This is a genomic window from Metabacillus sp. RB-C-LZQ-3-1 (genome assembly GCF_058315175.1).
On record NZ_JBZFLI010000001.1, the window covers coordinates 519,045 to 576,715 of the forward strand.

Genomic DNA, 57,671 nt, shown 5'->3' on the forward strand with positions numbered 1-57,671 from the left:
GTTGTCCAATCGCTCCAGGAATGTACCCTGAAACGGCAAGTAATGCTAAAATACCTGAATTTGTAATTGTGTTTCCGCATTTTTGGGCAAAGCCTTTCAGGGAAGCAATTGTTCCATTTAAAGATGTTTTTTCTTTTAAATAAATGAAGTCAATCGTATCATTTACTAAGATATTCACTAATGCATTTGACATGGCACCAATGGCTGTTGCGATAAATGAGCAAACATATAATAAAATTAAATGATCTCCGAAAATAAAAGCGATTCCATAAAAGACAAACGTAATCAATTGTGTTACCAGCATCGCTCTTTGACCGGTTTTAAATATTTTCAAGGCAATTGGCATGCATACCACCATGGAAACTAGCGCACCGATCGAAATGATTCCCATATATAATGAAATCAAATCGGGTCTACCAATATAGTACATCATAAAGTATACAGAAGAAGCGAACATGAATCCATATCCTACAGCTGCCAAACACCAAACTAAGATAAGAGGATAAATTTCCTTATATTTAAACAATTTCTTTAAATCTTTTGTGAAAGGACTCTTTTCTGATGTTGTAATGTATTTTTCTTTAGAGGTTACAAATAATCCCCAAAAACAAAAGATTGTGATGATCCCGTAAATCACCATTAAAGGAATATAACTTCCCCCGAAAAAGCCAGTAAGCTGCGGTGTAAAGGTTGCTCCAATTGTGAAGGCAATAGCAGTAAAGGCTGCACCTAAAGTAATGACACTGTTACGCTCTTTATCATTTTTAGTAACTGCAGGAAGAACAGCCATTTGCGGCATGGTTAAAGCCGTTGTACACATATTCAATAATATATACAAACCTCCTATATAAACTACTTTGCCAATAGCACCTAATCCAGTGGGATTTATGAAAAGCAAGACACTAGCAAAGACAAAAATAATAGGAACAAATAAAAAATATGGTCGATAACGTCCCCATTTCGAGTTTGTTCGATCGGCAATCGTCCCCATTATTGGATCGTTTATTGCGTCCCATAGTGTTGCAACAAACATGATGCCTGCAGCCGCCGCCGCTGTTATACCTACTGTATCTGTCATATAAATGGAAAAGTAACTGCCAATTGTGGCTAGTACAAGCATATGGCCACCATTTAGAGATGTTGCGTGGAACCATTTAAAAGCTCTCGTTACTTCTTTTTTTGAGTGTTGATTTGATGCGTTAACTTCTTGTTGTTGAGTTGTATTTATTTGTGCAGACATATTTCACACTCCTTATTATTTGTTATAAACAGCATATCTTAGAAAAAATTCAACAAGCGCTTGTTCGTTGTTAATCGTATAGTAGCAAACGTTTACATAGAAAACTATAGTCAAAACAAAGATGTGTTTTACTCAAATCGAAGATCTAGTATTTAATGCTCTTGATTTTATAAAATGAGAAAAATGTATGAGAATATTCCTAGGAAGGATGAATCTTTGATTCGAGCAGTAAATTTCTTTCATTTTAATATACTATCCTTCTATTTGTTTTGTTAAGATGGAAAAAATAGAGAAAGAAAGGATCGAATCCAATGTTGAATATAAGCAATTTAACTTGTGAATACCAGCCATTCCTTTTAGGGACAGACGTTACGAAACCAAGATTCTCTTGGATGAGTGAATCAGATAAAAGAAATACAAAACAAGTATCCTATCAAATAATGGTGGCATTAGATGATCAATTTAATACGATCGTATGGGATTCAGGGGAGGTAAATAATGACCAGAGCATCCATATCCAATATAAGGGAGAGCCTTTACAATCCTTTACAAGATATTTTTATAAAGTAAGAATTTCAGATAATATTGGCAGATACTCTGAATGGAGTGCTATTAACTGGTTTGAAACCGCTTTTTTAGAGGGTGACGAATGGAAGGCCAATTGGATTACTCCGAAAAAGCAGGAAGTTGAGGAAGAGGTTTTTGCACTAAGAAATACCTTTTTCTTAAAACAAAACATTCAATCGGCACGAGTTTATGTGACGTCTCTAGGTATCTACCAGCTATATATGAATGGTCAAGAAATTGGGGATGCCTTATTAACCCCGGGGTGGACCAGTTATCATCAACGTCTGCAATACCAAACGTATGATGTTACAAACAATCTAGAAATAGGAAACAATGCACTGGGTATTTTACTATCAGAAGGTTGGTATAAAGGAATGGGTTTTGATAAGCCGTATAAATACGGTGAAAACCTATCAGCTTTACTAGAATTACATGTTATCTATCAAGATGGGAAAAAAGAGATTTTTACAACAAACGAAGAGTGGAAGTCCGGAAAAAGTGCTTTTGTATCGGCGAGTATTTACAATGGTGAAACGTATGATGCAAGGCTTGAGAACAACTGGAGTAAAGCTGAATTTAATGATGTCGATTGGGAACCTGTAATTTGTTCTCTTGAACCTGATGCCGAAATAGTCGCACAACAAAACGAACCCGTTCGAGTGACGGAAACAATTCGACCAATTGAATACATCGTCACACCTAAAGGTGAAAAAGTTCTAGATATGGGTCAAAACATGGTTGGCCGTATGAAAATGCGTGTGACGGCACCAAAAGGAACGAAGATTATCTTAAACCATGCGGAAGTTCTTGATAAAGACGGGAACTTTTATACAGAAAATCTTCGTACAGCAAAGCAGGAAGTTATTTATATTACGAAAGGTGATGGAGAAGAAACCTATGCACCAACGTTTACGTTCCAGGGTTTTCGTTATGTCAAAGTAGAAGGGTATCCAACAGAAGATTTGCCATTGGATCAATTTGAAGGAGAAGTTATTCATTCGGATATGGAACGAACGGGTGAATTTTTTACCGATAATGAGTTAATAAATCGCTTGCATCGAAATGTCGTTTGGGGGCAAAGAGGCAACTTTGTTGACGTTCCAACGGACTGTCCACAACGAAACGAGCGGCTTGGCTGGACGGGTGATGCCCAAGTTTTTATTGGAACCGCACTCTATAATTATCAAGGAGCATCTTTCTTTAAAAAATGGTTGTCAGATTTAAGAGTTGATCAAAAACCTGATGGGCAAGTACCATTCGTCGTTCCTGACATTATTCCAGGGGACCAAGTAGCATCAGGGTGGAACGATGCAGCTACAATCATCCCTTGGGTGATCTACCAAGTGTATGGAGACAAACAAATTCTTGCTGACCAATATGAAAGTATGAAAGCTTGGGTGGAAAAAGTAAGAAGCCTTGCAACAAATGAAACAGTTTGGGAAGCAAAAATCCAATTTGGTGATTGGCTGGCACTTGATGGGGATCCGCATTCACCAGTAGGTGCAACACCAATCCCGTTAATTGCAACTGCATATCATGCATATTCCACACAGATTTTAGCGAAAGCAGCGGCTGTTCTAGGATTTGAAAAAGATGCGGACGAGTACTTTGCTTTATATGAAAAAATCGTTGCTGATTTCCAAGCGGAATTTACAACAGCAAAAGGCAACGTAATCGGAGGTACCCAAACAAGCTATATCATCCCGTTGGCATTTAACTTGTTAAAAGGAAATGCAGCACAAAAAGCAGCACACGAACTGCATCGGATGATTGTGACAAATGATTATCACCTAACAACTGGATTTTTAGGTACACCACATTTGTGTTCTGTTCTATCTAAATATGGATACCATGAAACAGCGTTAAGATTATTGCTTCAAGAAGAGTATCCTTCATGGTTATTTGAAGTGAAAAATGGCGCAACAACGATCTGGGAGCGGTGGAACAGCATGAATCCAGATGGTACGTTTAATGATTCTGGTATGACATCTTTCAATCATTACGCTTATGGGGCTGTGGCTGAATGGATGCACCGTACGATTGCAGGTATTTCGTTTGATGAAACGACACCTGGCTATAAAAAGTTCACCATTGCACCAGAAATTAGCTCACTAGGAATGAGCAAGGTAAGAGCAAGTTATAAGACACTTTACGGAAAAGTAGGAAGTGAATGGAAGCTTAATAAAGATATGGCCACTCTGAAAGTTACAGTGCCAGTTAACACAGAGGCAAAGATAATCTTACCGCCTCAGGCTACGAACGTAACATTAGATGGAGAGGTAAAAGAGGGTACAACCTTTACTCTAGGTTCGGGTGACTATCTCTTTACCTTCCAATTAAAAGGGGCAAGTCAAAAGATATTTACCAATGAAAGTGTCCTTGGTGAGTTAATTTATTACCCTAAAGCAAAAGAGGTAGTGGAAAGTTACTTAACCAATTTTATGCACGGTGAAATGCCGCCGCAAGTTGCGTTCCAAATGATGAAGGGAATGACGTTCAGAGAATGTAAGGTAACACCAGAAACGGGTATCACTTCAAGTCAAGTGGATGAAATTCTGGAACAAATAAACAAAGTGGTCAATCCTACAGCGAATGAGGAATTGGATTACGTCAAATAACCAATCATGTAAAAAAATAAATGTGAAGATTTTCAACATGTTGGTTATAACTATTACATATAAACAAGGACGGCCCTCTGAAAATAGAGGATCATCCTTGTTTTCATGTTTTTGAAATGGTTAAAATTTAGGTTAATAGAGTCATAGTTATTTTCATTGTGTGTGCTATGTTTGAATCGAGTAATCATCAATTTATAGTAGGAGGAGAAACAATGAAATCAGAAGTAATGAAGTTTTATAATGATAGGGAAGACGTAACCTTAACAACCTATGTGATTTCCGATTCACCTGAATTATTGGGAGGAAAGAAACGACCAGCCATTTTGATCTGCCCAGGAGGAGCTTATCTTTCTTGTTCTGACAGAGAAGGAGAAGCAGTGGCACTAAGGTTTGCAGCAATGGGATATCATGCATTTGTCCTTCGTTATTCAACCTATATGGGAGGAAAGTCTGGCTTTCCTGATTTTCAAAGTGAAATGAAAGTGAATGAAAACTGCCTTCATCCTGCACCTATGAGAGAAATAGGAAAAGCGATGCTCACGATAAGGGAACATGCAGAGGAATGGCTTGTAGATGTGGATAAAATAGCACTCTGCGGATTCTCAGCAGGGGCGCACAATTGTGCAATGTTTTCCGTGTACTGGGATAAGCCTATCATCAATGAATATTTCAACGAAAAACCGGAAATGTTTAAACCTTCCGCGACCATTCTTGGCTACACATTAAGTGATTATTTTTTCATGCGTTCTTTTCCAAAAAGCCCTCTAGATACAAAGCTTTTTGAAGCAGCTAATCTTGCATTTACAGGCACCAAAGAACCTGAAGAGGAAACACTTAACGAAATTAGCCCGGCTTTACATGTATCAGAGAGTACGCCACCTATGTTCCTTTGGGCAACTTCTGAGGATACATTAGTACCGGCTCAACATACACTAAGAATGGCACATGCACTTGCTGATAAAAACATTCCTTATGAAGTCCACATTTATGAACAAGGTCCTCATGGCTTAAGCTTATCGAATCAAGCTACAGCCCAGGCAAAAAGTCAAATAAATAGTGATGCGGCCAGATGGATAGTAGAAGCTGAAGCATGGCTGGAAAAGCGATTTGCTTTGGAACTGCCGGAACAAACACATTTTGAATTAATGGAGAAAGAACAGAACCGGTGAGAACTTGAACCTTAAGGAATATGTTGGTCAAAAGAAGTAATTTATTTCGAAAATTTCATTTCAGAAATGAAAAGGACGATCTCTTTCATGTTAATGAATAGGGGATTGTCCTTTTCTATTTAAAAGCTTTCACATGTTTAAAAGAGATAAAATATGTGTTAGATAGAGTCATAGTTCTTTAGCATATTTTTCGCTAATCTATCTTTAAATGTGCTTTTAAAGGTTTAGGAATAACAATCTGACTTTTACTTCGTAAATTTTGTCGTTTTTCCTACGTTTGAATTGAGCAATAACCTCTTTGATTTTAACATTATTTCCCTTTGGGACCATTTGCTAAAATAGCTAAAAGATAGATGATGAAGTTATAATATTTTAGGAGGAATTCAGATGAGCAACTTGATGATCAATGCGCTGCCAGAACGCAAGATACCTTATTTGGTAAAAAGCGGAGAGGGAGAACGGTATTTATTTGGAAGACAACTAGCAACAATTTTAGCTACAGGAGAAAGTACAGGGAATTTAGTAGAAATGGTCATCCTTTCTGGGGGAAAAGAAGATGCTTTTCCTCCGCATAAACATGAACGAAGTCATGAAGCGGTTTATGTTCTTCATGGCAGGTTAGAATTAGACATTTCCGGTCAAAAACACCTGCTTACGGAAGGGAACTATGCATTTATCCCGTCTGGTACCGTGCATGGATATAAAATGCAAAGTCATCGAACTCAATTCCTTTCGATCACATCAAAAGGAGAGATTGCGAGTTTATATCGTACAATTGGTCAGCCATATGAAAAGTATGTTCATCCACCAAAGGCGATAAATGAAATCTCACGAGAACGTTATGAAGAAGCCGCACTCGTTGCAGATGTAAACTTTCTTTTTGATCAACAAACAGAAGGACATGCGCAGGTCGTTGAAAATGGCTCCATTCCTGAAGAGGTAGCTCCGTTTGTCCTTGAAACAGGGGAAGGCATCCGTTTAGTAGCAGCGGAACAACTTTTCACGCTTGTCACAACACAGAAACATACAGGTGGTGAATTTATCGCAGCGCTGACTGAAGGTCCTAAAGGAGATTTCATCTCTGAACACTATCATGAAAAACATTCAGAAATGTTCTTCTGTCTGGAAGGTCAGATGACCATGACGGCAAACGGAGAGGAAATCGTATTAAATCCAGGTGATTTCCTTCATGTTCCAGCTTTTACAAAACATTCGTATCGATTAGATTCTCATTATACAAAGTTCATCGGCTTTTTAGCTACAGGATTATTTGAACCATTTTTCCATACGTTATGTGATGTGTATGATGATTATATCTTCCCAAGTGACCCGCCTCCACTCCGTTTTGATCGGGTTCTTCAAACCTTACATACGCTTGATTTAAAACCATGTGGCGCTCCTCCAGTAAAAGAGCAGCCTGTAAAAGGATGGCAATTATAACGAGCAACATGCAGTCAAGTGAAATGACAAATAATGAAGTTGATATCATCCCCGATTTAGTGTTTGCAGTGCCAAATGAGAAAGAGTTACTAGCCGATTTATATGTACCTAAGAATAGACCAACACCTTTCCCAGTCATTATTTGGCTTCATGGCGTGGGATGGCGATTTGGTGATCGAAAACTTGTCCCTGATTTCTCAACAAAACGAATGTAGATGATGTTGGACCAAAACTAGCAAGCCGTCGCATCTCAAAGGCTGGAATAGAGGAGAGCAATGAAGAGCGGGTACATTTCAACTTTTGGACAATAGAACAATTTTTCGTAAGAACATTAATGACGTTTAACTAAAGGCTGTTTTACTAAGACGGTCTTTTTCTTTTTTATTGGATTTTTGCACATGAGTCAAAAAAATACATGACAAAATCTACCTTAAAAAATATGGGGAGGTATTAGGTGAAAGGAGGGGGAATGATCTTTCATTTTATTTCTGCCCCTTTCCGAAAACACTCTGTTATCAGAAGAAATGCATAAGATCAATTATATTCCATTTTTAATTGTGGAATACTCTTATGAAGATAGCAGTTGTTTAGGAGGATTTTGATGTGGATGGACGAAAAAAGGAAACTCGTGAGTTAAATAACATAAGTCCCTTTGAATTAAAAGATAAACTTATTGATCTTGCAAAAGGAAAAATGAGAATAACAAGAACAATGCTGGATGCCGGTCGTGGGAATCCAAATTGGATCGCTGCTACACCTCGAGAAGCGTTTTTTGCACTTGGACAATTTGCTGTGACAGAATCCCGGCGATCATGGAATAAAGGCGATTTAGCCGGGATGCCAAATCGAATTGGTATGGCAGAACGTTTCGAGAAGTATGTAAAGGAAAATCAGCAAATTCCAGGAATTCAATTGCTGAAAGACATCATTCATTACGGAATCAAAACAAAACAGTTTGAACCAGATAAATGGGTCTATGAATTAGTCGATGGAATCATAGGGGATAACTATCCTAATCCGGACCGCATGCTTGTTCGAACGGAAAAAGTTGTGCATGATTTTTTATCTAAAGAGCTGTGCGGTCAAGATACGTCATGCGGTACGTTTGATTTATTTGCTGTTGAAGGGGCAACGGCAGCGATGTGCTATATTTTTGATACGTTATATAAAAATCACTTACTGCCGAAAGGATCTAAAATAGCGGTAATGGTTCCAATTTTTCCACCGTACATAGAAATTCCAGAACTCCCTAACAATGATTACGAGCTTGTGAAAATTAACGCAACGGAAATAGACGATGAAGGACACCATACATGGCAATACCCAGAAGAGGAATTAGAAAAGTTAAAGGATAAGGACATTAAAGCACTTTTTCTAGTTAATCCAAGTAATCCGCCGTCTGTTTCGATCAAAAAAGAATCCATCGAACAAATCAAGCGAATTGTAAAAGAAGATCATCCAAATCTTATGATCATTTCAGATGATGTGTACGGTACGTTTGTTGAAGGGTTTCGCTCTCTAATGGCAGAGTTACCTTTCAATACAATCGGAGTATATTCTTTTTCCAAATATTTTGGTGTGACAGGTTGGCGATTAGGAACAATCGCCATTAACCAAACCAATGTGTTTGATAAATTAATAATAGAATTACCAGAAGAAGTGAAAGATGTTCTAAATAAAAGGTACTCTTCCCTTACGCGGAACCCGGAAAACCTTAAGTTTATCGATCGAATGGTAGCGGATAGCAGAGACGTTGCGATGAACCACACAGCTGGTTTATCTACACCACAACAAGTCCAAATGGCGTTATTTTGCATTTTTGCACTGATTGATACCAATAATGAGTATAAACAAAAAACAATGGATATTTTACATCGAAGAATGAATTTATTATACAAAGGTCTTGGTTTACCGAATAAGCATATTCCAAACGATGCAGACTATTATACCGAGATCGATTTGGAAATCTGGTGTAATCATCATTATGAAAAAGGATTCACTGATTACCTTAAAAAGAATTATCAACCGATCGATATTTTATACCTCCTAGCCGAAAAGTCATCGATTGTCTTATTAAGTGGCGCAGGATTTTTAGCGCCGGAATGGTCCATTCGCGTGTCTCTTGCGAATCTAAATGATGAAGCTTACACAAGTATAGGCCAGGAACTAAAAAATGTACTTGATGAGTATGTAGCAGAATGGAAAAAGGCAAGAGAGTAAAATTCTCACCAAACATAAGGATCGCAATTGTGAGACCCTTAGGTGTAATCAAAAGTCAGAGGACCTTATAGAATAGGTTCTAATGAGGATGTTTATTTAAAATTTGTACACCAATATTAGACAAACGGTTATAGGAGTAATAGATGGATGATAAATAATCCATACTATGACCTAACTGTTTGGATAGGAGGTGAAGCAGAATGAAAACAAAGCAAAAGTTTTTAGAGGGAGCAAAAGTGACAGCGGATAATCAAATTTATGGAACTCCTAATAGTAAGGCTAAAAATGGCACAGGTGACTCACCGAATGACAATGTTCGTAAAAAATAATAGGTAAATTAGCGGCCAAGAATTCTTGGCTGTTTTTTTATATCTTTCACATAATAAAGATTTTGACTTTTTATATTTGTAGAGATGGGAAAAGAAATGTTTAACGGCATCATTTAATATAGCCTGACTGACACTTATTGGCAACGAATACTTTAAAACGATCAATCAATTTCTCATTTTAAATAGAATAATATCATCTCTTTAAATAAGATAAAGTAAGGCTTCTAACGATGTATGTAAAAGTTTTTGTTTTAAAGAAATATTATTCTGTTCAAAAGACTTGTTTCTATACGATTAAATAGGTCATAAGAATGATATTGCCATTTTTTTCTTATTTTACGCTATGTTAACGTTCATGCTAAAATAAGAAAACTGTTTATAATCATTAAACAAAACTTTAAATTGATAGGTGTGGGTAAACATGCGGAGCAGGAAACTAATGGTCATTCTTGCTAGTTTGCTAGTAGTGTGCTTTAGCCTATACTTAGTTCTTTCTAATTCTAATCAATCAAAACAGATAAATGTAGAGACATCGATAATGAATGGAGCGGCAGATTCTGATGAAAAGACAGATCACTCTATAACCAAAGATGAGAAGGTTTCTAAAGATCCTGCCCCTGAAAAAGAGGTAAAGGTTGAGGATGTTTCTATTGATTTGACAGATGAAGAAGTGAAAGAAGGCGCAAATGGCGAGAATGATAAACGGACCACAATACCACAAGGTATAAAGGAAAAGGTTAGGGGAGTCGTAGAAGGTGTCATCAAATTATTCAAGAAGGACCTAAAGGTTGTGGCAATCGGTGATTCTCTCACTCAAGGTGTAGGAGACGAAACAGAAAATGGCGGTTATGTCGGGATCTTAAATAACACGTTTCAAGAGAATGACATCAATATTACCATTGAAAATTACGGAAAAAGAGGAAACCGGACAGACCAATTAATAAAACGTTTAGAAAAGAAAGAGATTGCAGCATCCATTCAAAAGGCTGATATTGTTTTTATCACAATTGGCGCCAACGACATTATGAAAATTGTTCGAAATAATTTTATGAACCTTCATATAGAGCTTTTTAATCAAGAAAAACCAAAATATCTTGAAAGATTAAGAGTGATTCTTAATAAGATCAATGAATTAAATCCAGATACAAAAGTTTATTTGATCGGTTTTTATAATCCATTTGAGCGTTATTTTGATGATGTTGAAGAAATGCAAATGATTGTTGACGACTGGAATGAATCGAGTAAATTCGTTACGGAAGAATTTGAAAATGTGAATTATATTCCAACTTCTGACTTGTTTAGTAATTCCGACATAGAGTTATTAGCAGATGATTATTTCCATCCCAACACTACAGGATATAAACTAATGGCAAAGCGGATCTTAGAGAACATGGAAGAAGTGAGTGTCGAGGAAGAGGTCATCAATGAGAATGAAGAATAAAGATCTTTTGAAATGAAATCGAAATAGAACACAATGGATTTCTAAGTTGAAAAGTCTTATGCTCATGTAACAGATCTACTCGATGGTGCATAGGTTTAGGTCATGAATTTATCATCAAGGATGGATAAATTTCATGTGCAACGCTATTTTTATGAAACCTCCTAAAATGAATGATCTGATTATCATAGGGATCATCATTTAATGGTTCTGTGAAGGAAAATCTTATTACGAAATATGCAGTAGTTAAGGAAAACTCTCAATTTAAGAGAGTTTTTTTAATTTTAAAAATGTGGAATAAAAGCTTGCCTAATTAAATAATCTTTATCATAAACCGTTTTTATACCTTAGGAGGATCAGTCAATGACGACAATTGAGGATGTAGCAAAAAAGGCAGGTGTTTCAAAAAGCTCTGTTTCGAGAGTATTAAATCATAATTATAAACATATGTCAGAGGAGATGAAACAGAAAATCCTTAAAGCAATAGAAGAATTAGACTATCGACCAAATTCAGTGGCACAAAGCTTGAAAAAAAAAGAGACAAAAATCATTGGACTGATTATAGCAGATATGTCTCCTTTTTGCACAGAAATCATTAAGGGTATTCAAGAAGAATGTCTAAAGAATGGCTATAGTTTAATGGTTAGTAACTCATCATCGTCTCCAGAGCAAGAGGAAGAAAATATTAAAATATTAATTGGAAAACAGGTTGATGGATTAATTATTAATACGATTAATCCCCGTAGTGAACTATTTACTTATCTTCAATCTATCAAATTTCCAATGGTATTTATAAATAGTTCCCCTCAAACTATCCAAGAAGATATGGTCATTGTTGATAATACAACCGGAACGACAGAAGCTATGGACTATCTAGTAAACTTAGGACATAAGCAAATTGCAATTATGCTTTATCCGATTGAAAATATCCTCGTTCGTCAAGAAAAATTGGAAGCATATAAAAAAGCATTAAAAAATTACCATTTTCCTGTTGATCATCATTTAATAAATATCATTAAACAGGAAAAGGGACAAGGGGTACAAACAACATTGCGACTATTAGAAAGTCCGAATCCACCAACAGCATTTTTATCGACCAATATTAATCTAACGTTAGAAGTGTTAAAGGCAATACGAGAAAAGGGATTAAAAATTCCGGAGGATGTATCTGTAATTGGGTTTGATGATTTTGAATGGAATGAACTATTAGATCCACCCCTTACGACCATATCTACACCAGTTCTAGAAATGGGAGAGAAATCTTCTAAACTACTGATTACAAAAATTAAACGAAAAAAACAAACGGAACCTGTTAAATCCGAGGTTTTACCAAAATTAATATTCCGCCAATCAACCTGTAAAGCTAAATGAAAAGAAAGGACAAATCAAAAACATCTTGGTCATTATTAGGATTTATTTCTATCTATTTAGGAACCGCTTACACCTAAGTTATTAATCTTTTTTAGGGAGGTGATGCTTATATTTTAGATATTCATTCAACAAGATTTTTCTAAAGGAGGAAAAAAATTGAGTAAGTTGTTCAAAATGTGGTTTATCATGTTGATGATCATCAGCTTTATTTTAGCAGGATGCAGTGGCAATCAAGGTACTTCTTCAAATAATTCTACAGGACCTACTAATGAAGGGGGAGCGCAAGAATTAACATATTGGACATTTCAAGGGTTACATGTGGAATTCTTTGAAGATGCTGCCAAAAGATGGAATGAAACGTATCCAGATCGACAAATTCAATTAAAAGCAGAGTCTTTTCCTTATGATGAGATGCATAACAACCTTCTGCTAGCTTTACAATCCGGTGTTGGAGCACCAGATATCGTAGATATTGAGGTTAATCGTTTTCCGAACTTCCTGCAAGGGGATATTCAATTGGAACCCTTAAATGATATTGTCGAGCCTGAATTAGATAGTTTTGTTAAATCAAGATTCGAGATATATTCTGCTGACGGAAAGTATTATGGTGCACCTACACATGTTGGAGCTTCAGTCGCATTTTATAATACGAAAATATTTGATGAAGCTGGTGTAAGTCCTGATGATATTAAAACATGGGATGATTTTGTAGAAATTGGAAAAGTGATCAAAGCTAAAACGGATAAACCGATGACACCTGTCTTTACAACGGGATTTTGGAGCTTTTATCCTATGATCAGTCAAAAAGGTTCTGATTTCTTTGACAGCAATGGTGAAGTTATCTTAGATAACAAAGATAACACAGAAGTCTTACAGTTTATTAATGATATGCTCTATAAAGATGAGATTGCCGTACTTGCACCTGGTTCTAGACATGACAGTGAAGAATTCTTTGCCTTCATGAATGAAGGTGGTGCAGCTTCTTTAATTATGCCTTCTTGGTACGCAAGCCGTTTTGTTGAACATATGCCTGATCAATCAGGAAACATTGTCATGAAACCAATGCCGAGTTGGGAAGAAGGGGGATTCCGTTCAGCTGGAATGGGTGGAACAGGGACTGCGGTAACAAAGCAGGCAAAAGATGTTCAGTTAGCTAAAGACTTTTTAGCTTTTGCTAAGCTATCAAAAGAAGCGAATATTAAAATTTGGACGATTCTAGGCTTTGATCCACCACGACACGATGTTTGGGATGCTCCTGAGTTAAAAGAGTCTAATAAATTTACAGAATATTTTGGCGACGGTTTGTTTGATATGTTACTTGGAATTAAAGATGAAATCAATCCGTTAAATATTACTCCTAATACTCCTTTGGCAAGAGATTTGATTGAAACAAATGTTTTACACAATGTACTTAGAGAAAAAACTCAAACACCTGAAGAAGCCTTACAGCAAGCTGCAGATGAACTGCGAAGTCGATAAAAGAACATAAATGAATTGTTGTACGACCAGGGTACTCTTGAAGAATTTTGCCCAACGTGTACAAAAGTAGGCATCTTCATGAGTACTCCTTTTTACAGATTAAGGGAGGTTTAAACATGAGGCCAGATTCTCCTCCAAATTTAAATACAAAAGAATTTGATAATGTTAGCCCAAAAAGAAAAGGATACACAATTAAAAATATCTTCTATTCACAAAAAATTGCACCTTATGTGCTTGTGTTTCCATTCTTACTCATTTTTTGCGGGTTTTATTTATACCCAGTTATTTCTACTGTCTTAATGAGCTTCCAAGAAGTACTTCCTGGCCAAACGAAATTTATTGGGTTAGATAATTACATGAAGCTATTTAATCCAACGTTTTATAAAGCTCTATCCAATACAACGTTTTATACTTTCTGGACAATTGTTATTTTAATACCGTTGCCACTTTTATTGGCAATCGTTTTAAATTCGAAACTAATGAAAGGCAAGACATTCTTCAGAGCTTGTATCTTTATTCCAGCGTTAACCTCTACCATTGTTGCAGGTGTTATTTTCCGACTGCTTTTTGCGGAATCGGAAACAGCCTTTGGTAATTCTTTTATCGGTTTTTTTGGCTTTGACCCTATTGCCTGGAGGCAAAATGAGGCAGCACTTATGTTTCTGATGGTTGGATTGGCAACTTGGAGATGGATGGGTGTAAATATGATTTACTTCTTAACTGGCCTACAAAATATACCCAAGGAAATGTATGAAGCAGCTGAAATTGATGGCGCTAATACCTTTAATAAATTTAGACATATTACACTTCCTTTTTTAAAGCCGGTTACTGTTTATGTATTAACGATCACTTTATTTGCAGGTTATAAAATGTTTGAAGAAGCTTATGTGTTTTGGCAAGTAAATTCACCTGGGAATATTTCTTTAACACTTGTAGGTTATTTGTATAAAGAAGGATTTCAGTATAACCAATTAGGTTTTGGCTCTGCTGTTGGCGTAACGTTATTGATTATTGTAGGGATTTTGGGATACCTTCAACTAAAACTAACAGGTTTCAGTGAGAAGGGAGGTAATTAAATGAAGAATCAGAGTCGCAGAAAATGGGTATCAGGATTATTACTTTTGTTTATGATAATCCCAGTATTAATTGCCGTATTTCCATTGGCAGCATTAACAATCGCTTCATTTAAACCTTCAACAGAGCTGATGAGGTATGGGTTGAATGTTTATCCTCAATTTGAACTTTGGAGTCTAAAAAATTATGTGTATCTATTCACAGATGGCAGTATCTATTTCCATTGGTTTAAAAACAGTGTGTTGATCACAGTTATCTCTACTATTCTAGCATTAATATTTTCATCAATGGTTGGGTACAGCCTAGCCATGTATCGCTTCAAAGGTCAAAGTATTGTTTTGTTTTTAGTTCTATTAATCATGTTGATTCCTTTTGAAATATTGATGCTTCCATTATTTAAAATGATGATTGGGCTAGGTTTCGTAAATACCTATACAGGTGTGATTCTACCTATGATTATTCATCCATTGGCGATCTTTTTCTTTAGGCAATATGCTTTATCTCTACCTAATGATTTAATGGATGCTGCTAGAATTGATGGGTGTACAGAGTATGGAATTTTCTTTCGAATTATGATTCCGTTGATGAAGCCGGCATATGGGGCGATGGGTATTTTATTAGCTTTATTTAGTTGGAACAATTTCCTGTGGCCATTAGTTGTATTACGGACGAAAGAAATGTTAACCCTTCCAATTGGTTTAGCCGGATTACTTTCTCCGTATGGAAATAACTATGATGTATTAATTGCGGGTTCAGTTTTAACCGTGTTGCCTATTATTATTGTTTTTATATTTGCTCAAAAATACTTTATATCTAGTCTTGCAGCAGGGGCAGTAAAAGGATAGTTTATCTAAAAATCTATTAAAATGGAGTGGAATAGTAAAATGACATCATTAATTAATGTGAATAAAAGCGAAAAAAAGGAAGTTATTAGTAAACATATTTACGGCCACTTTGCCGAGCATTTAGGAAGATGTATATATGAAGGAATCTGGGTTGGAGAAGATTCTTCGATTCCAAACACAAGGGGGATTCGCAATGATGTGGTCCAAGCCTTAAAAAAACTGAATATTCCTAATTTGCGCTGGCCCGGTGGATGTTTTGCTGATGAATATCATTGGAAGGATGGGATTGGACCTAGAGAATCCCGCCCGAGCATTGTTAACAATAACTGGGGAAAAGTCGTTGAAAATAACCACTTTGGAACACATGAATTTTTGGATTTCTGTGAACAAATAAATGCTGAACCATATATTTGTGGAAATGTCGGCAGTGGAACGGTTCAGGAAATGCAAGAATGGATTGAATATATTACGTTTGATGGGGAATCCCCTATGGCTGATTTAAGAAGAAAGAATGGAAGGGATAAACCATGGAAGCTTAAATATTTTGGGATTGGAAATGAAAACTGGGGATGCGGTGGAAAAATGAGAGTTGAATATTACGCAGATCTTTATCGCCGCTATCAAACGTTTGTTAGGGATTTTCAAGACACCCCAATCTACAAAATCGCATGTGGTCCTAGCGAGGCAGATTATCATTGGACAGAAGTGATGATGCGTGAGGGGACAGGAAGAACTGAGCCATTCCCAGATCGTGTCGTAACGGATATTTGGGAACATCACCGTCCTGAGATGGATGGACTCGCCCTTCATTTTTACACGCGTAATCGAGCAAACTATGATTCAGCAACTGAATTTACGGAAGAAAAATGGTTTGATTATATGAAAAGAACACTTGTGATGGAAGAGCTGATTCAAAAACATACGGCGATTATGGATAAATATGACCCTGAGAAAAACGTTGATTTAATCGTTGATGAGTGGGGAACTTGGTTTAAAGTTGAGCCAGGTACAAATCCCGGATTCCTCTATCAACAAAATACACTGCGTGATGCACTTGTGGCAGGCATCAACCTTAATATTTTTAATAACCACTGTGACCGAGTCCACATGGCTAACATTGCACAAATGATAAATGTGTTACAGGCATTGATTTTAACTGAAGGAAAGAACATGATTTTGACTCCTACCTACCATGTATTTGAAATGTATAAAGTTCACCAAGAAGCAACGTTACTTCCTGTTAGTGTGAGTACTGGGGACTATACATATGGGGAAGATAGTCTTCCAATGCTAAATGTCTCTGCTTCTCAAGATCATTCAGGGAAGGTTCATATTTCCATCTGTAATCTAGATCCTAATCATTCAGAAAAAATCACATGTAATCTTAATGAAATGAAAGATTTTTCAACTGCATCTGGACGGATATTAACAGCAGAATCGATGAAAGAACATAATACATTTGAAGCTCCTAATCGAATTGAGCCAACTGTATTTGATGAAATTGAACTCCATAATGATACGATTTCTTTTACAATTCCATCGAAATCTGTACTCGTCATTGAAGTTCAATAATAAGTAGATTCACAGAAAACTCTCTTAAGCTAATAAATAAGGGAGTTTTCTTTCCTTCTATTCGAGCATCATCACTAATTAAAGGATGGAAGCCAGGATGAAGCTTTGCAAGTTATGTGAAAATAGATCAAAGGTATAGAAGGTAGGGATAAGTATGGTTGATAATATGCTTTCAAAAATAAATTTTATAGGAGATTGGGTAATAAGGCTTGCCTACGTTAATTTTCTATGGATTATGTTTAGTGCAATGGGCTTGTTTCTTCTAGGTATTTTTCCTGCGACTGCAGCCATGTTAACTGTGATCCGGAAATGGCTACTAAAAGAGCATGTATCGGTTTTTCACACATTTAAAAAAAGCTACCGGCAAGCATTTACAGATGCTAATTTTGTGGGCTGGCTGTTAGTTATAATTGGATTCTTTATTTACATTGATTTTATCTTTTTAACAAGTATGAATGGAATTATATTTACTATTTTGTTGTTTATTTTACTATCCGTTAGCTTTATTTTTCTTTCAATCGTTTTATATATCTTCCCTGTATATGTACATTTCCAATTAAAAAAGCTTGAATATGTCAAATATGCTTTTATTATCAGCTTGTCATATCCCCATCTTACAATCCTTATGATTCTAGGAGCTATTGTATTGATTGCGGTGTTCATTACCTTCCCGTTGTTATTTCCTTTCCTATTAGTTAGTTCACTTGGATGTCTAACAATGTATATTAGCAAAAGGGTATTTCAAAAGGTTGGGAGTAGTTTCTAAGCACTTTAGTTAGGGAAGATAAACTTTTTGTAGAAAAACACTCAAATCGTTACAATCAATGTAGCAATTTGAGTGTTTTTTTGAGAACGATATATAGATAAACAATTTCTTCAATGCTTCAAAATATTGCCTTGCATAATGTAGAAAACCGTAAAAGGAAAAGTGAGAAACCGATTGATAATCTTTCATCCTTCTGTTCTAGCCTTAGTGAGAAGTTAAAATTATTGTGAACTATAACTTTCCGTGTATGTGGCATAATACAAATACTTTAACAGAGAGTTAACTAAATACTTACCAAATCAGGAATAGAAGTAAGAAGGTGAGGAAAAAATGTCTACATTTCATGGATCTTTATGGCCAGAAGAACCTGCTCCAATAGAACAAACAAATTGTTGTGAGTGTGGTCTTGATAAGCATGGTTCAAGAATGATCTGGGGAGAAGGTAACCCTGAAGCACCTATAATCGTCCTTTTAGATAATCCGGGTGCACGTGAAGATCGAGAAGGTAGCCCGACAGTATGCGGAACAAGACAAACACTTCAACATGCAGCCAACCATGTTGGCTTAGATGCAACAGATTTATATGTTACATATATCCTAAAACGAAGACCTGTTCGAGCCTATGACAAAGAAACTGTTAGGGAGAAGTGTATGAGACATCTTTATCATCAGTTAGAAGTAAAAAAGCCTTTGTTTATCATGTGCCTAGGAAACGTGGCAACACAGTCCTTTTTACAAGATCCTACAGCAGAGGTAAAATCTTTGCGTGGGAAGCTTCACGACGTACGAGGTTATAAGACAACGGTAGCTTATCATCCATTGGCGGTAAGACGGAGACCTAATTTATGGTCTTACTTTTTAGAAGACTGGAAAAACCTTGCTGATGTTTATTCTTCACGATGATGATATGGAGAAAAACAACTTTAATTGAAAGGATCCCAATTGTGGAGAATGGTTAATGCTTTTTTTGGATTTTTTCGAGTTTATTGATTTTATCTTATCTTTTTGAAACAAAAATTAATTATTCTTGAACATTTGTATACAATAGGGTAACTCTATTGAGTGACTGTTTGGTGTAAAAAAACCGAACAGTCTTTTTTATTTATAACCAAGGATATCTATTTTGGAAAGTTTGATGGATTGTTTAATAACTTTTGGTTTCATGATGTGTATAGATGAGAATATTAGTTCTGAATTATAACCAATTTAAGTGATTGAGGTGTAATACTTTATAAATCAATGATTTCTCTATCGTGCGAATTCCAACATGAAAAAAGTTGAATTTCAAATAAATTAAAAAATTTCCAAATAAAGCGTTTACATTTCTAGGTTTATCAATTAACATACTTAATAAAGGCACTGGAGGAAGTAAGTGGGAAAATTTATTTGTGAGGGTGTCTTACAAAGATGTCGAAATAATCAGAATTTTAATCTAAACTAATAAATAAGCAAGATTACAGGATTTTGAGTAAATATAACATTTTCTGATTTAAAAAACTAAATAAAGGCACTGGAAAAAGAAAGTTGTGAAAAGAGGATATATATATGGATATACAAAGAACAGGAGATTTAAGGTTAATACAAGAGTTAAATCGATCGCTAATTCTGGATACAATTCGGAAACGTGGGGCAATCTCAAGAACTGAAATAGCAAAAACGATTAGGATAAGTCCTACAACAGTTACCTCTGCAGTCACTGAGTTAATAAATGAAGGGCTTGTTTATGAGGATGGAGTCGGAAGTTCGAGTGGTGGAAGAAAGCCAGTGTTACTTCGATTTAACCCTAAAGCTCATTCTGTAATTGGTGTATCGGTCACGAATTCTTTTATTAAAATCGCAGATATGGATCTTGAAGGAAACATTATAAAAAAAGAAATTCATCCTACAAACAATTGTTTAGGGGATGATATGATTCAACTTTTGTTAGAGGTTGTTGAACGATTTACTAAAAATAAGGAGGATCTTGAAAAGTGTCAGGGGGTTTCCATTATCACTCCAGGGATTGTAGATGCACATAATGGGGTCATTTCTTATAATTCAAAATTAAAATTATATGATGTACAGTTAAAAAAAATAATAGAAGAGAAAATTGGTTTACCAACTTTCGTCGATAACGATGCAAATGCATACGTCTTAGCTGAAAACTTTTTTGGTTCATTTAGCCATTATAAAGATTTACTATATGTAACAATTGGTGATGGAGTTGGTTCCGGAATAATGATTAATGGTTCGATTTATCGTGGTTTCCTTGGTAGTTCAGGAGAGTTTGGTCATACAACTGTTGTCCAAGATGGAGTTAAGTGTGATTGCGGTAATAAAGGATGTCTAGAGAACTATACCAATTGGCCGACAATCTATTCAAAAATCGTATCAGCTATCATAACGAGGGGCTCTAATACAATCATTAAAGAACTTTCTTGTCATGATTTAACCCAAATAAAGCCAAAGACATTTATAGATGCTGTTAATCGGCAAGATGATTTGGCAGTTGAAATTTTGGAGGAAGTCGTAAAATACTTATCAATTGCTGTAACTAATATCGTACATATGTTTAATCCACAAGTTGTTATCCTTAGTGGAAGTATTGTTCAAGATAATCCACTACTTTTAAAAAGAATTAATGAAATGGTAGCAAGTAAAGTGATCCCGGTATTGAAGAAAAAAGTCAACATTCAAAGCACTTCACTCGGACCAGAATTTGAATTACTCGGTTCGGCAGCTGTCCTTCTTCATGGGAAGTTTAAATTTGAAATTTCTTAAGGATAAGTCCTTTTAAGGGGGTGGTTTAGCTTGAATAACGCTACATCTTAGAACTACAGATCGTTTTTCTGATTACTCTTAACAGAGTGGAAAGAAAATGAAGCTATTAATTGGGGGATGAGAGAGGTTATGAAAAAGATTTTTAGTTGGATAGCTTTAACGTTGATGGTTATTTCTTTAGTTGCATGTAGTTCTAATTCTAGTAGTGGTGAAAATAAGAAAAAGCTAGAGGTTGCATTATGGGATGAAAATGCAAGTGATGCAGTAGATGCCTCAATCGAAGCCTTTAAAAAAGACCACCCAGATGTTGAAGTTAATGTCACCTATACGCCTTGGGCAGATTATTGGACGAAATTAAAGACAAGTTTAGGTGGAGGAAGTGGTCCAGATGTCTTCTGGATGAATGGTCCGAACTTCTATCAATATTCAACACAAGGATTAATTAAAAACCTGGAACCTTTTATTTCTCAGGATTCTCAATTTAACAAAGATGCATATTTCCCAGCTGTCGTTGATCTTTATTCTTTAGAAGGAGAGTTATACGCTGCACCTTACTTTGTTGATGCTGTTGGTCTATTTTATAATAAAAAGCTTTTTGACGAAGCAGGGGTAGAATATCCGGATGAATCATGGACATGGGAAGATATAAAAGAAGCGGGAGAAAAATTAACGAACCACGATAAAGGCATTTATGGCTATGCTGCTCATACTGTAGGAAACCAGCAAGGATACTACAATTTAATTCACCAAGCAGGCGGTTTTATTATCAGTGATGATAAAACGACTTCAGGATTTAACACCCCAGAGGCTAAAAAAGCTTTCACCTTTTTACAAGATCTATTTGATAAAGGCATATCTCCATCTACACAATCTCAAATTGAAACAAAAGTTGATCAATTATTTATTTCAAATAAACTTGCTATGTTACCATCTATCAATGTAAATGCGTCTACATTTGTGGATGAATTAGGAGACTCTGTTGGAGTTGCACCACTTCCAGCAGGAAAGCAAGAAGCAGCAATTGTCCATGGTATTGGCTGGGCGATGAATGAAAAAACAAAAGATGAAGAATTAGCATGGGAATTGGTTAAGTATTTAGCAAATGAAGATGGCAACCGTGTTATTGCTGAAACGGGTTTTTCAATCCCGGCGATTAAATCGATGAGTGATATTTGGAAAGAATCATTGCCATCATTAGATTTACAAGTCTTTATTGATGCTCAAGAGACAGGTGTAGCTTACCCTGTGTCAAAACGTACTGCAGAATGGCAAGATATTGAAATGAAAGAAATACAAGCTGCCTTTTTGGGCCAACAGACAATAGACGAGGCTTTAGAGAAAGTTGGAACGGAAATGAATGCTATTTTGAAAGAAGAACAAGAAGAATAATAGAATCAAATTTTTAAAACGAATTAGTTTTTTAGTGAGAAGGGGTCAATTGGTTAATTGCACGTAAAATGGCTATTTCCCTTCTCAACATAGAAGTGTAAGCTCATCCTATTAAATGAAGGTTGAGCATGAAAAAATCTAAATGAAGGGAGAGGTTTAGTTGGAAAATTCTGTGGCAACAGAGAAAAGGCAGGAACCGGTTTTACCTAAATTGAAAAAATCTAAAATTAAAAAGGAAGTATTATGGGCTTATCTATTTATTGCACCGACTGTACTTGGCCTACTCGTGTTTTATATGTTTCCAGCGATGGCGTCTTTTGCTCTCTCGTTTACGAAATGGAACGGTATAAGTACCGCAGAATATGTAGGTCTAGATAATATCATAACATTACTAAATGACAAATCATTCATTCGTTCGGTCATCAATACGGTTGTGTTTACGATAATCTCAGTTCCGCTCTCTGTTATTTTTGCTCTAGTAATCTCTTTATTACTGAACCAAAGGGTAAAAGGGATGGTCATTTATCGTACTCTTTACTTCTTACCAGTAGTTACGATGCCTGTAGCAGTCGGAATGGTTTGGAAGTGGCTATATAACACAGAATATGGACTGATCAATTATATTTTAGGTCTTTTTGGACTTCCGCAACCCTCATGGTTGTTTAATCCAAGTATCTCATTGATCGCTGTTATTTTAGTTTACGTCTGGATGACGATAGGGAATAATGTGATCCTCCTTCTAGCTGGTCTACAAGGAATCGACAAAATGTATTATGAAGCCGCACAAATTGATGGTGCTTCAAAAATCAAACAGTTTTTCAACATTACACTGCCGCTTATTACACCAACATTATTTTTCGTATTCATCACCGGCATGATTAGTTCTCTTCAAGTATTTGACTTGATTTATATCATGATTGGCGATAGCAATGCCCTATTAGAGCCATTGCGAACTGTTGTGTTTGGGGTTTATGAAACGGGCTTCAAGTATTCACAAATGGGGATGGCTTCTGCACAAGCCTTTCTATTGTTCTTAGCAATTTTGGCCGTTACAATTATTCAGTTTGTCTTCCAGAAGAAGTGGGTTCACTATGATGGGTAAAAAGGAGTTGCTAACAAGATGAAATTAAAAATAGGTAATCATGTATTGCTGATTTTTGGGGCATTTATAATGATTGTACCGTTTTTATGGATGGTTTCCACTTCGCTAAAAACATTTGGAGAATCAATGCAAGTACCACCAACAATCTTTCCTAAGGAATGGAAATTTGAAAACTATGCTGAAGTTTTCGAGAGTGTTAATTTTATAAAATACTATATTAACACGATTATCTTGACTCTTGGTAGAACGATAGCTCAGTTGTTTTTATGTTCTATGGCTGCATTTGCCTTTGCCCGTTTAAGATTCCCTTTTAAAAATACGATCTTTATTGCGATTTTATCTGTGCTGATGGTTCCTCCACAAGTTATTTTAATTCCAAACTATGCGATCTTAACTCAGCTTGGTTGGATTGATACGTTTTATGCATTAATTGTACCAGGTATGTTTAGCGCTTTCGGTGTATTTTTGTTAAGGCAGTTTTTTATGGGCATCCCAAAGGAACTAGATGAAGCAGCAACGATGGACGGATGTTCATTATTCGGGATTTATTGGAGAATTATCCTTCCAAATTCAACACCGGCATTAATTGCATTAGGTATCTTCACCATTCTTGCAGCGTGGAACGATTTTCTCTGGCCGCTTGTTATGACGAGTTCAGAGAATATGAGAGTACTATCGGTAGGAATTGCTGCCTTCCAGGGACAATATTCAACTGATTATCCGTTGTTAATGGCCGGAGCTGTTCTTTCAACGATTCCGATGCTGATTATGTTTATCTTTTTCCAAAAACATCTAATCTCAGGAATTGCCTTGCAAGGGGTTAGAAGATAGCTTATTAGAATTGCTTAGGAGGATACAAATGGGTTTAGAGACAAAAGATTTAGCGATCGGGGTGGACTTAGGAGGTACTAAAATATTAGTAGCGTTAATCTCGGTTGAAGGAAAAATCATTAAGGAAATAGAGTGCAAATCATCAAAACATGGAGCTGAACATATTTCAAATACGATTATCAACGCAATAAATCAATTATTAGAGAATGTTAATAGAGGAAGATTGAGAGGAATAGGCGTTGCATCAGCAGGTGTCATTGATTTAAAACGAAATGAAATTGTATATGCCAATAATTTAAGCTTAGAAAATTATGCAATTGGAGCATTGCTTAAAGGGCACTATAAACTTCCTGTTCGTGTATGTAATGATGCGAATTCCGCTGCCATTGCTGAATGGATTTGGGGAGCTGGAAAAGGTAAAAGAAATCTGATCTATATTACGGTGAGCACAGGTATTGGGGCTGGAATTATTAGTGACGGTAGATTAATAACAGGAATCAATGATAGTGCAGGTGAATTTGGACACATGACTATCATTCATAAGGGCGAACAATGTGAGTGTGGAAACCGTGGATGTTTAGAAAAATATGCATCCGGTACAGCGCTCGCAAAACTAGCCAATCAAAGAATGAAGAATCATAGTAGCTTGTTACATGATCTTAAAACTGGATCAGAAGTAACAAACGAAGAGATTGCGTTAGCTGCTGAAAAAGGCGATCCCTTATCTATTTCTTTACTTAAAGAAGTTGGAGAATATTTGGGGGCTGGTGTAACAAGCTTAATTCATTTATTCAATACCGAGGCAATTGTCTTTGGGGGTGGAGTCATGAATATGTCAGATTTTATTCTACCTACAGTTAAAGAATATGTTACGGAAAATAGCATCTCTCAAATGAGTAAGGAGGTTGTGATTCGAAAAACCGTGTTAGGTAAAAGAGCAGGCGTTATGGGGGCATCTGGTTTATTTTTTCAAATTCAAGAGGCTGATCCAAGTATCAATGTTTAGGGAGAGTTGTATCTAATTATAAAGGTAAAGGGGCGTTTTTTGTGTTTAAAACACTAGTCATTGGAGCTGGAACAATGGGATCTGTTCATGCTCATGCATATAAAAAATTAACAAATGTTGAGTTAGTAGGAGTAGTTGATCGTAATTATCCAAAAGCAATGGAGCTGGCAGAACAGGTTGGGGCCAAAGCGTTTCGAACATATGACGAGGCGGTAGCTAGTATTGGAAAGATCGATGTTGTATCGATTTGTTTACCTACACCACTTCATAAAGAATATTTGATGAAGGCTGCTGATCAAGGAAGTCATGTTGTATGCGAAAAGCCTCTTGCAAGAACGTTAGCGGATGCAAAAGAAATGATTGCCTACTGTGAAGAGAAAGACGTTAAGCTATTTGTAGGGCATGTTGTAAGATTTTTCCCAGAGTATATCAGAACAAAGCAATTACTGGATATGGATAAAATTGGTTCTCCAGCGGTTGTCAGGACAACAAGAGGGGGAGGATTTCCTAGTGCGTCCAATGATTGGTACGCTGACTTTAACAGTAGCGGCGGCTTAGTTTTAGATATGATCATTCATGATTTTGATTACTTAAGATGGTGTTTTGGTGAGGTTAAACGTGTATATGCGAAAAGCAGCAAGAGTCGTGTGTACTCAAGAATAGAATATGCTCTCGTTACATTACGATTTAAAAGCGGCGTAATTGCCCACGTCGAAGGCACTTGGGCACATCAAAACTTTACAACCAAATTTGAAATTTCTGGAACTAATGGGATTATTGAATTTGATAGCTCGAAGGTTGAGCCTATCGTTACTGGTAGAAATAGCAGTAGTACTGGAGGAGTCGCTGTTCCTGAAAGTCCATTAAAAGATAATCCTTATTTCATGGAAATACAGCATTTTTTACATTGCATTGAGAAGGATGAACATCCAATTGTTACGGCAGAGGATGCGGTGAAAGCAATGGAAATTTCTTTAGCTGCTTTAGAATCAATAGCAACAGGTAAACCAGTTGTATTAAATGAGGAGAAAGTTAAGGAGGTAATTCGATGAAAGTCGGAATGATTAGTTTTGCTCATGGTCATGCATACGGATACGCTAACGCATTACAAAAAATAAAAGGAATAGAGCTTGTTGGAATCGCAGACGACAATCAAGATCGGGGCAAAGAAGTTGCTTCAAAATTTCAAACGAAGCACTACTTGGATTTTCACGAATTATTAGATCAAGATATTGAGGCAGTTATTATTACCTCTGAAAACAGTCTTCATATGGAGCATGTAGTGAGTGCTGCTAGAAAAGGTATTCATATACTATGCGAAAAGCCATTAGCTTCTAAAGTGGAAGATGCAAAAAAAATGATCCAAGTATGTAAGGAAAACAACGTCATTCTTCAGACGGCTTTTCCTGTTAGATTTAACACTCCGATTGTAAATGCCAAAAAAATCATTGAAAATGGCGAACTTGGAAAAATTATTGCGATTAAAGGAACAAATCGTGGAACGAACCCAGGTGGTTGGTTTGTCGATAAGGAAAAATCAGGTGGCGGTGCAGTCATTGATCATACTGTCCATGTAGTCGATATCATTCGTTGGTACACAGGTGCAGAAGTAACGGAAGTCTATGCTGAAGTGGATAACAAGATATCTGAGTATGATATTGATGATTGTGGATTATTGACAATGGAATTTGATAATAACATGTTTGCTACATTGGATTGTAGCTGGTCTCGTAATAAAACGTACCCGACATGGGGAGATGTGACCTTGGAAATCATTGGAACTAACGGGACTCTAGCAGTTGACGCCTTTGAACAGAAGACGAATGTGTATAGTGATGACGGTGTACAATGGGATTTTTGGGGAGACAACATGGATGATGCGTTAGTCGCTGATTTTATTACAACAGTCAAAGAAAAGAGAAGTCCTTCAATCACTGGAGAAGATGGTCTGAAGGCGTTAGAAGTAGCGATTGCAGCCTACGAATCTTCAGAAAAGAAACAGCCAGTTTCTCTTATTTAAAAATTGTGGAGGTCAATTCTATTATTTAAGAATGACCTCTTTATTAGGGAGTGGATCTACATGTTAAAGGGGATCAATCAATGGTGTTATCCAGAGGGAACTCCGCTTGAAAAAGTATTTGAATATAGTCGTGACGCAGGCTTCGATGCAGTAGAATTAAATGTATATGCAGCAGGCGGAATAGGGCTAACAATAGAAACAACCGAGGAGGATGTAAAGAAGATCGTAAAGCTTGCATCTTCATATGATTTAAAACTTAAAAGTTTATCAACTGGGTTATTATGGGATTTCCCACTTAGTCATCCGGATGAATCTATCAGGGAACAAGGGAGAAAAGTAATTGAAAAACAGATTCAATTAGCAGCAATGATGGATATTGATACGATTCTAGTCGTTCCAGGTGTTGTATCAGAGACTATTACCTATTCTGAATGCTACGATCGAAGTCAAGCTGAACTAAGAAAACTCCTCCCAATTGCAGAGAAGAACCAAGTCACCATTGGAATCGAAAATGTATGGAATAAATTTTTACTATCTCCACTAGAAATGGTGCAATACATTGACGAATTTGAGTCTGATTATCTTGGAGCTTATTTTGATGTTGGAAATGTATTACAGTTTGGCTATCCAGAGCAATGGATTCGTATTTTAGGTCATCGAATTAAAAAGATTCATGTCAAGGATTTTAATACCTCTGTAGGAAACATTACTGGATTTGTCCCATTACTAGCAGGCAATGTAAATTGGCATAATGTCATTCAAGCGCTCAGAGAAATTAATTATCATGATCCGATAACAGCTGAAGTAACCCCATACAAGTTTGACCCTCGACCTTTAGCTTTTGATACATCACGGCATATGGATCTCATTATTGGTTGAGAAGAATATTATTGGATTAAAGATGGTAACACGTTATTGGTAATAGTGCAAAAACTGTTACAGATCCTCTTCTTCAGCTATCTTTCAAGCAGAGGATCTTCTGTTTTCCGTGTAAAACCTTAAGGGGGGAAGAGAATGATGTCAAAAGTAAGAGTTGGATTTGTGGGGGTAGGAGGGATAGCAGCTGTCCACCTACGACATATTTCGAAAAATCCAGATGCAAAGGTTGTTGCGGTTTGTGATATTGTTGAGGAAAATGCCCGATTCACAGGGCAACAATACGGTGCAACTTCATATACAGACTTCGATAAAATGCTTATAGATGAGAAGTTGGATGCATTATTTATCTGTGTTCCTCCGTTTGCCCATGGTGACATTGAGGAGAAGGCAGCTCGCCGTGGGATACATCTAATGGTAGAAAAACCGGTAGGAATAAATCTTGAATCCGTAGAGAAAAAGTATGAAGCAATAAAGAATACCGATATTCTCTGTGCAACAGGGTATTGTTTACGTTACTTAGATACTGTTGCAATCGCAAAAGAGTTTTTGTCAGATAAAGAGATTGCCATGGTTCGAGGCTATTATTTAACATCCTTTGTGGAGACGTCATGGTTTAGGGAAATGGAGAAATCAGGCGGGCAACTTGTTGAACAAGCCACACATATTGTAGATTTAATGCGTTATTTAGGTGGAGAAATTGATTCGGTCTTTGCTGATATGAATCTCCAAGTCTTAAAAGATATCTCGAGAATAAATATCCCGGATGTATCATCTATTAATTTTACTTTTACGACAGGAGCCGTCGGCCATTTAGATTGTTCACTAACCCAGCCGGATCACCGAATGGGAATAGAGTTAATTGGAAAAGGTTTCCGGGTCGAAGTAAATGGAACTGATGTAACAATTGTTGAAGGAAATAAAAGTACCACCTATAAATCAAAGGTGGATTTCTATGAAGAACAAGATCATGCCTTTATAGAAGCTGTGAAAACAAAAAATAAAGATTACATTCTTTCTTCTTACGAAAATGGACTTAAAACACTCACTGTGACACTTGCGGCAAATACATCAAAGGAAAAAGGTAAATCTATGAGAATAAATAATGTGTCTTAAAAATGTAAGTCCAAAGAGTATCAATGACTTAACTTGTACATGTTTTAATACAATCCAAAGACAGAATTAAAAGTAGAATGTACCGCAAGCACATTGTAATGTTACGATTAAAATCGATAAAAGGACTTTATCAGCTTTTGATTAATATAAACATTAGAAATGACAATAAATTTTCGTCCCCTAGTGTAGTATAGTAATCTACTTTAGGGGTAGATTTTTATTCTATCCATATTTTTCCTGACTTTTAACTGTCTGCACTAAATGTTGAGAAGATTCAAAATTTCATATTGAAAATTTAACCAAAATGTTGTACTGTAAACATATCGGTTCTGTAATATCAAAATCCGTTTTATATTATAAAACAATTATATGGAATCCAAAAATGTAAGCGGTATAAAAGCGGTTTTTAAACAAATACACATTTTATCAATTAGTGTTCCTTAAAAGGTGCGATCACAATATCTGGAATATCAATATCAGTCGTAATTTCTAGTAATGTAAATTATGATATATAACTGTGTAAAATCGTTTATTTACCAAAGAAGGAATGAGAAATTTGCCAATTATCCAATCTGTAGATCGAGCCTTACGAATTTTAGAACTTTTTGATGACCGCGAATACGAATTAAGCATGACAGAGATTAGTAAACGGATGAATCTCCATAAAAGTACAATTCATTCATTACTAAAAACATTACAGACCCATCGTTATATTAAACAAAATGAAGAGAATGGAAAGTATTCCTTAGGCCTTAAATTGTTTGAACGAGGGAATTATGTCATCGAAAATATAGATCTTCGAACAAATGCTAGAAAGTATTTAGAATTGGTGTCTGCTAAAACCAATTATACCGTCCATTTGGTCATATTAGATGGCCAGGAAGGCGTATATATTGATAAAGTAGAAGGTCGTGGAGTGACTGTGCTTTATTCAAAAATTGGTCGGCGTGTTCCTATACATACAAGTGCAGTTGGAAAAGCATTAGTAGCTTTTAAAGATGATCGTGATATCGAGAATATCTTGACAAACTATCAGTTTACTAGAAGTACAGAAAAAACGATCACGGATAAAGAAGAGTTTTTGAGTGAACTACAAAGCGTACGTAATAATGGATTTGCTGTAGACAATGAAGAAAATGAACCTGGAATCTTTTGTTTGGCTGTTCCAATCATGGATCATACAGAAAAGGTCATCGCAGCCATTAGTATGTCTATGTCAGTTTCAAAGGCAACAGACGAAATCATAAATAAGTACAAAGCTTTATTAAAAGAAACAGGTGAGCAAATATCCGTTTCTCTAGGGTATGGATATAAAAGGATATGATGAAATGGGCTTTAGCCTATTTTTATCTATATATTAAAACTGAGTTTTATAATATAAAACAGGAGGGTTTTTAATGAGAATAATCCGTTATAAGAAGAATGAAGCCGCACTTCAATTAGCAGCAGTTAATAAGGAGAGTTTTGTTTTTGACTTACCATACCCTGATTTTATGACTTTTGTTAACGAAGCAGAGAAACAAGGAAAGACACCGTTAGCATTAGCTCAAGAGTTTACTGCTAATGAGCCTGTTGAAAAATATGAAAATATGATCCTTACAACACCGCTAGATGCGCCGGAAGTATGGGCATCTGGAGTGACTTATGAAAAAAGCCGTGATGCTAGAAATTATGAAGCAACAGAGGGGAAACTGGATGCTACTACGTTTTATGATAAAGTTTATGATGCCGAGCGTCCGGAAATTTTCTTTAAATCAACAGCTGCACGTACAGTTGGTCCGGGCCAAGATGTTTATCTTCGTTCAGATTCGAACTGGCAAATTCCTGAGCCGGAATTAGGATTAGTTATTGATAAAGAAGGAAAAATTTTAGGCTATATAGCCGGGAATGATATGAGTTGCCGTGATATTGAAGGGGAAAATCCTCTTTATCTCCCACAAGCAAAAATGTGGAAGAATTCTTGCTCAATTGGACCAGCAATCTTATTAGCGGATGCAGTAGAGAATCCATATGAATTAACCATTACTTGCCGCATTTTCCGTCGTGACGAAAAGGTGTTTGAGGGAATGGCAGGAGTAAATCAATTAAAAAGAAAGCTGGTTGAATTAGTTTCATACTTAGTACTTGATAACGAAATTTTTGATGGCACAGTATTGTTAACTGGAACTTGCGTCGTTCCTCCTAATGAATTCACATTAAAGGACGGGGATACAATTGAAATTGAAATTTCAGGAGTTGGCACTCTTAGAAATCCAGTTAAACAATTAGTGAAAAAAGAATCTGTTGCTAACTAAGGGTGATTTTATTCATCACTTTGGGAGTTAAAAAAATTAATTTTTTATAGGGAGTGGATTATTGTGAGTCAAACGAAAACAGCAACACAAACATTTTTAAATTATATTAATAATGAATGGAAACAATCTTCTGATCATGATGTGATTGCGAGCTATAATCCCGCAAATAAAGATGAGATTGTAGGGAATGTACAAAAATCATCAAAGGCTGATTTAGACGAAGCTGTAAATGCGGCACACAATGCCAAAAAAGGGTGGCGTAAGTTAGGTCAGGCAGCACGTGGACAATTGTTATATAAAGTAGCCGATATTCTAGAAGAAAACCTTGAGGATATCGCAGAAACCATGACGCGTGAAATGGGTAAAACATTACCCGAGGCAAAAGGTGAAACAGCAAGAGGAGTTGCCATTTTGCGTTATTATGCAGGAGAAGGAATGCGTTCAGACGGAGATACAATTCCATCAACAGATCCTGAAGCACTTATGTTTACGAAAAGAACTCCTCTTGGTGTTGTCGGTGTTATTACTCCATGGAACTTCCCGGTAGCGATTCCTATTTGGAAAATTGCCCCAGCGTTAGTGTATGGAAATACTGTTGTGTTTAAACCAGCTACAGAGGCGGCAGTAACGGCTGCTAAAGTTGTCGAATGCTTTACAAAAGCCGGTTTTCCAAAGGGTGTTCTTAATTTTATTACAGGTTCAGGGTCAGTTATTGGTCAAGGACTTATCGATCATCCACTTCTTAACGGTATTACATTTACAGGTTCTGAAGGTGTTGGTAAAAATGTTGCAAGGTCCGCAACTGAGAGAGGTATTAAGTACCAGCTTGAAATGGGTGGAAAAAATCCAGTAATCGTAGTAAAGGATGCCGATTTACATTTAGCAGTTGATGCGGTATTAAGCGGCGGTTTAAAGTCTACCGGGCAAAAATGTACAGCAACAAGTCGTGTCATTGTTGAGTCAGATGTCTATGATGAATTTAAAGAGCTATTACTTGAGAAAATTGATGAAATTACAATTGGCGATGGTTTGAAAGAGGGTATTTGGATGGGGCCTTGTGCAAGTGAAGGCCAATTCAACACTGTATGCAGCTATATTGAAAAAGGGAAGCAAGAAGGTGCATCACTTATTTATGGTGGTGAAGTGTTAACAGGTGACGAATATCAAAATGGTTATTATGTTCGTCCAGCAGTCTTTGAAAATGTAAACTCTAATATGATTATTGCCCAAGAAGAAATTTTTGGACCTGTATTAGCTTTATTTAAAGTCAATTCGTTAGATCAAGCCATTGAAGTTGCAAATGATTCTAAATACGGATTAAGTGCATCTATCTTCACAAGAAATATTAGTTCATTATTAACATTTATTGATGATATGGAGGCAGGTCTTGTTCGAGTAAATGCTGAAAGTGCCGGTGTTGAGCTGCAAGCTCCATTTGGAGGTATGAAGGCCTCAAGTACAGGCTCTCGTGAACAAGGTCAAGCTGCAAAAGAATTCTATACATCAATTAAGACTGTTTTTGTAAAGGGGTCTTAAAGCTTATATTGTAAGCTATGAATTGCCTATTTATATATAGCCCTATATTTAAAAGCAGGTTGTGTTAAAGCTCAATAATATTTTTTGCACTTTGTTAATTGAAGTGGAGGGCATGAGACTCCTGCGGGAGAAGCGTGTCAAAGGGAGACCTCACAGGCGTTTACGCCGAGGAGGCTCCGGGACCGCCGCGGAAAGCTAATTCCCGTAACGGAAATCAACAGCCAAGTTTAACAGAACCTCAAATAAAAGAAGTAAATATGTTCTGATCATTTTTCTAAAGCCTCGGGTTGATTAATAATCCGAGGCTACTTTTCATGAGGTGCAGGAACTTAAAAGCCCGCACTGATTAGGGAGAATACATAAACCTAAGCTTTTGTTGAATGTCGATATTGCGAAGGTGTCATGTCCATTATTTTTTTAAAAGTTCGATGGAAATAGGGCATGCTTTCAAATCCGCATTGTTCAGCAATACTTGAAACATTTTCTTCTGTTTTAAGTAATAATTGTTTGGCATTTAAGATTTTTTTCATTTTGATATATTCTGATACATTTAACCCTGTCATTTGTTTGAATACCCGGCTTAGGTGTGCTGAGCTAACATTCCCGTATTCTGCAAGAAAAGATAGAGTAATTTTTTCAGAAAAGTGATCTTCTATATATTCCAGTATCATACTTAACCACTTAGGAATGGCTTTTTGTGTAGCTGTATAAGGTGAATGTTGATGGATGATTGAACGATTTAAGAGCAGAAGTATTAACTGCAGTTGTATAAGAGCGGCTTGATTATAGCCTGATTTTTTATGAGTAAACTCATGATCTATATTTTCAATCATAGACTCTAGTTGTTTTTGCTGCTCGTTATTTAATGAATAACGATAATTATTCAAACGTGAGCTTTCATCAAAAATATGTAAAAAAGAAAATGTGTCTCTAGAGCTTAGGTTTGTCATTAATAGAGGGTTAAAAAAAATGGCCGTTGAAGTTATGGGACTCTCGGAATTTGGGATGGAATAGTGAATGGTATTTGCAGGGATGACAAAAATATCTCCCTTTTCCATATCTATGAAACTGTAATCGATGAAAAAGGTGCCTTTTCCTCCGTAAACATAAACGATTTCATACCAATCATGAAAGTGATTCGGTAACTCGCTTTTTGGGGTTTTTGTTTGACGATAGTCAAATTTAAATGGAAAAAAGGTTTCTGAATGGAAATTTTTCTTAAAAGGCTTCATCCTACTATGCTCCTTCAACAAGACTGTTATTTCTTATAACATATCAAAATAGGGTATAAATTAGCAATATACGCAATTTAACTTTCAGAAAATGATGTATATAATGCAATTAAAGCGCTTCCGTTAAATTGGATCATTAATAGGTAAAGGAGTTTGACTTAAACGATAAGAATGGTCAAGGTTTCATAGCGCGTTAAAATCAGATAAAAGATTAATAAGTTTAATATCGGTTAATTAAGAGTAGCAAAAAGTTCAATCGAAAGTCTTTCCAAAAGGGTGTGACACTATGAAAGTCATAAGTTGTGAAGAACCAAGGCGATTTACCGTAAAAGAAGAAGATGTTCCAAAGATAAAGAAAGATGAAGTGCTTATAAAAGTTAAGAGGATAGGGATATGTGGAACAGATATTCACGCCTTTTATGGGAATCAGCCATTTTTTACATATCCAAGAGTATTAGGGCATGAATTATCTGGTGAAATAGTTGAAGTTGGTATGAATGATCGTGATTTAAAAGCTGGTGATTTAGTTGCCATTATTCCTTTTTTAGAATGTGGAAAATGTATTGCATGCCGTAAAGGAAAAATGAATTGTTGTACAAATATGAAAGTATTCGGAGTTCATATTGATGGGGGAATGAAGGAGTATATCAAATTACCTATTGATCATGTATTAAAAGTAAATGGCATTAGTTTTGATAAGGCTGCAATGATTGAGCCTTTGAGTATCGGAGCGCATGCAGTAAGGCGTGCAAAACTTGAGGAACATCAATTCGCTCTTGTTATTGGTGGAGGGCCAATTGGATTAGGTGTAATGAAATTCGCAAAGCTTGCAGGTGCAAAAGTGATAGCTATGGATATTAACGAAGAGCGATTGCAATTTTGTAAAGATTGGGCACACGTTGATTTTACGATTCATGCACGGAAAGATCCAGTTGAAGAAATAGCTAAAATGACAAATGGTGATTTTCCAGAAGTTGTTTTTGATGTTACAGGTAATAAGTCATCCATGATGAATGCTTTTCAATATGTTAGTCATGGAGGACAACTAGTCTATGTTGGTCTCGTAAAGGATGATCTATCATTTAATGATCCCGAATTCCATAAAAGGGAAATGAGTTTACTGGGAAGTCGAAATGCAACACCTGAAGACTTCGAGTACGTTATTTCGTGTATGAAAAATGGAGACATTGATGTGAATCGGATGATTACAAAACGGTTTACATTAGATGATATAGTGACCGATTTTGAAGAAGTTACGAATCCAGTAAACAATACAATAAAAGCTATTATTGAAGTATAACCAAATGGAGGAAACAGAATGAGGTTAAAAAATAAAATGGCTTTAATTACGGGAGCGGGTTCTGGAATAGGCAAAGAAACAGCATTACTATTTGCGAAAGAAGGAGCACATGTTATTGTTGCTGACAATAATGAAGAATCAGGAAATGCAACGATACTGGAAATAAAAGAGAATAAAGGTGAGGCATCATTTATAAAAGTCGATGTAACGGATGAAGATAATGTCGCAGAAATGGCAGAAATAATAAAAAAAGAATATAAATCATTAGATATTTTGTTTAATAATGCAGGAATTAGTGGGATTGGCCCTCTGCATGAAATAGAATTAAAAACTTGGAAAAAAGTACTTGATGTTAATGTTACAGGTGTATTCCTTGTTTCAAAGGCGATTGTACCTATCTTGATGAAAAACAAAAATGGTTCAATCATCAATATGTCATCATGTATTGCAGAAATAGGATTAGCAAATCGAGCATCCTATGCAGCAAGTAAGGGAGCTGTTTTATCATTAACAAAATCAATGCAAGTTGATTATGCCCCGTATAACATAAGGGTAAACGCTTTAATGCCAGGGACGATTTATACCCCTTTTGTTGAAGACTACTTATCAAATGATCCTAACCCGGAGAATGCCATTGCAAAAATTAAAGAAAGACAATTAAGTGGAGATTTGGGTAAGCCGATAGATGTAGCATATGCAGCACTATATTTAGCTTCGGATGAATCGAAGTTTATGATGGGATCCCCGTTTATGATCGACGGCGGAGTTGTAAATGGTAAATCTAGTTAAGTAGATAACTAGTAATCAATTCTATTAAAAGATTTGGAGGAACATAACATTGAAATTATTAACTTTTAAACAAGAAAACAAATTAAAGCTTGGAATTAAAACTGAAAAAGGTGTTTTACATGTTGAAGAAGCGGCAAAACGTTTGAATTTAGAAGTACCAAATTCAATAGAAGAAACTCTTCGTCATCATAGCAAGGTTGAAGCTCTTCAAGCATTAGTAAAAGCAGGGCTAGAACAAGGAGATGAAAGCATCTTTTTAGATGAAAAAGAAATTACGTTTGGCCCAGCTGTTCCTAAACCAGGGAAGATCATTTGTGTAGGGCTTAATTATAAAAAACATGCGGAAGAATCAAATATGCCATTGCCAGAATACCCGATTCTTTTTAATAAATTCGACAATACCATTTCAGCCCATCATGACACAATCAGTCTGCCGTTCAATTCTTTAGAAAATGATTATGAGGCAGAGTTGGCTATAGTAATTGGCAAGGAAGCAAAGCGTGTCTCAAAAGAAGATGCTTTGGATTATGTTTTTGGTTATTGCAATGCGAATGATTTATCTTCTCGCGATTTACAATTCCGTACTCCCCAATGGTTACTAGGTAAATCTTGTGATGGATTTAGCCCGATAGGTCCATATTTAGTCACGAGTGATGAGGTTGGGAATCCAAATGAGTTGAATATAAAGGCAATTGTTAACGGAAAAATACGACAAAACTCTAATACGTCAGATATGATTTTTAAGTGTCATGAAATTGTTAGCTATATTTCTGACCATATGACACTAAGTCCAGGGGATATTATTTTTACAGGTACGCCTGAGGGTGTCATTTTAGGAATGCCGGAAGAAGAAAGGGTTTATTTAAAAGAAGGAGATGAGGTTACGATTGAAATTGAAAAGCTGGGGAGTTTAACAAATTCATTTATACAAGAAGTTTAATGCAAAACGTAGATGTTTCCCGAAAGTGGCCTATGTCTTTCGGGGAAACAATTTAGTCTTAAATAAATGACGATTCTCGTTTTGACGATAAATAACGTGTGAAAAATGAATAAGTGTAATATATATTTAATCTGCTTTTCGATAGAATTGTTTTGCTCTTGTGAAATTTAGATTAATAGCTTCTTTTATCATTTCATCATCATGATCTTTTATAGCTAGTACAAGTTTTGTTCTTGATTCAATACTATTTTCCCATGCACCTGGGATATTAAGAATTTTTAACATCGATTCATGACGCAGGTGAACAATTGTTTGCATTAATTTGTTATATATTTTGTTTTTACTACAAAGTCCCATGTGTAAATCGAATTCGTCAAGCAATTGCTGGAATTCTCTAATGTCTTTTTCTTTAACGGATAAACGTTTCAATTGATGCAACGTTTTTTCTAGGACACTTATATCATCATCACTCATATGTTTAGATGCTTCTAGAAAAACCTCAGATTCAATTAATTTTCGAGCAGCATATATTTCGTCTAAATTGTCTATTTCGTTATAATACATCCAGCCAATGGTTTCAGCAGGAATTGGAGATTCGCTTTTATTTACAAAGCTGCCTTCACCGGGTTTAATTGTAATCAACCCAATTAGGGCAAGGGCGCGTAAAGATTCACGAATTCTCCCTCGATTCACTCCAAATTCCTGTGCTAATAAACGTTCATTAGGAAGTTTATCACCTGGATTTAATTCATTTGATGTGATCCAAGAAGCAATTTGTTCCATGACTTGTTCAGTCACTGTTACTCTTTTTATCGGATTAATCTTAACCATTATAGAACCACCTTTTCAATAGACTGGTATTACCAATATACCACTTGTCACTATTTTAATGAAAATGAATTCCAAAAGAAAGTTTTAATTGTCGATTTATCAGTAAATTTATAAAATTTTAAAAAATACAAAAATCAAGTTGAAATAGCATTATTTGGGTGATATCATTAATTTTGTACTGGTACCACCAGACAACAATCTATTTTGAAAGCGCTGTTATTCTCAAGAGCCGCTTTGCTGGATATTTTTGAATGATTAATAGTTAGATTGTGGTACTACCATACCACCTGATACCTGATTTACCTGTTATTAAAAACGATGGTACTTAACAATGAATAAGGGAGAAATGATGACTTTGAAGGAAAAAACCTATCGCTCGATCATAATGAGACCTGATGACAGTGTAGCTGTGGCACTAGAGGAGATACCAGCTAATACCAAATTAACCGTTGCTTTTCCCGATCAGAGAACAAAAGAAATTATAGTAAAGGAAACGATATTTTTTGGGCATAAATTTGCCGTTATACCGATATCAGCTGGATCTAATATTTTAAAATATGGAGAAGTAATTGGAAAAGCAGTAATCGATATAGAAGAAGGCGAACACGTGCATGTTCACAATTTAGAAGGTGTGAGAGGAAGAGGTGATAAAGTTGTTGACAATGGATAATGAAGGTAAATTTCTAGGATATAGACGTCACGATGGAAAAGTAGGGGTAAGAAATCATGTTCTTATCTTACCAACAATAACTTGCGCTACTCAGGCTGCAAAACAAATTACTGAACTTGTACATGGGACCGTTTCTTTTATTCATCAACATGGTTGTGCTCAAGTGGGAGTAGATTATGAACAAACGTTCCGTACATATGTCGGATTAGGACTTAACCCAAATGTTTATGGGGTTGTGGTTTTAGGATTAGGCTGTGAAACACACCAAGCTAGAAGTGTTGCAAGTGAAATTGCTAAAACAGGTAAACGTGTTGAAACAGTTTCAATTCAAGATTATGGCGGTACATTATCGGCAATTGCTGAAGGAGCAAAAGCAGCTACTAAACTAGTACAGGAAGCTTCTGCTCAAATGAGAGAATGGTGCGATTTTAGTGAATTAATTATTGGAACAGAATGTGGCGGCTCTGATGCATGCTCAGGATTATCCGCAAATCCTGCGGTTGGGGTAGTTAGCGATATGATTGTAGAAAAGGGAGGCACTGCAATCTTAGCCGAAACGACCGAATTAATAGGAGCAGAACATTTACTAGCAAACCGTGCTAAAAATGATAGAGTTGCTAAACGCGCATATGAAATTATTAATGCGATGGAAAACCGATCAATATTAATGGGTGTTGATATAAGAACAGGAAATCCTAGCCCTGGAAACATAAAAGGCGGATTAAGTTCATTAGAAGAGAAATCCTTAGGGGCTGCAAATAAGGCAGGAAAAAGTCAATTAAATGAGATCATAGATTATGCTGAAGCTCCAACGGAAAAAGGGTTGGTTTGGATGGATACACCTGGACATGATATTGAACAACTAACAGGTATGGTTGCAGGTGGTGCTCAAGTGGTTTTGTTTACTAGCGGGAGAGGAACACCTACAGGTTCACCGATTGCTCCAGTTATTAAAATATCTACGAATACTCCAATGTTCGAAAGAATGTCTGAAAATATGGATCTTGATGCTGGAACGATCATTGATGGGAAAGAAACAGTAGAAGATGTTGGAAAGCGAATTTTTGATGAAATAGGGCTCGTTTGCTCAGGAAAGCTTACAAAAGCAGAAATACTTAAACAACATGATTTTGGGATCTGGAGAATTGGCCCAACATTTTAAGAGAAGTTTCAATGGAGACAAAAGTGTGTTAGTTAAGCTGTCTCCTCAATAAAAACAGTCTAAAGAAAAGGGGTATGGAAAATGAAAAAATCATTATTATCGGCTTTAATGGTATTTTTATTGATTGTTGTAAGTGCTTGTTCTTCAGGAACTTCGAGTACTTCCTCATCAAGTGGCGGAGAAGCTGAAGATTCTAAAAACCAAGACAAAATTGAAATTAATGTTGCATATGGGAACCAACCAGGTGAGCCAATTGATCAACTTGCAAATAAGTGGAAAGAATTAGCTTCTGAAGCAAGTGATGGGCAAATCGTATTAAATCTTTATCCAAGTTCGCAGTTAGGTGCTGAAAAGGATGTTGTCGAACAGGCGAAGATGGGGAATAACGTCATTGTCATGGCTGGTTATGACTTTTTAATGGATTATGTTCCAGATGCAGGTATTCTTACAGCTCCATACTTAACTGAAAATGTAGATGATTTAGTGTACTTAACTACCACTGATTGGTTTGCCGATTTAACAGATAAATTAAGAGAACAAGACATCGAAATTGTAAACGGTAACACTGTCTATGGTATCCGGCATCTAATGACCAATGAAAAAGTAACAACACCTGAGGAATTAGCAGGGTTAAAGATCCGTGTCCCAAATAACCAAATGTCAATCAAAACATTTGAAGCATTAGGAGCAACGGCAACACCAACTCCATTAGGAGATTTGTATACTTCCCTGCAACAAGGGTTGATTGATGGAGCCGAAAATCCACTACCAGTATTACAAGGGGTAAAAGCACAAGAAATTTCAAAACATTTAACTTTAACTGGTCACCAAAAATTTATTACATCTTGGATTGCTGGAACAGGATTTATCGAATCATTACCAGCTGATGTAGTAGACATTTTAAAAGAAACGGGCAATGAAGCTGCTAAATATGGACGTACTGTATTAGAAGAAGAAACAGAGAAAGTATTAGAAGAATTTAAAAACGAGGGTGTAGAAGTTCATGAAGTGGAGATCGAACCTTTCAAAGCAAAAGTAGACAGCGTGTATAAAGCGTTTCCAGATTGGACTCCAGGACTATACGAGGAAATCCAAAACTTACTTAAAAATAAATCCTAGTATTGGATAAACGAAAGTAGGATTTCTCAATGTGAGAATCCTGCTTTCTTAGATCAAATTTAGTAAAAAATTAAGATGAAAATAGTAGGTAAAAGGGGGAAAATTATGTTTAAAAAGATATTTGATCCCATTGATGATATCATTTCAACACTGGCACTCGCTGTAATAATCGTCCTTACTGTGATGAATGTTTTTTTTCGTTTTGTATTAAATAGTCCTATTGCATGGGCGGAAGAAATTTCAGTTGGATTATTTATTTGGCTTGTTTTTGTTGGGATGAGTTCAGCCATGAAGCGTGAAAACCATATAGGAGTAGATTATTTTGTCAATAAAATGCCGCGTCCTCTAAAAATTACCGCAATCATTATTAGGGCCCTCGCCATTTATTCAGCCCTTTTCTATGTTTTAATCTATCTTGGAAGTACTTTAACAGCACAAGCACAAAGTAAAGTAACCCCGATTTTAGCAATAAGCTACCAATATATAGATATTGCTGTACCAATTGGGGGAGTTTTAACAGCAATTCATTTTACCCGATTACTCATTAGAAGTTTAAAAGCTGAGCTTATTAATAAAGGGGGAGAATAAAGTGGCTTTAACTGTCGTCCTATCTGTTCTTCTAATATTGTTTTTATTAAACGTACCCATAGCTTTTGCACTGATCGTGAGTACCGCGGTATATTTCTTTTTTATTGATAGTTTTTCAACATCTATTTTGATTCAACGAATGGTCGGAGGTATTGAATCGGTTCCTCTATTAGCGATTATTTTCTTTATTACAGCAGGGATTCTAATGAATTACACAGGAATTACATCTAGAATGTTGAGATTTGCTCAAATTTTAACGAATCGATTGCCTGGTTCATTAGCACAGGTAAATGTTGTTTTAAGTACCCTTATGGGCGGATTATCCGGCTCAAATATTGCAGATGCTGCCATGCAATCAAAAATTTTAGTTCCTGAAATGGAAAAAAAGGGGTATAGTCGTTCGTTTGCAACTGTACTAACAGCCTCAACTTCATTAATTACACCGATTATTCCACCAGGAATTGCCTTAATCATGTATGGATATGTTGGAAATATTTCAATTGGTTCATTATTTCTTGCTGGAGTTTTACCAGGAATTGTTTTATGTATCATTTTCATGATTTATGTTCATTTTTATTCAAAAAAACATCATCTCGAAACAGACAATAAGGAACATTTTACAGCAAAAGACTTATTACTATCTTTTAAGGATGCTTTTTTTGCCCTATTGTTACCAGTTATTATTATTGGTGGGATTCGTTTAGGGGTTTTTAGCGCAACAGAGGCAGGAGCTATTGCTGTATTTTATGCTTTATTCCTAGGGTTAGTTATCTATCGTGAAATGAAACTAAAGCAGCTGGTACGCGCACTTGTCGAGACTGTACATACTGCAGCTTCGATTATCATCATTATAGCAGCGGGCTCTGCCTTTGCTTGGGTCTTAACGTTAGAGCAAGTACCACAAAAAATGACTGAGTTTATGGTAACAAATGTCTCATCACCTATCCTGTTCTTCCTAGTTGTTATTGCTTTTCTATTAGTAGTAGGGATGTTTATTGAAGGAAACGTATCGATTATTATTCTTACTCCGTTATTCATGCCAATGCTTGCACAATATGGAATTGATCCCGTACATTTCGGTATTTTCTTTATCATTTGTATAAGTATAGGAACAATGACACCGCCACTTGGTACGATCATGTTCACTACCTGTTCGATTACAGGTACTAAGATTGAAGATTTTATTAAAAGCAGCATACCTTTCCTAATAATCTTGATAATCGCAGCGTTGTTAATTGCGTTTGTGCCAAGTATTTCTCTCTGGTTGCCAACTGCTTTTAAATAAGAAGATAAATTTATTTAAAGGGGAAGTTGTCTGGATTATTGGAAGCATCTCAGGTTTCGGAAGAGCTGGAGCTATTGATTTTTGCTCTTTAACAAACGTCAATGAAAGTGATGTTTGTCTAGTAATATGTAAGGAAAGACGGTACTTAAGTATCGTTTTTTTTGTTCACCAGGAAATGATAGATTCATAACTTTTGGATAAATATTTATTTTACCTTATTTTTGGATTTCTCAAAATCTTTATACGGCTCTAAATTGATCTTAGATGTGCTATTATAGTAAGATGAGAAATATTTCTAATAATTAACATAATTTAAATAGATATGAAAAATTTCAGAATCTTGAACCTAAAAGTAGACAAGACCCCAATGAATGAGGTGATATAATGGGTGATTTATCATTAGAAAAACCACAGCCCTATTACGAACAGTTTTACCATATGATAAAAAAAATGATCTATGAGGGGAAGTTTCAGCCCGGAGAACGGATTAACGAAACGCAATTAGCAAAAGAATTTAACGTAAGTAAGAGCCCAATTCGAGAGGCGATCCGAATTTTAGAAAAAGAGGGCCTTTTAGTTGTAGAAAAATTAAAGGTGGTTGTGTATGAGCCGACGGCAAAAGATGTTAAGGATATTTATTTTTGTCGGAAAGCTTTGGAGTCCTTCGCGGTGAGCCTGACCACTCAAACAGCTAGTGATGAGGAGCTTGGGGAAATTGAAGTTTTGTTAGAAAAAACAGAACAGGCTATTCAAGCCAATGAAGACCCCAATACAATCATTACGCTTAATGAGCAATTCCATAACTTGATTATCAGCTTTACCCGGAATACTCGCCTTCAAAAACAGGTAGCTGATTTAAAAGGATTAATTTACTATTTTCGAATATTAAATTTTAAAGGTGAAAGTAGAGCAGAAGAGATTGTAAAACAGCATCGTAATATTTTTAACTATATGAAAATAAGAGATGAAAAATTAGCCGCACAGGAAATGATTAAACATCTTGAGCTTGATGTAGAACATTTATTTGAAGTCCTTTCAACAACCGATGAAGGTTCTAAAATTGAACTAAACAAAAAAAATACATAACATCTTACAAAGCGGTGTCATTGCGTATGAAGGTCCGATTTTGTGGAGTAATATAGTAAATAGATATAAATTAGCATACCAATTCATATAGTAATTGCTATGCTTTTTTCATTGATATAGCAAAGTAAACAGCACCCAAAATGAACAATCGTGACTGTGGCTGTTTTCATGTCCTAATTAGGATGCTAAATCAAATTTTTATAGGAGTCTATTTGAGAAAAGTATGGATTGATTCCACTATCATTAAAAAATAAAAAGCTTGTGAAAAGATGCAGTTACACTACCGAACAGGTTAGGAAAACAAGCAAAAGTCATTCAATAATGAAATAGATCTTGTTTTCAAGGAGGTAAAACATGGATTACATTTCACCGAAAGAAGCCGTGTTAAAAGTGAAACGGTGGCCTAAAGATACCATATCAGCGGGGCGTCGTCATACTGTTGGTCTTAAAACTGACGGCACGGTGACGGCTGTGGGTGATAATAAATATGGTCAATGTGATGTAAGCCAATGGCGCGGTATTGAGGCGGTCGCGACTGGTAATGTTCATATGGCGGCGAACACGGGGAATGTTCATACCATCGGTCTTAAAGCTGACGGTACTGTGGCGGCTGTAGGGTGGAATAAGTATGGCCAATGCGATGTGAACGACTGGCGCGATATTGTAGCATTTGCGGCAGGGTGGCGTCGTACTATTGGGCTTAAATCGGATGGCACGGTAATAACAGTGGGCAGAAATAATGAAGTTGAATGCAATGTAATCGACTGGCATGATATTGTGGCGGTTGAGGCGGGTGACTGGCATACGATCGGTCTTAAATTGGACGGCACGGTGACGGCTGTGGGTAATAATCGGTATCGCCAATGCAATGTAAGCGGCTGGCACGACATAGTGGCGGTCGCGGCTGGTTATCTTCATACCATCGGTCTTAAATCGGACGGTACGGTGATAGCTGTGGGGTTGAATAAACATGACCAATGTGATGTAAGCGGCTGGCGCGGAATTGTGGCGATAGCGGCGGGGAGTAAACATACCATCGGCCTTAAATCGAACGGTACTGTGGCGGCTGTGGGTTGGAATGAGTATGGCCAATGTAATGTAAGTGGTTGGCGCGATATTGTGGCAATAGCCGCGGGCTGTGCCCATACTGTCGGTCTTAAATCGGACGGCACGGTGGTTGCTGTGGGTGATAATGAATATGGGCAATGCGATGTAAGCGACTGGCATGGCATCCAACTGCCTAATCATTAGTTTTGGGTAAAAATAAATCCAAAAAAAGATTAAACATAAAAGGTGAAAATTCCTTTTTCAACTAACAAGTCAATAGTTGAAAAATATCAAAAGGTGATCTAATCGGAAGACTTGAGAGCTGCTGAAGACGACAATCCATTCGCGGAAAATAGAATAACTGCAATTGATGTGGTTGAAATACCAAACAAACTAAATATGAAGTTAATGATAATGAAATAATGGAAAATTTTTTGCTTAAACGTAAGTGATCAAAGGAAGCAAGTAACCTTATTAAGGGCAATTAAAGGAAAGGGTGCCTTTAGAAGGTGTAAGGAAAAAATCATTGATGATGAAATAGAAGATCAATGGTATTCATACCGTAACGAGTGTTTCAAACAAATTGCGATTGAATGGTGTCAGCTAAATAAAATAAACTATATTGAATAGAAAAAAGACAAGGGTGATTATAGGAGAATAATCACTTTTTTCTTAAAGTAACGGGGCACCTTACTTTAAAAAGGTATAGTAGATTCATTCTTTATTCGATATCAGGAATAATTATATTCCCGTGACTAAACTCCAAACTGTTTTAAATGGTGGTCAAGATGCTTGTAAATACCTTTTCCCCATTGTTCTGAAGTAAGTTTTCCGAAAAAAGGATGTGGATGTTCTGTACAAGCCTCTGGTCCATTCTTTTGGAATGTTTTAATTTTTAGTTTCAGTTTTTCCCTTTCTATTTCAAAATCTTTTTTCTCTGCAATTAAAATAGTTGGGATAGTAGACATATTGAGAGGTAAAGGCTTGTCATTATAAAAAATGGGTTTTGCAAATCTACCTACTACTAACCCTAACAAACCTCTTGGAGGGAAAGAATATCCCATTGCGAGATCCTGGAAAGATGAGCAATGAGCTAACATTTGAGCGACATCCATTTTTCCCCATTTCGGTTGTGAATTTACACTTAAGTTTTCGATACGTTTTAATATTTCATTTGTATACGTGATCTCAAATATAGTATTCATTAGAATAACCCCTTAGTTTTTTGATTTTAACAAAATGCCCTTTATTATTTAATATATAATTCAACGTCTCGATATTTTATCCTTCTTTAATGATCGGGTGCTTGAGTTGAAAATTAGGGTTGCTGTGGCAGCCTTTTCTTTTTGAGTTAAAGGGTAGGTTGGTGGAAGAAGAACGAATTTATTACCTATGAGAATTTACTCTTCTGAAAAAAGCGCGTTTTTTTGATAATGTAAAAACACTATGGATAAGTTAGTTTACTAAATAACATATGAATCAAACCAACTAGTTGTCAACTTTTATAACAAACAAGTTGTAGTAATAGCTTATTGGTTGCATATTAACTCATAAGGAGGCGACGTTATTGTGAGTGTTGAGGTTTATATAAACATTTTCACTGCAGATAACAAGCATTTGAAAAACTAATTAAAAAACTAGATGAACATTTATTAGAACTTTATCCAAGTGAAGGCATATTTGGATTGGATTTAAGTTGTCCTAAAGTTGAGGAAACTACATTTGCACTTGCTTACTTAGGAAAGACACCTGTTGGTTGTGGTGCAATACGACCATTGAGCTTGGAAAACATAAAATTGAAAAGATTTTATATAGATAGTATTTATAGGAAAAAGAGCATTGCCACAAAATTATTAAAGTTTCTTGAGAAAGAAGCAAAAGGTTCAGGCTTTAAAACAATCCTTTTAGAAACTGGAAATGAACAGCCAGAAGCAATAAACCTATATAGGAAGAATGGCTATAATGAGATTGCTACTTTTGGGGAGTATGTTGATTGTGAAAATAGTGTTTGTTTTGTGAAAAAAATAGGTTAACATATTTTTAATCTTTTATAAACACACTTTTATTCTAGTGGTATCTTCATTATCTATTAAATTTAATAATAATCTTCAGCAATCAGGCGCTTATCTTAAATTGAACTGTACCCCAATTGTTAGACAAAAATCTTACAATTGGAGGTGCAGTTCAGAACAAGTAAAGGCGCTTATTTCAGTTATGAGGCTAGATTGGAGAAGATTAATTAGAATGATATGGAGAATGTGAAGGGTTACACTTAAACTAGCGGAGCAGGATAGTTCAAGAAGGATTTTATAAAGACTAGTCGAATTTTACTTAATAGTAAAGAATACAATTGGAATCAAAAACTGCTTCTATAAAAAGGAGACGTTAAAATGAAATACTTGTGTTTGGGTTACTTCAACCCAGAGAAAATGGATGCCAGCCCCAAGGCGGAGATCGAAACTGTCCTGAGCGAATGTCAACCCCACCTAAAGGAATTTTACAAGAGCGGTCAAGTAATTATGGATGTTGGTGTTGACTTAGAAGTAAAATGCTTGAAGCGGATGAACGGGAAGGTTGAGGTTACTGAGGGTCCTTTTGCCAAAACAAATGAGATGATAGGCAGTGTGTTCATCATAGAGGCACTTGACATTAAGGAAGCAATTAGGGTGGCCTCCTTACATCCGACCACACAATTGGATGCAGGTGAGCAGTTTAACTGGAGGATTGAAATCCGCCCTATCCACTACTTCGAGAAGAGAGAATAATGGTCAAGTTTCATTTTTCTTATAGTATCAGGTGTGAACGTCAATAGCAATTAGTCGCATTTACCTTATTCAACTATAGGGTGCTAGAGTTCAACAAGGAGTTGTTGCTGCAACTCCTATTTTTTATTGAACTAACGGTGCAGGATTGTTGAAGAAAAAACTATGGGTTTTAGATATGGTCGGACGAAAAACTGCTTCATAGCACCTTTTATAAATAACCCTTGTTATTCGATGTACCACGTATTACAATGTTAATAGAAAATGTTACCAGAAGGAGAAGGTAAAATGGATAAAGAGATTATGAAAGGTAGTATCGACATTTTACTACTTTCGCTGTTGTCTAAAAGAGATATGTATGGATATGAAATTGTTAAAACCTTAAAAGAGAATAGCAATGAACTATACAATATGAGTGAGGGAACTTTATACCCTGCATTAAAAAGATTAGAGAAAAAAGAGTTGATACAATCTTATTGGGAAAGTTCAGCAACAGGAGGTAGAAGGAAGTATTATCGAATTATGGATTGTGGTAAGAAAGAACTTATTAAGAAACTTGGTGAATGGAAAAAAATTAATGATTTAATAAAAGTAAGTTCGGAGGGTTTAATATGGGGAAGAGCATTGAAACCTACATCAAACACATAATTACAACTTTGAAATGCAGTGAAGAAGAAAAAGTTGAAATTGAGGAAGAACTTAAAGACCATTTATACTTATTGAAAAACGAATATTTAGAAGATGGATACTCAGAAACTGAAGCGATAAAAAAAGCTATCAATACCTTTGGTGAGGAAAATGAGATTAGGAAAGGATTACAAAATTCAATATCTCCATTATACAAATTTGTGAATTATGGGACATGGCTTTTGTTTTTATTTTATAGCTATGTTTTATTATTAGAACTTCTAATAAAACGACTAATAATAAACCAAAATATTGGTGGTCCTAGCTTTTATTTTATGCCTTATAGTTTTACTGACATTAATGTATTTGATAAAGATATCTTTTTATTAAATACAAACTTTTTACCATTTAGAAATATTTCTAATTACATAATCAATTATGACAGTTTCAACTTTGATATTGTTCTTTATAATACATTGGGCAATATTTTAATATTTTTACCGTTAGGAATATTTTTACCATTACTAATTAGAAATGTTCAATTATTTAAAGCATTTACAGTTTTTATAATGGTAAGCCTTATAATTGAATTACTTCAATACCTTTTAAAAGTTGGTCAACTCGACATCGACGATATTATACTTCGTTCCATAGGTGGAGTGGTTGGATTCTTAATTATAAAGCTATCTATTCAGTTCTTCTTTTTTTGTAAAAGTGTTACTCGGAAATTACAGTATTCAAAATGAGAAACCTACTATATTTCTTATTATGTTAAAGAAGGTTAAAGGCATCTTTTCTTTCTTCAACTAACGGGTGCAAGAGTTTAACACCATTGGTGGCTATTTTCTAGATAAGGTTAAACAAAGCAACACTCTTTAGAAGTGATGCTTTTGTAGATATTTGAGACATAGGTTAAAAATATTTTCTATACAACTCTTGTCTATGACTACCACTTAATTGAGCATAAATTTTCGTAGTTTCGCTCTTCTGGTGACCAAGTAGACTTTGGATAACATCAAGAGGTGCTCCATTATTCAACAAATGTGTTGCAAAGCTATGTCTTAGTTGGTGTGGATGAATTACTTTACTAATCTCTGCCCTATCAGAAATCCGCTTTACAATGTATCTCATTTGAGCAATACTCATTCTATGTGGTTTCCGTTCTGTAACAAAAATGGCCGGATCATTATCCTGACGATTATCTAAGTACCGTTTAAGCCAAATTTCACAACGAATATTAAAATATACTTCCCTTTCTTTATCACCTTTACCAAGAACTATCGCTGATCGGTTTGCCCAATTGATCCTGTTCTTGTCTAGCGAAACAATTTCACCTATTCTACAACCTGTTGAAAACATAAATTCGAATAATGCCTTTTCCATAGGAGAACTACAGGCTTTCCTTAAGTGTTCGATCTCTCTTTCAGTTAAAAATTTTGGGATTCGTTTTCCTACTTTAGGTTCTTTTAATTTAGAAGCCGGATTCTTTAAAATATGTCCTTCCTCGTGTGACCAACGGAAAAGTGATTTTATAAAACGTATACGGTGAGCTAAACTGGATGGCTTTAGATTTTCGCTTGACTTTGCCAAGTATTCTTTTAATTGGATAGTAGTAATGGTTTCGAGTTTTACATCCTCAAAATACCGTATCACCAACAACGCTTGAAGTTTATAGGCCTTTAAAGTCTGTTGGGAGAACCCTTCAATCCGTTTATCAGATTCATAAATTTCCCAGGCTTTTGATAATAGCAAAATACATCTCTCCTTAAAAATTCTATTTAATTGAATTTGATACGGTACTGCAATCCTTCAACTATCGAAGCAGTTTAGTTGAACAAAGGTTTCTGATATTCAGGGTAACATCTGGGAACAATAATCTCTAATATTAGCTAAATGAAGGGGATTATTGATGAAAAAAATTATATTATTTACCATATTGGCATCAGTCATTTTAAATCTTTCACCAATTCTTACTCACGCTGAAGGAAAACTAAATAAAGACTTAATGAAAATTATCAATAAGTTTGTACCGCCAAATTCAATACTGTTAAGTCCTGAAGAACCTAAATTAACTAAACCATATCAGTTTTATGACTTTAACCAAGATGGACAAGAAGAGATTATTATTACTTTTGAAATAAAAGTAAAAGAACAACCGAATCCTTCACAATATGGAGTAATAGTATTAAGAAAAGAAAATGAAAGATGGGAAAAGAGTTGGGAAACCCAAACCCAGGGGGTAGGATTAGATTATTCAGGTCTTACTGATATTACTGGTGATGGTATTAAAGAGTATCTCTTTGGTGTCAAAATAGGTGCTTCAGCAGGGAATAAACTAGAGGTTTTTAATTGGAATAATAATTCTTTAAAGATGATAGCAAAAGTTCCGTATCATATGATGGAGATTTTAAGTAATAAGAAAATTGGTATAGCCGTTTGGCAAAGGTACATTGCAGATACTTATTTTGTTGATGTTTTAAAATGGAATGGAGAAAAATTAGATTTAGATGAAGAACTATACTCTAGTTACTACCCTGTTATTGAAAAATTTTATAATAATAAAATATCAAAAATGGATGCGTGGTTCTATTGGTATACTCTTGCGGACGCTCAAGTTAAGGCAAATTTATTTGAAAAAGCTAGAAGTTCTATACAAAAAGGAACTACATTAGCAAAGAAATTATCATTGCCTGATGCAGTAGAAAACTTTGAACAGTTAAGTGAAAAGCTGATTAAAAAGAAAAATTTTTATTAAGCTTAACGGGTACAGCAGTTGGAGATCAAGCTGCCAAACTGATGGCTTTTTTCTTATTGGGCTAAAGGAGCAGAATAGTTGAATAAGCACAGCGACGGAGTTTAAGCGAACTCCGACGCAAGCTCCTCCAAATCCCAAATTATGGTACGATGAAATTAAACAAGAAAGGAGCAAATAATTTTATGGGATTAGTTACATTTCTAGTAATAATAATTGTTGCATTAATTGTTGATTTCCTTTGGCTTGATACTGAAAGTAAACGATGGAACTGGTTAAAGAATCGTTCTAAATCACAACAATTACTATTTTTCCTCATCTTTATTGGGGCTTCTTCAACTCTTTATTTTCTGTTTGGACTAAAATACTTGAATTAATGACTTTATTCCTTAAGTCTACCCAAAAAACTTCCTAAGTCTCTCAAGAAGGTGGGTGGACTCATTTATTTTACGTCGCAATTTCTATCTAAAATACATAAGCCCTTCTTGTACTAACGGGGCAGTTTAGTGGAATAAGAAATGCTTGTGTAATTCCTTGATTACTGAAATAATCACTTTATCAATGGGAGGGATAGATGTGGAAAATTCATTAGAGATGGAGACGGACACATCATTTACTTTAAACTTTTTGATTTACATACAAAATATTTATCTCAATCAAAATCGAAATGAAGATGACCTAAGATTTCCTTATTTATCAACAAAAATGGTGTTTAAAGAAGACTTTGAAATAAGGTATAAGGAACTGTGGAATGAAGTTTTCCAAAAGATATTTAGCAGTGATAACGATTTAAAAATATTTTATGAAGATAAAGATTTATTTTATCAAAAATTGTTTGAAAATAGTACGGATAATTTAAAGAGCTTTAATGAAGTTTACAAAGCCTTTCAGGTTTGGTGGGGTAGTTTTGCAGGTCGTTTTTCAATGGAAAGGTCTATTGATGAAACAGGTCACACATTATATATAGATTTGACAAACTGGTTAATGCAAAGGGGCAAAACACCACTCAAGAGATTACACATTAGTTTAATTTATGATGAATGTGTATTGGCTAACATCCCCGAATCTTCATATCTTGCAGTCATTCCGATAAGAGATTTTTTTATTAATTACAAAGAGTTGGTTCCAAGAATACAAAAATGTTTTTATTAAGCTAACGGGTGCTTATGTTCAATAAGAAATTCTAATGACGACGGTTGAATTGTCGTTTTTTTAGTTATTCAATAAGCAAGTCTATTTGCACTTCTAATAGCAGAAGCATATTTTTTATTACGCTCGTGCTAATTCATCTGCTATATATAATGTTAATTTTGGTGTAATTTCATAACCCCATCAAGCCGTAAATAGCAGAGCGATTCTTATGCGAATAACTCTGCTTTTTTGGCTTCTTTTATATGTGTTTTTATACCTGCGGGTAATCCAAAAGTGAACGGCTTCCGTTTAGAGGAGCAAGCTTGGCTAATCACTATCAAAATAATGAGAAGTTTTTCTTTATTTTGATTGATGTTATAAGAAATTTTGTCAAAATTACCAAATTTAAGTTGAATTTTTGGTATTATTGTCGTGAGGAGGTTGAAGAATTTTGGAAGAGGAAACTTATTTTATAAAAGATACTGCTTTAATAGACAAATCTAAAGATGCATTTCATCATGAAGACTATGTTAAAAACTTAAAAAGAATAATAGGGGAACATGAGCCACCATTTAATATAGCGCTAATTGGAAAATGGGGAGTAGGTAAATCATCAATAATTAATTTATTAAAGGAAGAATTACACGGGAAAAATGAAATAGTAACTCATGAAATTAATGCTTGGAAATACGAGAATGATTCCCTAAAAAAAGCATTCTTAAAAAATCTGTGGCAAACCTTTAATAAAAATGAAGATGTAAGTTATTTGAAACTATTCGCTGAAAGCTTAAGAGAAACATCTGTACAAGCAACTATTGATGACAAACAATCAAAACCATTTCAAGCAATAAAAGCTTTTCTTTCACTTATATGGCTTTTTTTTATTTTATTTTTAATATCTTCTGCAAGCATACTTATATCTTTATATGTGTGGGACCTAGTAAATGCTATATTTACAACAAATACTTTTTTAGGAAATTCGAAAGACACGTTTAGTTCTTTTAAAGATAATATATGGGTAACAATAATTATTGTACCCTTGTATAAAATGCTACAAGAGCTTATAAAATCTTCAATGCAAACAAAAATGGCAGATGTAAAATTAGTGAAGCCAGTAGAAACAGCAGATGAATTTGAAGAGTTATTTAAGGAAGCTATTGCTAAGTACAAGGATAGGAATCCGAGTTTTAGAAAGTTAGTAGTTATTGTAGACGACCTTGACAGACTCAGTACCAAAAAAGTGGTCGCTGCACTTGATGCAATAAAAGCATTTGTTGAAATTAATGAATGTATATTCATAGTAACTTGTGATGAGAACATATTAATTAAAGCAATAGAAAAAGAAAAACTAAAAAATTCAGATGATATAGATGGAGAACTATTCTTAGATAAACTATTTCACTTTAGAATACCTTTGCCTCCTATAATTGATAATGATATGAGCGAGTATGCAATAAATATTGCAAAACAAGAAGCAAAAGGTCTTGTTAGATTATGTAATGGTCAATTTGAAGAGATAATTGATATTCTCATCCACGCTGAAGTAAGTACACCTAGACAAGTAAAAAAACTATTAAATACATTTACAAACAATTTGTTAATTGCTTATTCAAGGGAAGCTGATAGTAGAAAGTTAGAACAAAGATTATTAACTGGAGAAAATGGTATAAGATTCCTGGCAAAGCTTTCTGTTATCCAATCAGACTATAATGAAATTTATATGAAGGTGGCAAGTGATTTTAATTACTTGGAAGATTTACTAAGTTATTATCAAACAAAATCAATTGAAGTGGATATAAAATCTTCAATTAAGATGCTCTTCAATTATAAAGATTCTACTTATAAACTAAAACCTGATTATGAAGGATTAATGAACTTCCTTATAAGAAACCAACATATCAGCGTAGATAACATAGCGCCATTTATCTATTTAGCTCAAGATGCAATTGGGTTAAAAGCTGGAGATGAGAAGCAACGTGCGATTAGGAAAAACTTAGTTAGTGGTAATGAAAAAGGTATTATTACCATGTTGGATGCTGAGCCAAATAGTGAGAATCTTATTTACGCTATAATTGAAGAAATAAAACAATCTACTGTAAAAGACCTGCCTTCTGTGATTAAGGCTGGCATTCAGTTGTTTAACCATTCAAAAGAACAGAAATTAGAGTTAGCAAATACAATTTCCTATAGGTTAACCACAATTGACATTTCAAAAATCCGATTTTGGCAAGTAGAGTTTCATAATCTCCTTACGATATACAAATCGGCAGAAAATAAGATAGGCATAGAAAAGGCAATGCTCTTTGTTCTAGAAGAACTCTTTTCTAGAAGCAATAAATGGAAAACGGAACTTGGAAAAGAAATGTCTACTGAGGACTTTATTAATGAGTTGTATAAAACGTTTGACATTCTTTTAGATTCTTCAGGTGAGATACCAGTAAGCGCAAGTGAAAAGGTAAAATTATTTTTGTCATCTGAAGTTGAAGAGCATAAGTTTTTTCCTTATGAAAAAGTACACACTCTTTATCATAAACATAAGAACCTTTTCTGGGATTATTTTAATATATCATTTTTTATTCAATTAGCCGATGACATAGAGAATTCTAATGAAAATCAATTATCTGAAATTGATACTTTTATTGAAATTGCCCCTATGATCAGGGAACGATACAGCGCTGAATTTGTAGAGATTATGCCATCAGTTATTTCTTCATCTCCAACGAGTAAAGTTCTAGATATAATTAGGCTGATAAACCCAATCCTTGAGAGTGTGAATGTCTCATCGGGTTCTGAAATTGTAAGTTCAATAACGGATTATACATTTTATGATAACCAGGAAATTACGGAAGTTATGTCTCTTATTAAAGAAATACCATTTAGTATAAAGAATAATCCAGAATTTGCAGAAAAATTCGATTCCTTTTTAGTAGAACATATTTCCGAAGAGAATGATAACCTAGAATTGATAGTTAAAGTGGTGGAACATATAATTTCTAATGAAAAGATTGACTTTGAAATGTTCGGGAATATATTTAAGGATTTACTAGATGGTTTATTAAAATCATCTGTAAAGGATATTTTTGTGGAAAGATTAAATAAATACTTTACTGATTCACAAAGGTCAGAATTATTTTCAAAGATTAATCCTGTTGCAGCGTTTCATTCCTATGATGCATCCTTATTTGATAGAGTATTTACGTTATATAGTCTTCTTAGAAAAGAACCTGAAAATGATGCCCTATTAAAGCAAGTTATGATACAGGGAATTTCAATATTTAATGGTAATCAATGGACTCAAAAGGTGACTTGGGCTAATGACTTTGTTAGATTGTTTACAATACTATCTGAAAAACTAAATGAATCTAATTTCCTTGATTTCATAGATGCAGCAAATAATTATTTGCAAAGACATGGACAAGTTGAATTAATAATAAAGTCATTTATGTATATTGGTAAGTATATGCCAGAATCTAGAGTTGTTGAATCCATCGCATATACAATAAACAATGCAAACACCGATTCAAGTAAAATTAATGCATTTGAATTTGTTAAATCTTGCAATAAACACATAAATGAATCTAATGACAATACTATAATATATGTAAACTTTTTATTAGATAATTTTAATCTTAAAGTAGAAAGCTTTTTAAACGAGTTATTCTCTAAATTTAAAAAGATTTCAGATGAAAGTGTAATAAAGTTAATAATTAATGCATCGAAATTAGATAAAGAAATACTGCAAGTACATTTAAAAACAATTCATAATGTTATACAAAAATTTTATTCTAGTTTAGAAAAACAAGTAAACAAAGAAAAGGTTCTTTACGAGCTGCTCAATAAAGATATTGAGGTAGAAGCATTAAAGAGTATTTTGATTGGTTCATTGGAAGAAAGTAGTGTAGTTGCGTTATTAGATGGAATGCTAAATTCCAATTTGAATATAGATAAATATCCTAAGATGAAACTGTTAAGATTATGTACCAACTATCATAACTCGTTAAATAGAAGCAATTTGACTAATTTAATTGTAGATGTGTTCCGAGAGAACGATGATGATTATATTATAGAAATATGTGAAATAATCTTGAATGGATTTAGTGAGTTCCGATTTGGTCATGAAAAGAAGCATATAAAATCTCAAATTGTACCAGTCTTTAGAAATGTAAATATGGAGGCCAAAGAAAAGATATTGGAAGTAACCAAACACTTTGATTTGGTAAAAGAATTTGACCAATCAATTAAAGATAAACTTATATCTGAGGAAGAAGCTGAATTGGTAATTAATAAATTAGGATTTAGGAAAAATAGATTTTCTAATATATTGTCGAAAAAAAGCTCAGACTAGTATGTGAAAGGTACAAATTGCAAAGTGGTAGTGTAGATATAGATACTCTGAACGCATGTCATTTCTGTGTTTGTAGTAAAATCAACAAATTATCAGTGATATTTTGTTATTCAACTAAAGGATGCTTTCCTTAAAGAAGGGGAAATCATCCTTTTTTGTATCAGTCATTGAACTAAAGAAGCAGGTTAGTTGAATAAGAAATAGACTTTTGGTTAAATATGGTATACAATTATACCTAAGGGAACATATGTTCTTTTGGGTGGGATTGCTTTTGATGTGTAAAAAAATAAACTATAAAATTTATGATTGGAGTGTTATTGGATGCAAACAAAAAAAGTTTTTCTATATGTATTTAATACAATGTCGGACTGGGAATATGGATATTTAGTTGCTGAACTAAACTCAGGAAGATATTTCAAAAAAGATTTAGTACCTTTAAAAGTAATTACAGTAGGAGCTAATAAAGAAATGATTACTACTATGGGAGGACTGAGCATAAAACCAGATATTTCCCTTGATGAATGTACTCTTGAGAGTAAAGATCTTTTAATTTTACCAGGAGGGACTACTTGGAATGAAGAAATTCATCAACCTATCTTGGAAAGAATTGGACAAGCTTTAAAGCTTGGCACTATTGTTGCTGCAATTTGTGGTGCAATTGAGGCCCTTGCGAATATGGGATACTTAGATACTAGAAAGCATACAAGTAATAATTTAGAATACACTAAAATGGTATGTCCTAACTATAAAGGAGAAAAGTTCTATGAGGTGGGATCTGCGGTATCTGATGCGAATTTAGTTACTGCATCAGGAATAGCTCCTCTGGAATTTGCATTGGAAGTACTGAAAAAATTAGATGTATTTGCACCAGATACATTAGATTCTTGGTATAGCCTAAATAAGACTCATAAACCTGAATACTTCTTCCAGTTAATGAATTCAATGAA

The 57,671-nt window shown here is 35.2% G+C and carries 51 protein-coding genes (2 of these 51 cut by a window edge); 46 read left to right on the top strand and 5 right to left on the bottom strand.

Going from position 1 to position 57,671, the window contains the following annotated elements; translation table 11 throughout:
* Window positions 1-1,240: the 5' portion of an MFS transporter gene (locus AC4GZ8_RS02795; protein WP_491080276.1), read on the bottom strand. The gene continues 149 nt to the left of window position 1, outside the view; the window shows 1,240 of its 1,389 coding nt (coding positions 1-1,240); it begins with the start codon at window positions 1,238-1,240; its stop codon lies beyond the left edge, outside the window.
* A gap of 311 nt (window positions 1,241-1,551) precedes the next feature.
* Here AC4GZ8_RS02795 and AC4GZ8_RS02800 point away from each other — a divergent pair, with 311 nt between their 5' ends.
* The 26 genes from AC4GZ8_RS02800 to gucD all read left to right on the top strand — a co-directional run bounded on the left by AC4GZ8_RS02800 (window position 1,552) and on the right by gucD (window position 33,058).
* The gene (locus AC4GZ8_RS02800; RefSeq protein ID WP_491080277.1) at window positions 1,552-4,425 is read left to right on the top strand and encodes a family 78 glycoside hydrolase catalytic domain; all 2,874 of its coding nucleotides are present in this window, start codon (window positions 1,552-1,554) and stop codon (window positions 4,423-4,425) included.
* A gap of 212 nt (window positions 4,426-4,637) precedes the next feature.
* Window positions 4,638-5,594 (top strand): alpha/beta hydrolase, encoded by a 957-nt coding sequence (locus AC4GZ8_RS02805; RefSeq protein WP_491080278.1) that lies wholly within the window; start codon window positions 4,638-4,640, stop codon window positions 5,592-5,594.
* Window positions 5,595-5,981: 387 nt separating this feature from the next.
* Window positions 5,982-7,034 (top strand): quercetin 2,3-dioxygenase, encoded by a 1,053-nt coding sequence (locus tag AC4GZ8_RS02810; protein WP_491080279.1) that lies wholly within the window; start codon window positions 5,982-5,984, stop codon window positions 7,032-7,034.
* The gene (locus AC4GZ8_RS02815) at window positions 7,022-7,249 is read left to right on the top strand and encodes a hypothetical protein (RefSeq protein WP_491080280.1); all 228 of its coding nucleotides are present in this window, start codon (window positions 7,022-7,024) and stop codon (window positions 7,247-7,249) included. Before AC4GZ8_RS02810 ends, AC4GZ8_RS02815 begins: the two co-directional genes overlap by 13 nt.
* A gap of 388 nt (window positions 7,250-7,637) precedes the next feature.
* Window positions 7,638-9,254: an aspartate 4-decarboxylase gene (aspD, locus tag AC4GZ8_RS02820; RefSeq protein ID WP_491080281.1), complete on the top strand. Its 1,617-nt coding sequence runs from the start codon at window positions 7,638-7,640 to the stop codon at window positions 9,252-9,254.
* A 200-nt stretch (window positions 9,255-9,454) separates the two neighbouring features.
* Window positions 9,455-9,583, top strand: a complete 129-nt coding sequence (locus AC4GZ8_RS02825) for a hypothetical protein (RefSeq protein WP_491080282.1) — start codon at window positions 9,455-9,457, stop codon at window positions 9,581-9,583.
* Window positions 9,584-10,004: 421 nt separating this feature from the next.
* Window positions 10,005-11,024: an SGNH/GDSL hydrolase family protein gene (locus AC4GZ8_RS02830; RefSeq protein WP_491080283.1), complete on the top strand. Its 1,020-nt coding sequence runs from the start codon at window positions 10,005-10,007 to the stop codon at window positions 11,022-11,024.
* Window positions 11,025-11,384: 360 nt separating this feature from the next.
* The gene (locus AC4GZ8_RS02835) at window positions 11,385-12,392 is read left to right on the top strand and encodes a LacI family DNA-binding transcriptional regulator (protein ID WP_491080284.1); all 1,008 of its coding nucleotides are present in this window, start codon (window positions 11,385-11,387) and stop codon (window positions 12,390-12,392) included.
* A gap of 156 nt (window positions 12,393-12,548) precedes the next feature.
* Window positions 12,549-13,871, top strand: coding sequence for an ABC transporter substrate-binding protein (locus tag AC4GZ8_RS02840; RefSeq protein WP_491080285.1), 1,323 nt, complete (start codon window positions 12,549-12,551; stop codon window positions 13,869-13,871).
* A 116-nt stretch (window positions 13,872-13,987) separates the two neighbouring features.
* Window positions 13,988-14,947, top strand: coding sequence for a carbohydrate ABC transporter permease (locus tag AC4GZ8_RS02845; protein WP_491080286.1), 960 nt, complete (start codon window positions 13,988-13,990; stop codon window positions 14,945-14,947).
* Window positions 14,948-15,790: a carbohydrate ABC transporter permease gene (locus tag AC4GZ8_RS02850; protein WP_491080287.1), complete on the top strand. Its 843-nt coding sequence runs from the start codon at window positions 14,948-14,950 to the stop codon at window positions 15,788-15,790.
* A gap of 39 nt (window positions 15,791-15,829) precedes the next feature.
* Window positions 15,830-17,362, top strand: a complete 1,533-nt coding sequence (locus AC4GZ8_RS02855; RefSeq protein WP_491080288.1) for an alpha-N-arabinofuranosidase — start codon at window positions 15,830-15,832, stop codon at window positions 17,360-17,362.
* 154 nt (window positions 17,363-17,516) lie between these two features.
* On the top strand, window positions 17,517-18,128 hold the full coding sequence (locus AC4GZ8_RS02860) for a YesL family protein (RefSeq protein WP_491080289.1): 612 nt from the start codon (window positions 17,517-17,519) through the stop codon (window positions 18,126-18,128).
* 330 nt (window positions 18,129-18,458) lie between these two features.
* Window positions 18,459-19,031, top strand: coding sequence for a uracil-DNA glycosylase (locus AC4GZ8_RS02865; RefSeq protein WP_491080290.1), 573 nt, complete (start codon window positions 18,459-18,461; stop codon window positions 19,029-19,031).
* 642 nt (window positions 19,032-19,673) lie between these two features.
* Complete coding sequence (locus tag AC4GZ8_RS02870; protein ID WP_491080291.1) at window positions 19,674-20,888, top strand: ROK family transcriptional regulator; 1,215 nt, start codon at window positions 19,674-19,676, stop codon at window positions 20,886-20,888.
* Between the two features lie 129 nt (window positions 20,889-21,017).
* Entirely contained in the window at window positions 21,018-22,277 is a 1,260-nt protein-coding gene (locus AC4GZ8_RS02875) for an ABC transporter substrate-binding protein (RefSeq protein WP_491080292.1), read from the top strand.
* Window positions 22,278-22,437: 160 nt separating this feature from the next.
* Window positions 22,438-23,379, top strand: coding sequence for a carbohydrate ABC transporter permease (locus AC4GZ8_RS02880; RefSeq protein ID WP_491080293.1), 942 nt, complete (start codon window positions 22,438-22,440; stop codon window positions 23,377-23,379).
* An 18-nt stretch (window positions 23,380-23,397) separates the two neighbouring features.
* Complete coding sequence (locus AC4GZ8_RS02885; RefSeq protein WP_491080294.1) at window positions 23,398-24,210, top strand: carbohydrate ABC transporter permease; 813 nt, start codon at window positions 23,398-23,400, stop codon at window positions 24,208-24,210.
* Window positions 24,211-24,238: 28 nt separating this feature from the next.
* Complete coding sequence (locus AC4GZ8_RS02890; protein WP_491080295.1) at window positions 24,239-25,216, top strand: ROK family protein; 978 nt, start codon at window positions 24,239-24,241, stop codon at window positions 25,214-25,216.
* 41 nt (window positions 25,217-25,257) lie between these two features.
* Window positions 25,258-26,268, top strand: a complete 1,011-nt coding sequence (locus AC4GZ8_RS02895; protein WP_491080296.1) for a Gfo/Idh/MocA family protein — start codon at window positions 25,258-25,260, stop codon at window positions 26,266-26,268.
* Window positions 26,265-27,236, top strand: a complete 972-nt coding sequence (locus AC4GZ8_RS02900) for a Gfo/Idh/MocA family protein (protein ID WP_491080297.1) — start codon at window positions 26,265-26,267, stop codon at window positions 27,234-27,236. Before AC4GZ8_RS02895 ends, AC4GZ8_RS02900 begins: the two co-directional genes overlap by 4 nt.
* A 60-nt stretch (window positions 27,237-27,296) precedes the next feature.
* Entirely contained in the window at window positions 27,297-28,115 is an 819-nt protein-coding gene (locus AC4GZ8_RS02905) for a sugar phosphate isomerase/epimerase family protein (protein WP_491080298.1), read from the top strand.
* A gap of 138 nt (window positions 28,116-28,253) precedes the next feature.
* Complete coding sequence (locus AC4GZ8_RS02910) at window positions 28,254-29,228, top strand: Gfo/Idh/MocA family protein (protein WP_491080299.1); 975 nt, start codon at window positions 28,254-28,256, stop codon at window positions 29,226-29,228.
* Between the two features lie 556 nt (window positions 29,229-29,784).
* The gene (locus AC4GZ8_RS02915) at window positions 29,785-30,552 is read left to right on the top strand and encodes an IclR family transcriptional regulator (protein WP_491080300.1); all 768 of its coding nucleotides are present in this window, start codon (window positions 29,785-29,787) and stop codon (window positions 30,550-30,552) included.
* Between the two features lie 73 nt (window positions 30,553-30,625).
* Window positions 30,626-31,522 (top strand): fumarylacetoacetate hydrolase family protein, encoded by an 897-nt coding sequence (locus tag AC4GZ8_RS02920; protein WP_491080301.1) that lies wholly within the window; start codon window positions 30,626-30,628, stop codon window positions 31,520-31,522.
* A gap of 63 nt (window positions 31,523-31,585) precedes the next feature.
* On the top strand, window positions 31,586-33,058 hold the full coding sequence (gucD, locus tag AC4GZ8_RS02925; protein WP_491080302.1) for an alpha-ketoglutaric semialdehyde dehydrogenase GucD: 1,473 nt from the start codon (window positions 31,586-31,588) through the stop codon (window positions 33,056-33,058).
* A 365-nt stretch (window positions 33,059-33,423) separates the two neighbouring features.
* On the opposite strand, the gene AC4GZ8_RS02930 is transcribed toward gucD, so the two are convergent.
* Window positions 33,424-34,290, bottom strand: a complete 867-nt coding sequence (locus tag AC4GZ8_RS02930; protein ID WP_491080303.1) for an AraC family transcriptional regulator — start codon at window positions 34,288-34,290, stop codon at window positions 33,424-33,426.
* Window positions 34,291-34,576: 286 nt separating this feature from the next.
* Here AC4GZ8_RS02930 and AC4GZ8_RS02935 point away from each other — a divergent pair, with 286 nt between their 5' ends.
* The 3 genes from AC4GZ8_RS02935 to AC4GZ8_RS02945 are packed head-to-tail and all read left to right on the top strand — an operon-like array spanning window position 34,577 to window position 37,319.
* Window positions 34,577-35,590 carry a zinc-binding alcohol dehydrogenase family protein gene (locus tag AC4GZ8_RS02935; RefSeq protein WP_491080304.1) on the top strand — a complete coding sequence of 338 codons (1,014 nt, stop codon included), beginning with the start codon at window positions 34,577-34,579 and terminating at the stop codon, window positions 35,588-35,590.
* 18 nt (window positions 35,591-35,608) lie between these two features.
* Window positions 35,609-36,379, top strand: coding sequence for an SDR family NAD(P)-dependent oxidoreductase (locus tag AC4GZ8_RS02940; RefSeq protein ID WP_491080305.1), 771 nt, complete (start codon window positions 35,609-35,611; stop codon window positions 36,377-36,379).
* Between the two features lie 49 nt (window positions 36,380-36,428).
* Window positions 36,429-37,319, top strand: a complete 891-nt coding sequence (locus tag AC4GZ8_RS02945) for a fumarylacetoacetate hydrolase family protein (protein WP_491080306.1) — start codon at window positions 36,429-36,431, stop codon at window positions 37,317-37,319.
* 126 nt (window positions 37,320-37,445) lie between these two features.
* Here the strand turns inward: AC4GZ8_RS02945 and AC4GZ8_RS02950 are convergent, their stop codons facing one another.
* Window positions 37,446-38,150, bottom strand: a complete 705-nt coding sequence (locus AC4GZ8_RS02950; RefSeq protein WP_491080307.1) for a FadR/GntR family transcriptional regulator — start codon at window positions 38,148-38,150, stop codon at window positions 37,446-37,448.
* Between the two features lie 331 nt (window positions 38,151-38,481).
* Here AC4GZ8_RS02950 and AC4GZ8_RS02955 point away from each other — a divergent pair, with 331 nt between their 5' ends.
* The 8 genes from AC4GZ8_RS02955 (at window position 38,482) to AC4GZ8_RS02990 (ending at window position 45,737) form a co-directional block, all read left to right on the top strand.
* Window positions 38,482-38,820 carry a UxaA family hydrolase gene (locus tag AC4GZ8_RS02955; RefSeq protein WP_491080308.1) on the top strand — a complete coding sequence of 113 codons (339 nt, stop codon included), beginning with the start codon at window positions 38,482-38,484 and terminating at the stop codon, window positions 38,818-38,820.
* The gene (locus tag AC4GZ8_RS02960) at window positions 38,813-39,982 is read left to right on the top strand and encodes a UxaA family hydrolase (protein WP_491080418.1); all 1,170 of its coding nucleotides are present in this window, start codon (window positions 38,813-38,815) and stop codon (window positions 39,980-39,982) included. The genes AC4GZ8_RS02955 and AC4GZ8_RS02960 overlap by 8 nt, the downstream gene beginning before the upstream one ends.
* 81 nt (window positions 39,983-40,063) lie before the next feature.
* Window positions 40,064-41,101, top strand: a complete 1,038-nt coding sequence (locus AC4GZ8_RS02965; RefSeq protein WP_491080309.1) for a C4-dicarboxylate TRAP transporter substrate-binding protein — start codon at window positions 40,064-40,066, stop codon at window positions 41,099-41,101.
* 105 nt (window positions 41,102-41,206) lie between these two features.
* Window positions 41,207-41,689: a TRAP transporter small permease gene (locus tag AC4GZ8_RS02970; RefSeq protein WP_491080310.1), complete on the top strand. Its 483-nt coding sequence runs from the start codon at window positions 41,207-41,209 to the stop codon at window positions 41,687-41,689.
* Window position 41,690: 1 nt separating this feature from the next.
* The gene (locus AC4GZ8_RS02975; protein WP_491080311.1) at window positions 41,691-42,974 is read left to right on the top strand and encodes a TRAP transporter large permease; all 1,284 of its coding nucleotides are present in this window, start codon (window positions 41,691-41,693) and stop codon (window positions 42,972-42,974) included.
* A 384-nt stretch (window positions 42,975-43,358) separates the two neighbouring features.
* Complete coding sequence (locus AC4GZ8_RS02980) at window positions 43,359-44,060, top strand: GntR family transcriptional regulator (protein WP_491080312.1); 702 nt, start codon at window positions 43,359-43,361, stop codon at window positions 44,058-44,060.
* A 354-nt stretch (window positions 44,061-44,414) separates the two neighbouring features.
* The gene (locus AC4GZ8_RS02985) at window positions 44,415-45,311 is read left to right on the top strand and encodes an RCC1 domain-containing protein (protein WP_491080313.1); all 897 of its coding nucleotides are present in this window, start codon (window positions 44,415-44,417) and stop codon (window positions 45,309-45,311) included.
* Between the two features lie 225 nt (window positions 45,312-45,536).
* The gene (locus AC4GZ8_RS02990; RefSeq protein WP_491080419.1) at window positions 45,537-45,737 is read left to right on the top strand and encodes a UPF0158 family protein; all 201 of its coding nucleotides are present in this window, start codon (window positions 45,537-45,539) and stop codon (window positions 45,735-45,737) included.
* 125 nt (window positions 45,738-45,862) lie between these two features.
* On the opposite strand, the gene AC4GZ8_RS02995 is transcribed toward AC4GZ8_RS02990, so the two are convergent.
* Window positions 45,863-46,312: a DUF1569 domain-containing protein gene (locus tag AC4GZ8_RS02995; RefSeq protein ID WP_491080314.1), complete on the bottom strand. Its 450-nt coding sequence runs from the start codon at window positions 46,310-46,312 to the stop codon at window positions 45,863-45,865.
* 480 nt (window positions 46,313-46,792) lie between these two features.
* Here AC4GZ8_RS02995 and AC4GZ8_RS03000 point away from each other — a divergent pair, with 480 nt between their 5' ends.
* From AC4GZ8_RS03000 to AC4GZ8_RS03015, 4 genes are all read left to right on the top strand, one after another.
* Window positions 46,793-47,140, top strand: coding sequence for a GNAT family N-acetyltransferase (locus AC4GZ8_RS03000; protein WP_491080315.1), 348 nt, complete (start codon window positions 46,793-46,795; stop codon window positions 47,138-47,140).
* Between the two features lie 357 nt (window positions 47,141-47,497).
* On the top strand, window positions 47,498-47,872 hold the full coding sequence (locus AC4GZ8_RS03005; RefSeq protein WP_491080316.1) for a YciI family protein: 375 nt from the start codon (window positions 47,498-47,500) through the stop codon (window positions 47,870-47,872).
* Window positions 47,873-48,157: 285 nt separating this feature from the next.
* Window positions 48,158-48,517, top strand: coding sequence for a PadR family transcriptional regulator (locus tag AC4GZ8_RS03010; RefSeq protein ID WP_491080317.1), 360 nt, complete (start codon window positions 48,158-48,160; stop codon window positions 48,515-48,517).
* The gene (locus AC4GZ8_RS03015) at window positions 48,481-49,242 is read left to right on the top strand and encodes a VanZ family protein (RefSeq protein ID WP_491080318.1); all 762 of its coding nucleotides are present in this window, start codon (window positions 48,481-48,483) and stop codon (window positions 49,240-49,242) included. The genes AC4GZ8_RS03010 and AC4GZ8_RS03015 overlap by 37 nt, the downstream gene beginning before the upstream one ends.
* Before the next feature lie 166 nt (window positions 49,243-49,408).
* Here the strand turns inward: AC4GZ8_RS03015 and AC4GZ8_RS03020 are convergent, their stop codons facing one another.
* Window positions 49,409-50,248, bottom strand: coding sequence for a tyrosine-type recombinase/integrase (locus AC4GZ8_RS03020; protein WP_491080319.1), 840 nt, complete (start codon window positions 50,246-50,248; stop codon window positions 49,409-49,411).
* A 157-nt stretch (window positions 50,249-50,405) separates the two neighbouring features.
* On the opposite strand from AC4GZ8_RS03020, the gene AC4GZ8_RS03025 reads away from it, so the two are divergent.
* From AC4GZ8_RS03025 to AC4GZ8_RS03045, 5 genes are all read left to right on the top strand, one after another.
* A complete protein-coding gene (locus AC4GZ8_RS03025) occupies window positions 50,406-51,251 on the top strand; it encodes a hypothetical protein (RefSeq protein WP_491080320.1) in 846 nt (281 codons plus the stop codon).
* A gap of 182 nt (window positions 51,252-51,433) precedes the next feature.
* Complete coding sequence (locus tag AC4GZ8_RS03030) at window positions 51,434-51,625, top strand: hypothetical protein (protein WP_491080321.1); 192 nt, start codon at window positions 51,434-51,436, stop codon at window positions 51,623-51,625.
* Window positions 51,626-51,824: 199 nt separating this feature from the next.
* Window positions 51,825-52,400: a hypothetical protein gene (locus tag AC4GZ8_RS03035; protein ID WP_491080322.1), complete on the top strand. Its 576-nt coding sequence runs from the start codon at window positions 51,825-51,827 to the stop codon at window positions 52,398-52,400.
* A gap of 430 nt (window positions 52,401-52,830) precedes the next feature.
* Complete coding sequence (locus tag AC4GZ8_RS03040; RefSeq protein WP_491080323.1) at window positions 52,831-56,724, top strand: KAP family P-loop NTPase fold protein; 3,894 nt, start codon at window positions 52,831-52,833, stop codon at window positions 56,722-56,724.
* 321 nt (window positions 56,725-57,045) lie between these two features.
* Window positions 57,046-57,671, top strand: partial view of a type 1 glutamine amidotransferase family protein gene (locus AC4GZ8_RS03045; protein ID WP_491080324.1) — the 5' portion only. The gene runs 7 nt beyond the window's last position; 626 of the gene's 633 nt are visible here — the first part of the coding sequence; the start codon lies at window positions 57,046-57,048; its stop codon lies beyond the right edge, outside the window.

Bases quoted from the DNA above. Each gene is read 5' to 3' on its own strand.
- AC4GZ8_RS02800 (WP_491080277.1), top strand. From the start codon at position 1,552: ATGTTGAATATAAGCAATTTAACTTGTGAATACCAGCCATTCCTTTTA.
- AC4GZ8_RS02805 (WP_491080278.1), top strand. From the start codon at position 4,638: ATGAAATCAGAAGTAATGAAGTTTTATAATGATAGGGAAGACGTAACC.
- AC4GZ8_RS02810 (WP_491080279.1), top strand. From the start codon at position 5,982: ATGAGCAACTTGATGATCAATGCGCTGCCAGAACGCAAGATACCTTAT.
- AC4GZ8_RS02815 (WP_491080280.1), top strand. From the start codon at position 7,022: ATGGCAATTATAACGAGCAACATGCAGTCAAGTGAAATGACAAATAAT.
- AC4GZ8_RS02825 (WP_491080282.1), top strand. From the start codon at position 9,455: ATGAAAACAAAGCAAAAGTTTTTAGAGGGAGCAAAAGTGACAGCGGAT.
- AC4GZ8_RS02830 (WP_491080283.1), top strand. From the start codon at position 10,005: ATGCGGAGCAGGAAACTAATGGTCATTCTTGCTAGTTTGCTAGTAGTG.
- AC4GZ8_RS02835 (WP_491080284.1), top strand. From the start codon at position 11,385: ATGACGACAATTGAGGATGTAGCAAAAAAGGCAGGTGTTTCAAAAAGC.
- AC4GZ8_RS02845 (WP_491080286.1), top strand. From the start codon at position 13,988: ATGAGGCCAGATTCTCCTCCAAATTTAAATACAAAAGAATTTGATAAT.
- AC4GZ8_RS02850 (WP_491080287.1), top strand. From the start codon at position 14,948: ATGAAGAATCAGAGTCGCAGAAAATGGGTATCAGGATTATTACTTTTG.
- AC4GZ8_RS02855 (WP_491080288.1), top strand. From the start codon at position 15,830: ATGACATCATTAATTAATGTGAATAAAAGCGAAAAAAAGGAAGTTATT.
- AC4GZ8_RS02860 (WP_491080289.1), top strand. From the start codon at position 17,517: ATGGTTGATAATATGCTTTCAAAAATAAATTTTATAGGAGATTGGGTA.
- AC4GZ8_RS02865 (WP_491080290.1), top strand. From the start codon at position 18,459: ATGTCTACATTTCATGGATCTTTATGGCCAGAAGAACCTGCTCCAATA.
- AC4GZ8_RS02870 (WP_491080291.1), top strand. From the start codon at position 19,674: ATGGATATACAAAGAACAGGAGATTTAAGGTTAATACAAGAGTTAAAT.
- AC4GZ8_RS02875 (WP_491080292.1), top strand. From the start codon at position 21,018: ATGAAAAAGATTTTTAGTTGGATAGCTTTAACGTTGATGGTTATTTCT.
- AC4GZ8_RS02885 (WP_491080294.1), top strand. From the start codon at position 23,398: ATGAAATTAAAAATAGGTAATCATGTATTGCTGATTTTTGGGGCATTT.
- AC4GZ8_RS02890 (WP_491080295.1), top strand. From the start codon at position 24,239: ATGGGTTTAGAGACAAAAGATTTAGCGATCGGGGTGGACTTAGGAGGT.
- AC4GZ8_RS02900 (WP_491080297.1), top strand. From the start codon at position 26,265: ATGAAAGTCGGAATGATTAGTTTTGCTCATGGTCATGCATACGGATAC.
- AC4GZ8_RS02905 (WP_491080298.1), top strand. From the start codon at position 27,297: ATGTTAAAGGGGATCAATCAATGGTGTTATCCAGAGGGAACTCCGCTT.
- AC4GZ8_RS02910 (WP_491080299.1), top strand. From the start codon at position 28,254: ATGTCAAAAGTAAGAGTTGGATTTGTGGGGGTAGGAGGGATAGCAGCT.
- AC4GZ8_RS02920 (WP_491080301.1), top strand. From the start codon at position 30,626: ATGAGAATAATCCGTTATAAGAAGAATGAAGCCGCACTTCAATTAGCA.
- AC4GZ8_RS02930 (WP_491080303.1), bottom strand. From the start codon at position 34,290: ATGAAGCCTTTTAAGAAAAATTTCCATTCAGAAACCTTTTTTCCATTT.
- AC4GZ8_RS02935 (WP_491080304.1), top strand. From the start codon at position 34,577: ATGAAAGTCATAAGTTGTGAAGAACCAAGGCGATTTACCGTAAAAGAA.
- AC4GZ8_RS02940 (WP_491080305.1), top strand. From the start codon at position 35,609: ATGAGGTTAAAAAATAAAATGGCTTTAATTACGGGAGCGGGTTCTGGA.
- AC4GZ8_RS02950 (WP_491080307.1), bottom strand. From the start codon at position 38,150: ATGGTTAAGATTAATCCGATAAAAAGAGTAACAGTGACTGAACAAGTC.
- AC4GZ8_RS02955 (WP_491080308.1), top strand. From the start codon at position 38,482: ATGAATAAGGGAGAAATGATGACTTTGAAGGAAAAAACCTATCGCTCG.
- AC4GZ8_RS02960 (WP_491080418.1), top strand. From the start codon at position 38,813: ATGGATAATGAAGGTAAATTTCTAGGATATAGACGTCACGATGGAAAA.
- AC4GZ8_RS02965 (WP_491080309.1), top strand. From the start codon at position 40,064: ATGAAAAAATCATTATTATCGGCTTTAATGGTATTTTTATTGATTGTT.
- AC4GZ8_RS02970 (WP_491080310.1), top strand. From the start codon at position 41,207: ATGTTTAAAAAGATATTTGATCCCATTGATGATATCATTTCAACACTG.
- AC4GZ8_RS02980 (WP_491080312.1), top strand. From the start codon at position 43,359: ATGGGTGATTTATCATTAGAAAAACCACAGCCCTATTACGAACAGTTT.
- AC4GZ8_RS02985 (WP_491080313.1), top strand. From the start codon at position 44,415: ATGGATTACATTTCACCGAAAGAAGCCGTGTTAAAAGTGAAACGGTGG.
- AC4GZ8_RS02995 (WP_491080314.1), bottom strand. From the start codon at position 46,312: ATGAATACTATATTTGAGATCACGTATACAAATGAAATATTAAAACGT.
- AC4GZ8_RS03005 (WP_491080316.1), top strand. From the start codon at position 47,498: ATGAAATACTTGTGTTTGGGTTACTTCAACCCAGAGAAAATGGATGCC.
- AC4GZ8_RS03010 (WP_491080317.1), top strand. From the start codon at position 48,158: ATGGATAAAGAGATTATGAAAGGTAGTATCGACATTTTACTACTTTCG.
- AC4GZ8_RS03015 (WP_491080318.1), top strand. From the start codon at position 48,481: ATGGGGAAGAGCATTGAAACCTACATCAAACACATAATTACAACTTTG.
- AC4GZ8_RS03025 (WP_491080320.1), top strand. From the start codon at position 50,406: ATGAAAAAAATTATATTATTTACCATATTGGCATCAGTCATTTTAAAT.
- AC4GZ8_RS03030 (WP_491080321.1), top strand. From the start codon at position 51,434: ATGGGATTAGTTACATTTCTAGTAATAATAATTGTTGCATTAATTGTT.